Annotated in this window: 49 protein-coding genes and 1 pseudogene (1 of these 50 cut by a window edge); 25 read left to right on the top strand and 25 right to left on the bottom strand. The window is 59.5% G+C overall.

All coding sequences use genetic code 11. From position 1 onward, the window contains the following. Positions 1-9 carry the 5' portion of a DUF1853 family protein gene (locus HX790_RS00250; protein ID WP_017138105.1) on the bottom strand. The gene continues 939 nt to the left of window position 1, outside the view, so the window shows 9 of its 948 coding nt (coding positions 1-9); its start codon is at positions 7-9; its stop codon lies beyond the left edge, outside the window. A 144-nt stretch (positions 10-153) separates the two neighbouring features. Between HX790_RS00250 and HX790_RS00245 the strand changes: the two genes are divergently transcribed. The 6 genes from HX790_RS00245 to pepN are packed head-to-tail and all read left to right on the top strand — an operon-like array spanning position 154 to position 6,655. Beyond that, the gene (locus HX790_RS00245; RefSeq protein ID WP_010210870.1) at positions 154-1,044 is read left to right on the top strand and encodes an NAD(+) kinase; all 891 of its coding nucleotides are present in this window, start codon (positions 154-156) and stop codon (positions 1,042-1,044) included. After that, entirely contained in the window at positions 1,041-2,015 is a 975-nt protein-coding gene (locus HX790_RS00240; RefSeq protein ID WP_370589459.1) for a metallophosphoesterase, read from the top strand. Before HX790_RS00245 ends, HX790_RS00240 begins: the two co-directional genes overlap by 4 nt. Further along, positions 2,012-2,881 carry a rhomboid family intramembrane serine protease gene (locus HX790_RS00235; protein WP_176991085.1) on the top strand — a complete coding sequence of 290 codons (870 nt, stop codon included), beginning with the start codon at positions 2,012-2,014 and terminating at the stop codon, positions 2,879-2,881. The genes HX790_RS00240 and HX790_RS00235 overlap by 4 nt, the downstream gene beginning before the upstream one ends. 14 nt (positions 2,882-2,895) lie before the next feature. Continuing rightward, a complete protein-coding gene (locus HX790_RS00230) occupies positions 2,896-3,156 on the top strand; it encodes a YeaC family protein (protein WP_017138108.1) in 261 nt (86 codons plus the stop codon). After that, the gene (locus HX790_RS00225) at positions 3,153-3,983 is read left to right on the top strand and encodes a DUF2797 domain-containing protein (RefSeq protein WP_017138109.1); all 831 of its coding nucleotides are present in this window, start codon (positions 3,153-3,155) and stop codon (positions 3,981-3,983) included. The genes HX790_RS00230 and HX790_RS00225 overlap by 4 nt, the downstream gene beginning before the upstream one ends. A gap of 14 nt (positions 3,984-3,997) precedes the next feature. Next, positions 3,998-6,655, top strand: a complete 2,658-nt coding sequence (gene pepN, locus HX790_RS00220; protein WP_176991084.1) for an aminopeptidase N — start codon at positions 3,998-4,000, stop codon at positions 6,653-6,655. A 354-nt stretch (positions 6,656-7,009) separates the two neighbouring features. Here the strand turns inward: pepN and HX790_RS00215 are convergent. Further along, positions 7,010-7,222: pseudogene (locus tag HX790_RS00215) on the bottom strand (aldo/keto reductase); the annotation flags it as partial. Positions 7,223-7,314: 92 nt separating this feature from the next. Between HX790_RS00215 and HX790_RS00210 the strand changes: the two are divergent. The 4 genes from HX790_RS00210 (at position 7,315) to HX790_RS00195 (ending at position 10,189) form a co-directional block, all read left to right on the top strand. Next, positions 7,315-8,031 (top strand): YafY family protein, encoded by a 717-nt coding sequence (locus HX790_RS00210; RefSeq protein WP_170039668.1) that lies wholly within the window; start codon positions 7,315-7,317, stop codon positions 8,029-8,031. A gap of 51 nt (positions 8,032-8,082) precedes the next feature. Beyond that, positions 8,083-8,418: a nuclear transport factor 2 family protein gene (locus tag HX790_RS00205; protein WP_017138114.1), complete on the top strand. Its 336-nt coding sequence runs from the start codon at positions 8,083-8,085 to the stop codon at positions 8,416-8,418. A 15-nt stretch (positions 8,419-8,433) separates the two neighbouring features. Continuing rightward, complete coding sequence (zapE, locus tag HX790_RS00200) at positions 8,434-9,540, top strand: cell division protein ZapE (RefSeq protein WP_170039667.1); 1,107 nt, start codon at positions 8,434-8,436, stop codon at positions 9,538-9,540. A 157-nt stretch (positions 9,541-9,697) separates the two neighbouring features. Next, positions 9,698-10,189 (top strand): GNAT family N-acetyltransferase, encoded by a 492-nt coding sequence (locus tag HX790_RS00195; RefSeq protein ID WP_017138116.1) that lies wholly within the window; start codon positions 9,698-9,700, stop codon positions 10,187-10,189. Between the two features lie 112 nt (positions 10,190-10,301). On the opposite strand, the gene HX790_RS00190 is transcribed toward HX790_RS00195, so the two are convergent. The 4 genes from HX790_RS00190 to HX790_RS00175 all read right to left on the bottom strand — a co-directional run bounded on the left by HX790_RS00190 (position 10,302) and on the right by HX790_RS00175 (position 15,094). Next, positions 10,302-10,514 (bottom strand): hypothetical protein, encoded by a 213-nt coding sequence (locus tag HX790_RS00190; RefSeq protein ID WP_017138117.1) that lies wholly within the window; start codon positions 10,512-10,514, stop codon positions 10,302-10,304. Positions 10,515-10,656: 142 nt separating this feature from the next. Beyond that, positions 10,657-12,894, bottom strand: coding sequence for a TonB-dependent siderophore receptor (locus HX790_RS00185; protein ID WP_176991083.1), 2,238 nt, complete (start codon positions 12,892-12,894; stop codon positions 10,657-10,659). 128 nt (positions 12,895-13,022) lie between these two features. Beyond that, complete coding sequence (locus HX790_RS00180; RefSeq protein WP_017138119.1) at positions 13,023-14,765, bottom strand: phosphoethanolamine transferase CptA; 1,743 nt, start codon at positions 14,763-14,765, stop codon at positions 13,023-13,025. Between the two features lie 152 nt (positions 14,766-14,917). Further along, entirely contained in the window at positions 14,918-15,094 is a 177-nt protein-coding gene (locus HX790_RS00175) for a DUF6026 family protein (protein ID WP_256349299.1), read from the bottom strand. 269 nt (positions 15,095-15,363) lie between these two features. On the opposite strand from HX790_RS00175, the gene gnd reads away from it, so the two are divergent. Genes gnd through HX790_RS00160 form a run of 3 tightly spaced genes read left to right on the top strand, consistent with a single transcriptional unit; the run spans position 15,364 to position 18,688 of the window. After that, positions 15,364-16,347 (top strand): phosphogluconate dehydrogenase (NAD(+)-dependent, decarboxylating), encoded by a 984-nt coding sequence (gnd, locus tag HX790_RS00170; RefSeq protein ID WP_170039664.1) that lies wholly within the window; start codon positions 15,364-15,366, stop codon positions 16,345-16,347. Then, complete coding sequence (gene zwf, locus HX790_RS00165) at positions 16,344-17,867, top strand: glucose-6-phosphate dehydrogenase (protein WP_017138122.1); 1,524 nt, start codon at positions 16,344-16,346, stop codon at positions 17,865-17,867. The genes gnd and zwf overlap by 4 nt, the downstream gene beginning before the upstream one ends. Continuing rightward, positions 17,864-18,688 carry a Cof-type HAD-IIB family hydrolase gene (locus HX790_RS00160; protein WP_017138123.1) on the top strand — a complete coding sequence of 275 codons (825 nt, stop codon included), beginning with the start codon at positions 17,864-17,866 and terminating at the stop codon, positions 18,686-18,688. The genes zwf and HX790_RS00160 overlap by 4 nt, the downstream gene beginning before the upstream one ends. A 67-nt stretch (positions 18,689-18,755) precedes the next feature. On the opposite strand, the gene HX790_RS00155 is transcribed toward HX790_RS00160, so the two are convergent. After that, the gene (locus HX790_RS00155) at positions 18,756-19,016 is read right to left on the bottom strand and encodes a hypothetical protein (protein WP_017138124.1); all 261 of its coding nucleotides are present in this window, start codon (positions 19,014-19,016) and stop codon (positions 18,756-18,758) included. A gap of 344 nt (positions 19,017-19,360) precedes the next feature. On the opposite strand from HX790_RS00155, the gene HX790_RS00150 reads away from it, so the two are divergent. Then, positions 19,361-20,686, top strand: a complete 1,326-nt coding sequence (locus HX790_RS00150; protein WP_017138125.1) for a sigma-54 dependent transcriptional regulator — start codon at positions 19,361-19,363, stop codon at positions 20,684-20,686. A gap of 86 nt (positions 20,687-20,772) precedes the next feature. Here the strand turns inward: HX790_RS00150 and HX790_RS00145 are convergent, their stop codons facing one another. The 7 genes from HX790_RS00145 to HX790_RS00115 all read right to left on the bottom strand — a co-directional run bounded on the left by HX790_RS00145 (position 20,773) and on the right by HX790_RS00115 (position 26,731). After that, positions 20,773-22,071, bottom strand: coding sequence for a transporter (locus tag HX790_RS00145; RefSeq protein WP_099549304.1), 1,299 nt, complete (start codon positions 22,069-22,071; stop codon positions 20,773-20,775). Between the two features lie 49 nt (positions 22,072-22,120). After that, the gene (locus HX790_RS00140; RefSeq protein WP_099549305.1) at positions 22,121-22,870 is read right to left on the bottom strand and encodes a hypothetical protein; all 750 of its coding nucleotides are present in this window, start codon (positions 22,868-22,870) and stop codon (positions 22,121-22,123) included. A gap of 37 nt (positions 22,871-22,907) precedes the next feature. After that, positions 22,908-23,585 (bottom strand): C39 family peptidase, encoded by a 678-nt coding sequence (locus HX790_RS00135; protein WP_017138128.1) that lies wholly within the window; start codon positions 23,583-23,585, stop codon positions 22,908-22,910. A gap of 62 nt (positions 23,586-23,647) precedes the next feature. Next, positions 23,648-24,331: a hypothetical protein gene (locus tag HX790_RS00130; protein ID WP_017138129.1), complete on the bottom strand. Its 684-nt coding sequence runs from the start codon at positions 24,329-24,331 to the stop codon at positions 23,648-23,650. Positions 24,332-24,398: 67 nt separating this feature from the next. Then, positions 24,399-24,962 (bottom strand): adhesin, encoded by a 564-nt coding sequence (locus tag HX790_RS00125; protein ID WP_176991082.1) that lies wholly within the window; start codon positions 24,960-24,962, stop codon positions 24,399-24,401. Further along, positions 24,959-25,417 (bottom strand): hypothetical protein, encoded by a 459-nt coding sequence (locus HX790_RS00120; RefSeq protein WP_017138131.1) that lies wholly within the window; start codon positions 25,415-25,417, stop codon positions 24,959-24,961. The genes HX790_RS00125 and HX790_RS00120 overlap by 4 nt, the downstream gene beginning before the upstream one ends. Positions 25,418-25,735: 318 nt before the next feature. After that, positions 25,736-26,731: a FecR family protein gene (locus HX790_RS00115; RefSeq protein WP_017138133.1), complete on the bottom strand. Its 996-nt coding sequence runs from the start codon at positions 26,729-26,731 to the stop codon at positions 25,736-25,738. Between the two features lie 152 nt (positions 26,732-26,883). Between HX790_RS00115 and HX790_RS00110 the strand changes: the two genes are divergently transcribed. After that, positions 26,884-27,153 (top strand): PepSY domain-containing protein, encoded by a 270-nt coding sequence (locus HX790_RS00110; RefSeq protein ID WP_017138134.1) that lies wholly within the window; start codon positions 26,884-26,886, stop codon positions 27,151-27,153. Positions 27,154-27,172: 19 nt separating this feature from the next. Here the strand turns inward: HX790_RS00110 and HX790_RS00105 are convergent, their stop codons facing one another. Further along, positions 27,173-32,317 (bottom strand): dermonecrotic toxin domain-containing protein, encoded by a 5,145-nt coding sequence (locus HX790_RS00105; protein WP_176991081.1) that lies wholly within the window; start codon positions 32,315-32,317, stop codon positions 27,173-27,175. A gap of 183 nt (positions 32,318-32,500) precedes the next feature. On the opposite strand from HX790_RS00105, the gene HX790_RS00100 reads away from it, so the two are divergent. Continuing rightward, on the top strand, positions 32,501-33,538 hold the full coding sequence (locus HX790_RS00100) for an Ldh family oxidoreductase (protein ID WP_017138136.1): 1,038 nt from the start codon (positions 32,501-32,503) through the stop codon (positions 33,536-33,538). A gap of 33 nt (positions 33,539-33,571) precedes the next feature. Here the strand turns inward: HX790_RS00100 and HX790_RS00095 are convergent, their stop codons facing one another. Then, the gene (locus tag HX790_RS00095) at positions 33,572-33,892 is read right to left on the bottom strand and encodes a YqjD family protein (protein ID WP_017138137.1); all 321 of its coding nucleotides are present in this window, start codon (positions 33,890-33,892) and stop codon (positions 33,572-33,574) included. Between the two features lie 163 nt (positions 33,893-34,055). Between HX790_RS00095 and HX790_RS00090 the strand changes: the two genes are divergently transcribed. Next, positions 34,056-34,310, top strand: coding sequence for a hypothetical protein (locus tag HX790_RS00090; RefSeq protein WP_003190904.1), 255 nt, complete (start codon positions 34,056-34,058; stop codon positions 34,308-34,310). Here HX790_RS00090 and HX790_RS00085 read toward each other — a convergent pair. After that, positions 34,303-35,211 carry a LysR family transcriptional regulator gene (locus HX790_RS00085; RefSeq protein WP_138453732.1) on the bottom strand — a complete coding sequence of 303 codons (909 nt, stop codon included), beginning with the start codon at positions 35,209-35,211 and terminating at the stop codon, positions 34,303-34,305. The two genes, HX790_RS00090 and HX790_RS00085, sit on opposite strands and share 8 nt — an antisense overlap. Before the next feature lie 81 nt (positions 35,212-35,292). On the opposite strand from HX790_RS00085, the gene HX790_RS00080 reads away from it, so the two are divergent. After that, positions 35,293-36,219: a carbon-nitrogen hydrolase family protein gene (locus tag HX790_RS00080; RefSeq protein ID WP_176991080.1), complete on the top strand. Its 927-nt coding sequence runs from the start codon at positions 35,293-35,295 to the stop codon at positions 36,217-36,219. A 107-nt stretch (positions 36,220-36,326) separates the two neighbouring features. Here HX790_RS00080 and HX790_RS00075 read toward each other — a convergent pair whose 3' ends face one another. The 3 genes from HX790_RS00075 to HX790_RS00065 are packed head-to-tail and all read right to left on the bottom strand — an operon-like array spanning position 36,327 to position 38,786. Further along, positions 36,327-36,878, bottom strand: coding sequence for a GNAT family N-acetyltransferase (locus HX790_RS00075; RefSeq protein WP_017138140.1), 552 nt, complete (start codon positions 36,876-36,878; stop codon positions 36,327-36,329). Between the two features lie 5 nt (positions 36,879-36,883). After that, positions 36,884-37,345, bottom strand: a complete 462-nt coding sequence (locus HX790_RS00070) for an LEA type 2 family protein (protein WP_017138141.1) — start codon at positions 37,343-37,345, stop codon at positions 36,884-36,886. Positions 37,346-37,358: 13 nt separating this feature from the next. Beyond that, positions 37,359-38,786, bottom strand: a complete 1,428-nt coding sequence (locus HX790_RS00065; protein ID WP_017138142.1) for a nucleobase:cation symporter-2 family protein — start codon at positions 38,784-38,786, stop codon at positions 37,359-37,361. Positions 38,787-39,020: 234 nt separating this feature from the next. Between HX790_RS00065 and HX790_RS00060 the strand changes: the two genes are divergently transcribed. Next, on the top strand, positions 39,021-40,646 hold the full coding sequence (locus HX790_RS00060) for a methyl-accepting chemotaxis protein (RefSeq protein WP_176991079.1): 1,626 nt from the start codon (positions 39,021-39,023) through the stop codon (positions 40,644-40,646). Between the two features lie 35 nt (positions 40,647-40,681). On the opposite strand, the gene HX790_RS00055 is transcribed toward HX790_RS00060, so the two are convergent. Beyond that, positions 40,682-41,797 (bottom strand): Gfo/Idh/MocA family protein, encoded by a 1,116-nt coding sequence (locus HX790_RS00055; protein ID WP_176991078.1) that lies wholly within the window; start codon positions 41,795-41,797, stop codon positions 40,682-40,684. Between the two features lie 285 nt (positions 41,798-42,082). Here HX790_RS00055 and HX790_RS00050 point away from each other — a divergent pair, with 285 nt between their 5' ends. Both HX790_RS00050 and HX790_RS00045 read left to right on the top strand, forming a co-directional pair. Then, entirely contained in the window at positions 42,083-43,135 is a 1,053-nt protein-coding gene (locus HX790_RS00050; RefSeq protein ID WP_256349300.1) for a YCF48-related protein, read from the top strand. Positions 43,136-43,150: 15 nt separating this feature from the next. Further along, positions 43,151-45,526 (top strand): RND family transporter, encoded by a 2,376-nt coding sequence (locus HX790_RS00045; protein ID WP_138449794.1) that lies wholly within the window; start codon positions 43,151-43,153, stop codon positions 45,524-45,526. A gap of 102 nt (positions 45,527-45,628) precedes the next feature. Here HX790_RS00045 and HX790_RS00040 read toward each other — a convergent pair whose 3' ends face one another. Continuing rightward, positions 45,629-48,595, bottom strand: a complete 2,967-nt coding sequence (locus HX790_RS00040; RefSeq protein WP_176991077.1) for a dermonecrotic toxin domain-containing protein — start codon at positions 48,593-48,595, stop codon at positions 45,629-45,631. 186 nt (positions 48,596-48,781) lie between these two features. On the opposite strand from HX790_RS00040, the gene HX790_RS00035 reads away from it, so the two are divergent. The 3 genes from HX790_RS00035 to HX790_RS00025 all read left to right on the top strand — a co-directional run bounded on the left by HX790_RS00035 (position 48,782) and on the right by HX790_RS00025 (position 50,576). Further along, positions 48,782-49,078 carry a DUF5629 family protein gene (locus tag HX790_RS00035; protein ID WP_176991138.1) on the top strand — a complete coding sequence of 99 codons (297 nt, stop codon included), beginning with the start codon at positions 48,782-48,784 and terminating at the stop codon, positions 49,076-49,078. Next, positions 49,065-50,240 carry a lactonase family protein gene (locus tag HX790_RS00030; protein ID WP_138449799.1) on the top strand — a complete coding sequence of 392 codons (1,176 nt, stop codon included), beginning with the start codon at positions 49,065-49,067 and terminating at the stop codon, positions 50,238-50,240. The genes HX790_RS00035 and HX790_RS00030 overlap by 14 nt, the downstream gene beginning before the upstream one ends. A 156-nt stretch (positions 50,241-50,396) precedes the next feature. After that, on the top strand, positions 50,397-50,576 hold the full coding sequence (locus HX790_RS00025; protein ID WP_017138150.1) for a hypothetical protein: 180 nt from the start codon (positions 50,397-50,399) through the stop codon (positions 50,574-50,576). A gap of 126 nt (positions 50,577-50,702) precedes the next feature. Here the strand turns inward: HX790_RS00025 and HX790_RS00020 are convergent, their stop codons facing one another. Genes HX790_RS00020 through HX790_RS00010 form a run of 3 tightly spaced genes read right to left on the bottom strand, consistent with a single transcriptional unit; the run spans position 50,703 to position 56,169 of the window. After that, entirely contained in the window at positions 50,703-51,296 is a 594-nt protein-coding gene (locus HX790_RS00020; RefSeq protein WP_176991076.1) for a glutathione S-transferase, read from the bottom strand. After that, the gene (locus HX790_RS00015; protein ID WP_176991075.1) at positions 51,293-54,931 is read right to left on the bottom strand and encodes an AAA family ATPase; all 3,639 of its coding nucleotides are present in this window, start codon (positions 54,929-54,931) and stop codon (positions 51,293-51,295) included. The genes HX790_RS00020 and HX790_RS00015 overlap by 4 nt, the downstream gene beginning before the upstream one ends. Then, positions 54,928-56,169 carry an exonuclease SbcCD subunit D C-terminal domain-containing protein gene (locus tag HX790_RS00010; RefSeq protein WP_138449805.1) on the bottom strand — a complete coding sequence of 414 codons (1,242 nt, stop codon included), beginning with the start codon at positions 56,167-56,169 and terminating at the stop codon, positions 54,928-54,930. The genes HX790_RS00015 and HX790_RS00010 overlap by 4 nt, the downstream gene beginning before the upstream one ends. A 271-nt stretch (positions 56,170-56,440) precedes the next feature. Between HX790_RS00010 and HX790_RS00005 the strand changes: the two genes are divergently transcribed. Further along, complete coding sequence (locus HX790_RS00005; RefSeq protein WP_176991074.1) at positions 56,441-57,361, top strand: hypothetical protein; 921 nt, start codon at positions 56,441-56,443, stop codon at positions 57,359-57,361. Positions 57,362-57,401: the final 40 nt, after the last annotated feature.

The raw sequence follows: 57,401 nt of genomic DNA, 5'->3' as shown, positions 1-57,401 counted from the left end.
CACAGTCATGGTCCGAGCATAGCCTTTTAGAGCCGTTAAGGGTGGCTGAGAACCATTGTCATCAAGGCCCTGCGGCGACAAAGGGTTTTGCCTGACGCGGCCTTTCGCCCATAATCGTTCTTTTTGCCAGACCCCAAATCCCGCAGGAGCCCCATGGAGCAATTTCGCAATATCGGCATTATCGGTCGCCTGGGCAGTACCCAGGTGCTGGACACCGTCCGCCGGCTGAAAAAATTCCTGCTGGAACGCCACCTGCATGTGATCCTCGAAGACACCATCGCCGAAATCCTGCCCGGCCACGGCCTGCAAACCTCGTCGCGCAAGATGCTCGGCGAAGTCTGTGACATGGTTATTGTGGTCGGCGGCGACGGCAGCCTGCTGGGTGCCGCCCGTGCACTGGCGCGGCACAACGTGCCGGTGCTGGGGATCAACCGTGGCAGTTTGGGGTTCCTCACGGATATCCGCCCGGATGACCTCGAAGTCGAAGTGGCCAAGGTGCTCGACGGCCATTACCTGGTGGAAAACCGCTTCCTGCTGCAAGCCGAAGTACGCCGCCACGGTGAGGCCATCGGCCAGGGGGATGCGCTCAACGATGTGGTGCTGCACCCTGGCAAATCCACGCGCATGATCGAATTCGAGCTGTATATCGACGGCCAGTTCGTGTGCAGCCAAAAGGCTGACGGCCTGATCGTCGCCACGCCGACCGGTTCTACCGCGTACGCACTGTCGGCCGGCGGTCCGATCATGCACCCCAAACTCGATGCCATTGTGATCGTGCCGATGTACCCCCATATGTTGTCCAGTCGGCCAATTGTGGTTGATGGCAACAGTGAGCTGAAAATCGTGGTGTCCAAAGACATGCAGATCTACCCGCAAGTCTCCTGCGACGGGCAGAACCATTTCACCTGCGCCCCCGGTGACACCATCACCGTGAGCAAAAAGGCACAGAAGTTGCGGTTGATCCACCCGCTGGACCACAACTACTACGAAGTGTGCCGCACCAAGCTGGGCTGGGGCAGCCGCTTGGGGGGTGGAGGCGACTGATGCTCGATCCCGCGCGTAGCTACGACCTGATTGGTGACGTGCACGGTTGCGCTCATACCCTTGAGCACTTGCTCGACCGGCTGGGCTACCATAAACAGGCTGGAACCTGGCGCCATCCGACGCGTATGGCGGTGTTCCTCGGCGATATCATCGACCGTGGGCCACGCATCCGTGAGGCGCTGCATATCGTCCACGATATGACCGAGGCCGGCCAGGCGCTGTGCATCATGGGCAACCACGAGTTCAATGCGCTGGGCTGGAGCACGCCGGCCCCGCCGGGCAGTGGCAAGCAGTTCGTGCGCGAGCACAACCCACGCCATGCGCGGTTGATCCACGAAACCCTGACCCAGTTCGAGCACCACCCGGCCGACTGGCACGACTTCCTCGGCTGGTTCTACGACATGCCGCTGTTTGTCGACGCCGGGCGGTTTCGCGTGGTGCATGCGTGCTGGGACGAAGGCTTTATCCAGCCGCTGCGCGCCACCTTCCCGGATGGCTGCATCGACCAGCACTTTTTGCAGGCCGCCGCCGTGCCGGGCAGCTTTGCCTGCAACGCCTTCGACCGCCTGCTGCGCGGCACCGACATGCGCCTGCCGGACGGCCTGACGCTGACCGGTGGCGATGGCCTGACGCGCTCATTTTTCCGCACCAAATTCTGGGAAGACGACCCCAAAACCTACGGCGACATCGTGTTCCAGCCCGATGCACTGCCGGAGCCGGTGGCACGTACGCCGCTTTCGTCTACGGAAAAAAATTCCCTGCTGCGTTATGGCGTCGACGAACCGTTGTTGTTCGTCGGCCATTACTGGCGCAGCGGCAAGCCGGCGCCGATCCGCGACAACCTGGCCTGCCTGGACTACAGCGCGGTGCTTTACGGCAAGCTGGTGGCGTACCGACTGGACCAGGAAACCCGCCTGGATCCGCGTAAATTTGTATGGGTCGACGTTGAGCGGCCTGAGGTCATTGTATGAGTACGGTAGCTGTATTGCGCTTGCCGCTGAGTGTCGACTTGAGTGGTTTCGTCAAACTGCTGCAACGCATGCAAGTGCCCCATCGCGTCAGTGAAGAAGCAGGCGAGCAAGTGTTGTGGGTGCCCGAGAACATCAGCGCCGACGTGCAAGTGTTGTATCAACGCTTTCCCGCCGGTGACCCGGACCAGCAACTGGATATTCCCCAGCAGGCGCCCGTCACGCGGCCAAGCTTTGTTCAGCAAGTGCGTTTCAGTCCGGTGACGGCGCTGGTGCTGCTGGCGAGCATGATCGTTGGCGCGGTGACCTTGTTGGGTGAAAACCTGCAGACCATGAGCTGGCTGACCTTCCTGCCGTTTCACGTGATGGGCGACTACATCCAGTTCACCTCGTTTGCCGAGACCATGGCCTCGGGGCAGTGGTGGCGGCTGGTCACGCCGATGCTGATCCACTTCGGCATCCTGCACCTGGCCATGAATGGCATGTGGTACTGGGAGCTGGGCCGTCGTATCGAGTTGCGCCAGGGCAGTATCAACCTGCTGGGACTGACCCTGTTGTTCAGCCTGGTGTCCAATTACGCGCAATACGCCTATGGCGGCCCGAGCCTGTTTGGCGGTTTGTCTGGCGTGTTGTATGGCCTGCTCGGGCATTGCTGGATCTTCCAATTGTTGTCGCCTAACCCGGCTTATCGTCTGCCGCGTGGCGTGCTGGCGATGATGCTGATTTGGCTGGTGCTCTGCATGTCGGGGCTGATCTCGATGATCGGTTTCGGCGAAATCGCCAACGCGGCTCACCTGAGCGGCTTGGTCATCGGTTGCCTGACGGGTTTGCTGGGCGGGTTGTACAACCGCCGCAAAGCCTCTATTTGATAAGGAAGAGCCTTATGTCCTCTTTTGCTGAAATGATCGAAAACATCACCCCGGACATCTACGAGAGCCTCAAGCTGGCCGTGGAAATCGGCAAGTGGTCCGATGGCCGCAAGCTCACTGCGGAGCAGCGCGAGCTGTCGCTGCAAGCGGTGATCGCCTGGGAAATCCAGAACCTGCCCGAAGAGCAGCGTACCGGCTACATGGGCCCGCAGGAATGCGCGTCCAAGTCGGCGCCGGTGCCGAACATTCTGTTCAAGTCGGATGCGATCCATTGATTGAAATTGGTCGCGGTGCAGTCAGCAAAATGTCGGCGCAACTCGGTGAGCCGACCGTTCAATACGCGTTTCGCCTGGGCGACACCGAGGTGCCGGTCAACCCGTTGATCGGTAGCCACGTGCGCCTGGAGTATCTCGGTGCCATCCATTGCAGCCATTGCGGCCGCAAGACCAAGACCAGTTTCAGCCAGGGTTACTGCTACCCGTGCATGACCAAACTGGCCCAGTGTGACCTGTGCATCATGAGCCCCGAGCGTTGCCATTACGACGCCGGCACCTGCCGTGATCCGGGCTGGGGCGAACAATTCTGCATGACCGACCACGTGGTGTACCTGGCCAACTCGTCGGGCATCAAGGTCGGCATCACCCGTGCCACCCAGTTGCCGACCCGCTGGCTCGACCAGGGCGCCAGCCAGGCGCTGCCGATCATGCGCGTGGCGACCCGTCAGCAATCCGGTTTCGTTGAAGACCTGTTTCGCAGCCAAGTGGCCGATAAAACCAACTGGCGTGCTTTACTCAAGGGCGATGCGCAATCGGTGGATCTCAAGCAGGTACGCGATGAGCTGTTCGCCACCTGCGCCGACGGCCTGCTGGGGTTGCAGGAACGCTTTGGCTTGCAGGCCATCCAACCGGTAACCGACATCGAGCCGATCGAAATTCGTTACCCGGTCGAGCAATACCCGGCCAAGATCGTCAGCTTCAACCTGGACAAGAACCCGATTGCCGAAGGCACGTTGCTGGGGATCAAGGGCCAGTACCTGATCTTCGACACCGGCGTTATCAACATTCGTAAGTACACGGCCTACCAGCTCGCCGTGCATCAGTAAAAAGGATGCTATCCATGCGCACCGAACAACCGAAGATGATTTACCTGAAGGACTATCAGGCGCCGGATTACCTGATCGAAGAAACGCACCTGACCTTCGAGTTGTTCGAGGACCATAGCCTGGTCCATGCGCAGCTGGTGATGCGCCGCAACCCCGAGCGCGGCACCGGCTTGCCGCCGCTGGTGCTCGATGGCCAGCAGTTGGAGCTGTTGACCGTCAACCTGGGTGACAAGGAACTGACCGAGGCCGACTACCAGTTGACCGACAGCCACCTGACCCTGCACCCGACCTGCGAAACCTTCACGGTCGACACCAGCGTGCGTATCCACCCGGAAACCAACACTGCCCTGGAAGGCCTGTACAAATCCAGCGGCATGTTCTGCACCCAGTGCGAGGCTGAAGGTTTCCGCAAGATCACTTACTACCTCGACCGCCCGGACGTGATGAGCACCTTCACCACCACGGTGATCGCCGAACAACACAGCTACCCGGTGCTGCTCTCCAACGGCAATCCGATTGCCAGTGGCCCCGGCGAAGACGGCCGTCATTGGGCGACCTGGGAAGACCCGTTCAAGAAACCTGCCTACCTGTTTGCATTGGTGGCCGGTGACTTGTGGTGCGTTGAAGACACTTTCACCACCATGACCAATCGTGAAGTGGCGCTGCGCATCTATGTCGAGCCGGAAAACATCGACAAGTGCCAGCACGCCATGACCAGCCTGAAAAAATCCATGCGCTGGGACGAAGAAACCTACGGTCGCGAGTACGACCTCGACATCTTCATGATCGTGGCCGTGAATGACTTCAACATGGGCGCCATGGAGAACAAGGGCCTCAATATTTTCAACTCCAGCGCCGTGCTGGCCCGCGCCGAAACCGCCACCGACGCCGCTCACCAGCGCGTCGAAGCGATTGTTGCCCACGAATACTTTCACAACTGGTCCGGCAACCGTGTGACCTGCCGTGACTGGTTCCAGCTGTCGCTCAAGGAAGGCTTCACCGTGTTCCGTGACTCGGGCTTCTCCGCCGACATGAACTCGGCCACGGTCAAGCGCATCCAGGATGTGGCGTACCTGCGCACCCATCAGTTCGCTGAAGACGCCGGCCCGATGGCCCACGCGGTACGCCCGGACAGCTTTATCGAGATCTCCAACTTCTACACCCTGACCGTGTACGAAAAGGGCTCGGAAGTGGTCGGCATGATCCACACCTTGCTCGGCGCTGAAGGCTTCCGTAAAGGCAGCGACCTGTACTTCGAACGCCATGACGGCCAGGCCGTGACCTGCGACGACTTCATCAAGGCCATGGAAGACGCCAACGGCGCCGACCTCAGCCAGTTCAAGCGCTGGTACAGCCAGGCCGGTACGCCGCGTCTGGCGGTAAGCGAGTGGTTTGATGCCGCAGCCAAAACCTACAGCCTGACGTTCCGTCAAAGCTGCCCGCAAACGCCGGACAAGGTTGAGAAACTGCCGTTCGTGATTCCGGTGGAATTGGGCCTGCTGGACGGGCAGGGCGCCGCTATCGCCTTGCGCCTGGCGGGTGAAGCGGCGGCTGGCGGCACGTCGCGGGTGATTTCGGTGACGCAAGCGGAGCAGACCTTCACCTTCGTCGACATCGCAGAAAAGCCGTTGCCTTCGCTGCTGCGCGGCTTCTCGGCGCCGGTGAAACTGAGCTTCCCGTACAACCGCGACCAACTGATGTTCCTGATGCAGCACGACAGCGATGGCTTCAACCGCTGGGATGCCGGCCAGCAATTGTCGGTGCAGGTGTTGCAGGAGCTGATCGCCCAGCATCAGCAAGGCCAGGCCTTGAAGTTGGACCAGCGTTTGATCGACGCACTGCGCACGGTGCTCAGCGATGAAAGCCTGGACCAGGCCATGGTCGCCGAAATGCTCTCGCTGCCAAGCGAGGCCTACCTCACGGAAATCAGCGAAGTGGCGGATGTGGAGGCCATCCACGCCGCCCGTGAGTACGCCCGCAAGCAACTGGCTGACAACCTGTTCGAAGCGCTGTGGCTGCGTTACCAGGCCAATCGCGAGCTGTCCAAGCAGACGCCTTATGTGGCGGCGGCCGAGCACTTCGCGCGGCGCGCCTTGCAGAACATCGCGCTGTCGTACCTGATGCTCAGCGGCAAGCCTGAAGTGTTGGCCGCAACGCTGGACCAGTTCGACACCAGCGATAACATGACCGAGCGTCTCACGGCATTGGCGGTGCTGGTGAACTCGCCGTTTGAGGCGGAAAAAGCCCAGGCGTTGGCCGTGTTTGCCGAGAACTTCAAGGACAACCCGTTGGTGATGGACCAGTGGTTCAGCGTGCAGGCGGGCAGCACGTTGCCGGGTGGTTTGGCGCGGGTCAAGGCGTTGATGGAGCACTCGGCGTTCAACATCAAGAACCCGAACAAGGTGCGCGCACTGGTGGGTGCATTTGCCGGGCAGAACCTGATCAACTTCCATGCTGCAGACGGCTCGGGTTATCGCTTCCTGGCGGACCTGGTGATCCAGCTCAATGGCTTCAACCCACAGATTGCTTCGCGCCAGTTGGCGCCGTTGACCCGCTGGCGTAAATACGACAGCGCCCGTCAAGCGCTGATGAAGGCGGAGCTTGAGCGCATTCGTGCCTCCGGCGAGCTGTCGAGCGATGTATTCGAGGTGGTCAGCAAGAGCCTTGCGTAAACCGCGCGCATAAAAAAACGGCCTGAACGGGCTAATGCCAGTCAATTAAGACATAGCCGGTAATTGTGGCGAGGGAGCTTGCTCCCGTTGGACGGCGTAGCAGTCCCATGCTTTTAAAGCAAAGAGCAGGGGCCGCTTCGCGCTGGAGCGCCAGCCCGGCCCAGCGGGAGCAAGCTCCCTCGCCACAGGTTACTGGTTGTCAGTTCTAGCGCTCAACTGGCTGGCATTAGCCTGAACAGGCCGTTTTTTTTCGTCTCAAATAACCGGTGGGCGCGGTGTGTCTGCGCCGTGGTCGAGCGCGAAGCGCTCCGAGATAATCCCGTGGGGAACGCCCAATGGAATTGCGCCGGCAGTGTCTAGGCGGGCCACTTGCTCGTTCGACAGGCCGGCATAGTGGATCTTGCCGGCGCGCACCAAGACATCGAAGCTGCGCAGTATCTCTTCCATCGGCGTGACGTTGTCGCTCATGTGCGCCCAGAGCGGGTCGATGTGATCGGTGTTCAAGCGTTTGAGGCTTTCTTCGACCGCCCGCACCATGTTCTTGCGGTTGTTGCCGAGTTTTGTAATTTATTCGGTCAAGGGTCTTTTTTACTGCTGACATTTTCTGACAGGACGCTCTGCTAAGCTGCGGCACTTTTTCCTTTTTCGGCGGGGTCCAAGTGTCGCGTACCACTCGTTTACTCACCTTGTTGCAGGCCCTGCGGGGCAAGAAGCGCCCGGTGACCGCGGCCGTACTGGCTGCGCAGTTGGAAGTCTCCGAGCGCACGCTGTACCGCGATATCGCTGAGCTGACGGCACTCGGCGCGCCGATTTTTGGTGAGGCGGGGGTGGGTTATGTGTTGCGCAGCGGGCTGTTTTTGCCGCCATTGATGCTCAACGCCGAGGAAACTGAAGCCATCGTGCTGGGGTTACGCTATGTGGACCAGCGCGGCGACGACGTGCTCAGTCGTGCGGCGGCTAATGCCTTGGCAAAAATTGCCGATGTGCTCGACCCGGTTGCGCAGGAAGCCTTGCGTAATCCCACGCTGCTGCCGGGGCCGCCGGGGTTTGGCTACCCGGAAAATCGCGTACCGCTGAATGTGTTTCGTGAGGCGATTCGCAACCAGGCCAAGCTGCATATCGATTACGCAGACGCCAGCCAAACCCAGAGCCAGCGGTTGATCTGGCCGTTGGCATTGGGGTTTCTCAATGAGGTCCGTGTGATCGTGGCCTGGTGCGAGTTGCGTGGCGCTTACCGTACGTTTCGCACCGACCGGGTGGCCGCAGCTGACGCCCACGGTGAGCGTTACCCTGGCCGGCGCAGCGACCTGCTGCGCGGCTGGCGCAAGTTGATGGAACACAATGACTCAGGACCGTTCACTCCTGACAAAAACTGACACAGGGCTGGCTTAGCATGGCGCCATAAATCACTAAAAAGGAGCTGTGCCATGTCTTTTCCAGCGTTAGCCCCCGCCATTGCAGCCTACATAACCGCGACCAATACCGGCGACACCTCAGCCATTGCCCAGTGCTTTGCCGATGATGCCAACGTATTCGATGAAGGCGATCATCAAGTTGGTCCGACAGCCATTGCCCGCTGGGTTGAAGACACCGGGCGTCGCTATCAGCCTCGTGTTGAAGTGATCAACGTGCAGCATCGCACCGGCAAGGTATTGGTCAGCAACAGGGTCTCCGGCAATTTCCCCGGTAGCCCTTTGGAGCTGCGTTATACCTTCCGCCTGAACGAACAGGGCAAGATTTCACGGCTGGATATCTCGCTGTAAGTCATACTGGCACGCATGACTTTCGACTCGCCGCTTGCCGCCTACCAATACGCCATCGCCCAGCAAGGCTTCGTGCCCGACGACGCCCAGTGCCGGGCGGTGCAAGCCCTGCAAACCTGCTTTGAGGCCTTGCACCACGGCCGCTTGCCGATTCCCGGGGTTTACCTGTGGGGGCCAGTGGGCCGGGGCAAGACCTGGCTGATGGACCAGTTCTATCACAGCTTGCGTGTACCTGCGCGGCGCCAGCATTTTCATCACTTCATGGGCTGGGTGCATCAGCGATCTTTCCAGCTCAGTGGCATCCATGACCCCTTGCAGGCTTTGGCGCGCGAACTCAGCCAGGACGTGCGCGTGTTGTGTTTCGACGAACTGTTCGTCAGCGACATCGGTGATGCGATCATTCTCGGCCGGCTGTTCCAGGTGATGTTCGAGGAGGGCGTGGTCATGGTCTGCACCTCCAACCAACCACCGGACGAGCTGTACGCAGGCGGCTTCAACCGCGAGCGATTCTTGCCGGGTATTGAGGCGCTCAAGCAACATATGCACGTGGTGGCAGTGGACGGTGGTGAAGATCACCGTTTGCATCCAGGTGTGGGGCTGCAGCGCTATTGGGTCAATCAGCCACAAGCGCTCGCCACACTGTTCAAACAGTTAAGCGAAGGCCGGGTGACCGGCAGCGGCGTGGTCAGCGTCGGGTACCGTTCGATAGTGGCGGTGCAGTCCAGCGACACGGTGCTCTGGTGCCGGTACGCCGATTTGTGCGAGCAACCCTTGGCAGCGATGGACTTTATGCTGCTGTGCGATCGCTACAAGGCGATCCTGCTGGGTGAAGTGCCCAACCTGAGCGCACAAAAACGTCCGGGACGGATTGCCCGCGGCACCGAAGATGGTGTTCAGCGAGTAATGGCCGGTGACCGTGAGTTGCCTGAATTGTCGGTACACGATGACAGTGTGCGGCGCTTCATCGCGCTGGTGGATGAGTGCTACGACCGCAAGGTGCCACTGTTTATCGAGGCCCAGGTGCCGTTGGCAAGTCTTTACACCGAGGGTTATCTGGAGTTTGCGTTCCGGCGCACCTTGAGTCGTTTGCAAGAGATGCAACTGCAGCGGTTCGGCGCCTAGGACAAATCCCAGGCCAGTGGTGCTTGTTGGTGGGCGCAACCTTCGTCATTTCCGTCAGGTATTTGTAGCTAATCTCCTTCATCTGCGACGGGCTCCCCGCTTACAATTGTCTCCTCAAAGGGAACCGATTCCCTTGTTGTCGTGATTGAGGAAGGAAATGGACACCCCAGACATCCTGGTGCTGCAAGCCAGCTACACCAACCCCGTGCATGCCGAAGCCATTGGCCTGGTGCTTAACCATTACGCTGAAGACCCGATGGGTGGCGGTCACACCTTGCCGGCCGATCTGTTGCAGCAACTGCCAGCCGAACTGGCCAAGCGCCCCCACGCGTTCAGCGTACTGGCGTTTGTCGGCGGGGAGCCGGCGGGTCTGATCAATTGCTTTGAAGGTTTTTCGACGTTTGCCTGCCGCCCGCTGATCAACGTGCACGATGTGGTGGTGATGAATCAGTTTCGTGGCCTGGGGCTTAGCCAGAAAATGCTGCTCAAGGTCGAGGAAATTGCCCGCCAGCGCGGTTGCTGCAAGATCACCCTGGAAGTGCTCGAAGGCAATGACGTGGCGCAAGCGGCCTATCGAAAGTTTGGTTTTGATGATTCGATATTTGACCCCGCCCACGGCCGTATGCTGTTCTGGAGCAAACCGCTTTAAACACTGCGCTTAATATAGGCAACATAAAAAAGGCGCCATTAAATGGCGCCAAATTAACCTTTGCCAAAGGAGCGGATTGGCATAGGGGCATGCAGATTAACTAAAGATTAAATCAGCTGTTAGGCTGTTGTTCAGCGCTGTTTTGTTCGGGCTTTACAGACTTGCCGTCGGCCAGTGCTGTTTTGTCCGTGGTGCCGTGAATTTGCTGCTGGGTGAAGGCGAAGTTGTTGTAAAACTCCTTCGAGCGCTCTGAACCGCCCTCTGCGAAGGCGGCTACGGAGGTCAGGCTCATCAGGCCGGCAAGCATTAAGGTCGAAAGTTTCATGGCAGTATTCCCATTAAGAGTGAGTGGTGTTCGATCGCTCCGTGATCCGATTCATGGAGCGACTATGGGGCTGTCTTATTAAGTGGGAATTAACATGGAACGGCCCCGAAGTTAACGTTTTTGTTAACTTCGGGGATGCAGTTTATAGCCGCCAATCCAGTGCCAGTGTGATGGAGCGTGGGTCTCCCCAATACACGCCATTATAAAAACCGACGCGTTCGTAATATTTTTTATCAAATAGATTGTTGACGTTAACTGACGCCGAAACGTGTTCGTCGAATTGATAGCGCGACATCAGGTTGACCACGGTGTAGGCCTGCTGGGTGATCTTGGTGCTTTCGGTGATCAGCCGGCCGTCACTGTCCCGGCCACCGGTAGGGCGTGGGGCAAATTTGTAGAAATCGCTCTGCCAGTTAACCGCGCCACCTACGGTCAACCCGCGCCATTGGCCCGGCAGGCGATAGGCCGTCGATAGTTTCAACAGGTTGAGTGGCTGGTCGGTGTTGTTGCGCTGTTTATCACCATTGACCGAGTGGGTGTAGGTGTAGCCGGCTGTCAGGTTCCAGTCCGGCATGACCTCGCCCGATGCTTCCACCTCAAAGCCCTGGACCTTGTTGCCTTTGCCGCCCGACTTGTAGAACTGCTCGCGCGTGACGGGATCCGGCGGTGCGCTGTTATCGAGTTCGGCAACGTTATCCTGGGTGCTCCAAAAGTACGCGGTGGCCAGGTTCAGGCGCTCATTGAGCAGGCTGCCCTTGAGCCCGACTTCGTAGTTGCTGCCCACCACCGGCTCCAGGTACTTCTTGCTGGAATCGCGCTCATCCTGAGGGTTGAAGATATCGGTGTAGCTGGCATACACGGTGTACTCGGGGGTGATGTCGTAGAGCAGCCCCGCATACGGCGTCCACATATCGTTGTGGGTCTGGCGAGTTTTGCTCGATTGAGTCAGTTGGTTATTGTCGTTGTACTGCGGCGAGACGCTTTCGATTTCCCAACTGCCATAGCGGCCGCCGAGTACAGCGTGCAGTTGGTCGGTGAGGCTCAGGCGCGTTGCCAGGTAACCGGCTTTCTGTTTTTTGCTGCTGTGTTCGCCTTTGAGGCCGGTGGTGCGGTCGGGGAACTTGGGGATACCGCCCATGTGCCGCCAGTCCTGAATGTCTTCATAACCTTCGGGTGTGCTGTAGCGCTGAAACGGCGATGAGTCTCGCTGCTCGGATTCGCCATACCCTGCCATCAGCTCATGTTCACGGCCAAACAATGAATAGGCCCCGGCAAGGTTGAAGTCCACCACGTCCATTTTCGATGTACCGACCATCTGGTTGGTCCAGGCGTTCATGCCGCTGCCATCCGGGTTGGGGTAGCCGGCGCCGCCGTAGTACACCTTGCCATCAGTATCACTCTGGCGATGGGTGTAGGCCGCCTTGAGGCGCCAGTCAGCGGACAGTTTATGATCGATAGAGGCGAAGGTGGTCTTGTCTTTGAGTGGCCAGGAACTCCAGTCGGCAGCCATGTTGGCCGAGCGTGACAGTCGCGCCTTGCTGCCATCGCTGTTCCAGTAGGGCAGGGTGCCCCAAGAGGTGCCTTGCACATGTTTGTTCTGATAGTCCAAGCCTACGGCGACCACCGTGTCGTCGGTCAGGTCGCCTTCGAGGATGCCGTAGCCGACCTCCCGTTGCATGGCGTAATTGTCGCGATAGGACTGGCTGTCGCGATAGGCCAGTACCGTGCGTCCACGCAGTCGCCCATCAAACGCCAGGGGGCCGCCCACATCAACGTAGTTGTAGTAGTTGTCATGGCTGGCGCCGCTGACGCCGGCCCTGGCTTGCCAGTCTGCGGTCGGGCGCTTGCGGATCATGTTGACCGTGGCCGAGGGGTCACCCGCGCCGGTAGTCAGTCCGGTGGCACCGCGCACCACCTCGATGCGGTCGTAGATGATGGTGTCGGCATCCGGCTTCATGCGCCCGTAGGTGCTGAGCATGCCGTCGACCTGGTAGTTGCTGATCGAGTAGCCGCGGGAAGAGTAGCCGACCCGATCCGAGTCCAGGTGTTGCACCGTTATGCCTGTGGTCTGGCGCAGCACGTCAGTCAGGGTATTGAGGTTGAAGTCATCCATCTGCTGACGGGTGATCACCGAAACCGATTGCGGGGTTCCCTTGATCGACAGGTTCAGCTTGGTGGCGGTGTTCATCGAACCGGTGGTGTAGGCCTCGGTGTGTTCGGTGGTCGCGCCCAGGCCTTCGGCGGTGATGCTGGTGGCACCCAGCTCAAGGGCGCGTGGCGGGGCAGGCTCGGGGTCGGTTTCAGCCAGCAGGTCCGGGCTCAGCGCGACGCTGAACAGGCCAAGGGTGAGGGTCATGGAACGGGTAAAGGGCGCGAACATCGCGGCAGACTCCTTGTCGTCTTTGCGGCCTTCTCAGTAAGAGAAGGCCTTGGCTCAAAGACGAAAGGGCGCGCGGAACTTTAGGCTTAAACGAGAATGATTGTTATCTTTCTGTTACAAGGCTCACGCTATTTAGCAACCACTTCGGAGGCGTCTGACTTCTTCGGTTTGATCAGACTGAAATCAATCAAACCCTTTTTCTGGCCGATGTAAGGGTCACCAATCAGCAACGGGCGTGGCTTGAAGCTGTCGTTCACCAGGCTCTTGCTGCGGTCCCATTCATCGAAGCTCAGCCCGGCCAGGTCGGCCCAGGTGTGGATCAACTGCGAGCTGCTGTAAGGCCGCTGCAAATCGCTGGCAAAGCTCCAGTCATGGGTTTCGCGCCATTTCGGCGAGGCGTAGGCCATGAACGGGATGGTGTACATCGGCGCCGTCGGTTTGCCTTCGTTACGGCCCAGGGTACTGTGGCCGGCCGAGTCGAACACATCTTCGCCGTGGTCCGAGAGGTACAGCAGGAAGCCGTTCGGGTCGGTCTTGGCGTAATCCTTGATCAGGCTCGACACCACGAAATCGTTGTACAGCACCGCATTGTCGTAGCTGTTGTAGGTCGGCAACTGATCATCGCTGATGCCGGCCGGTACGCCCTGGCGATCGGTGAACTTGTCGAAGGTTGGCGGGTAACGGTACTGGTAGCTCATGTGAGTGCCCAGCAGGTGCACCACGATGAACTTGCGCTCGGCGGGGTCGGCCAGGGCCTTGGCGAACGGTGCCAGCACGTCGCCGTCGTATTGGCGGGCGTTCTGGTTGCGGTTGTTGTTGAGGTACACCTGCTCGTCAGCCTGCTCGGAAAAGGTCGTGAGCATGGTGTTGCGCTTGGTCATGGTCTGCTGGTTGGTGATCCAGTAGGTCTTGTAGCCGGCCTGTTTCATCACGCTGACGATCGAGGGCGTCTTCAGGTACAGGTCCGGGTTCTCTTCGTCGGCAAACGTCAGCACCTGCTGCAGTGCTTCGATGGTGTAGGGCCGCGGAGTAATGACGTTGTCGAACACCGCCAATTGGTCGCGCAGCTTGTCCAGTTCCGGCGTGGTGTTGCGCGGGTAGCCATAGAGGCTCATGCGCTGACGGTTGGTGGATTCGCCGATTACCAGCACCAGGGTCGACGGCTGGTCGGCCATGGTGTCCTTGAGGTTCTTCAAGGGCGGGATCTTGCTGGCGCTGGTGAGCATGCCCTGCATGCTGTTGAGCTGTTCGGTGTAGCGACGGTAGGCAACGATCATCTGCCATGGCACGGCCGGTTCGACACGGCTTTCGAAACCGTCGATGGCCAGTTCCATGGTCGGGTTGGTTGCAATCTGCTTGACCAGCGGGTAACCGATCACGGCCAGCACAATGGCGGTGGCTGCCAGCAGCGCCTGGCCACGCGGCAGGTAAACCGGGCGCAGGCGGGTCCACAGGAATACGGCTACTGCGGTATGGGCGATGAATGCCAGCACGATCCACCAGGCGAAGTACTGGGTCGCGTATTCGCCGGCTTCAGAGATGTTCGACTCGAACATGATGAAGATGACGCTTTGCGAGAATTCCTGCTGGTAAATGAAGAAATAACCCAGGCTGGCCATCGAGCACGCCCACAGCACCACGCCGATCAAGCCCGCGAGCAAGCGCGTGCGCTTTGGGAACAGCAGCATCGGCGCGAGCCAGAACGCGCTCAGGAAGAAGGCTTGGCGAAAACCACTGAAACCGGAGGTGCCGGTCAGCTGGATCAGGAGTTGGGTAATACCCGAGAAATACCAGAAAAACAGGAACAACCAGCCAAGACCGGCCCAATCAAAGCCTTTCGCAGACTTGGTGCTGCGTTTGAACATCGCCATCCAGTACTCCAACCCGATAATTGCTCAGTCGCTGCGCAGGAATGCGCGCGACAGTGGGCCGCCGCGTGTGCGTGGCCCTATTCGGCGGGAGTATCGGGAGGAGGATGTGAAAACTTCGTGAGTTATTTCTGAAGGCTTTGTTCAGCTCAGGTTCAGCAAAGCGCAGGCTGGGTGCCGGATGCCTGATTGACCTGTGCTTGAAGGTGTGCGCGCAGACGCAGAACCTCCTGCTGCAGTTGATCGCGTTCTTCTTTTAATTGGCGCAATTCATCGCGACGCACGCTCACGTAGAGGGTCTGTGGCGGTCGGGTCATCTGTGCTGTGCTCATTGCTTACCTCGCAAATAGCCGGTAGATCGCGGTGCCGGAACGCGTCAATCGAGGTTCTGGCAACAGTCGGAAGCAATTCTGAATTCTTTTTCGGGGCAATGGAACTTTTTTATTTTTGGTGGTCGCTGTGACTTTTTCAGCGGTGATGCTGAAACGATGGCGTTTTTTTGTCATGAAACTACACCGATCCGCTCTGGACTAACCCTCATTAGCCTCATTGCGCTATAAACTATGTCACACATTTATTTAGTAGTTAGGAGCATCAGCACATGCAACTGGGGATTATCGGACTAGGCCGCATGGGCGGTAACATTGCGCGGCGCCTGATGCTCAATGGGCATACCACCGTTGTATACGACCGTAACGAAGCATTCGTCAAAGGCCTGAGCGAGGAGGGCGCCACCGGCGTCGCCGACCTGAAGGCCCTGGTAGCCGGGCTGCAAAAGCCGCGCGCTGTGTGGGTGATGTTGCCGGCAGGCGCGCCCACCGAAGACACCATTAATACGCTCAGTGAGTTGCTCGAAGACGGTGACGTGATCATCGATGGCGGCAACACCATGTACAAAGATGACATTCGCCGAGCCAAGGCCTTGTCGGAAAAAGGCCTGCATTACGTTGACGTCGGCACCTCCGGCGGCGTCTGGGGCCTGGAGCGCGGTTACTGCATGATGATCGGCGGCGACGTCGAGACCGTGCAGCGCCTCGACCCGATTTTCGCCAGCCTGGCACCGGGCCTGGGCAGCATCCCGCGCACCAAGGACCGTTCGGCCTCTGCCGACAGCCGCGCCGAACACGGTTACATCCACGCAGGCCCAGCCGGTTCAGGGCACTTCGTGAAGATGATCCACAACGGCATCGAATACGGGATGATGCAGGCCTTTGCTGAAGGCTTCGATATCCTCAAGACCAAAAACTCGGAGAGCCTGCCGGAGCAGGAGCGCTTCGACCTCAATGTTGCCGATATCGCCGAAGTCTGGCGCCGTGGCAGCGTGGTCTCGTCCTGGTTGCTGGACCTGACCGCCGACGCATTGGCCACCGACCCGAAACTCGATGGCTACTCCGGTTCCGTGGCCGACAGTGGCGAAGGCCGCTGGACCATCGAAGCCGCCATGGAGCAAGCCGTGCCGGTACCGGTGCTGTCCACCTCGTTGTTCGCCCGTTTCCGTTCCCGTCAGCAGAGCACCTACGGTGACAAAATGCTGTCTGCCATGCGCTTCGGCTTTGGTGGCCATGTGGAGACTTCCAAAAAATGACCGCTAACGGCAAGAAACCCAAGGCCGAACCCGCTCCACCCACTACCTTGTTTCTGTTTGGCGCCCATGGCGACCTGGTCAAGCGCCTGCTCATGCCGGCGCTGTACAACCTGAGTCGCGACGGGTTGCTGGGCGACGGCCTGCGCATTGTCGGCGTTGATCACAACGCCATCAGTGACGCCGACTTCGCCAAGAAACTCGAGGACTTCATTCGCACCGAGGCCGCGAGCAAAGTCCGGGGCAATGCCGAAAACGCCCTGGACCCCGCGTTGTGGGCGCAGTTGGCCAAAGGCATCAGCTACGTCGAGGGCGATTTCCTCGACGACAGCACCTACGCCGACATCGGCAAGAAGATCGCCGACAGCGGCACCGGTAACGCGGTGTTCTACCTGGCGACTGCACCGCGCTTCTTCGGTGAAGTGGCGCAGCGCCTGGGCAGTGCCGGCTTGCTCAACGAAACCGATGATGGTTTCCGTCGTGTGGTGATCGAGAAACCCTTCGGGTCGGACCTTGCCACCGCCGAAGCGCTGAACGCGTGCCTGCTCAAGGTGATGAGCGAGAAGCAGATCTATCGCATCGACCATTACCTGGGCAAGGAGACGGTGCAGAACATCCTGATCAGCCGTTTCTCCAACGTGCTGTTCGAAGCGTTCTGGAACAACCATTACATCGACCACGTGCAAATCACTGCGGCGGAAACCGTGGGCGTCGAAACGCGGGGTAACTTCTTCGAGAAAACCGGCACCCTGCGCGACATGGTCCCCAACCACCTGTTCCAGCTCCTGGCGATGGTCGCCATGGAGCCGCCGGCGGCGTTTGGCGCTGATGCGGTGCGCGGTGAAAAGGCCAAGGTAGTGGGTGCGATCCGCCCGTGGTCGTTGGAAGATGCGCGCGCCAACTCGGTACGCGGCCAATACAGCGCTGGCGAAATCGGCGGCAAGTCGTTGCCCGGTTATCGTGAAGAAGCCAACGTTGCGCCTGATAGCAGCACTGAGACGTTTGTCGCCCTCAAGGTGATGATCGACAACTGGCGTTGGGTCGGCGTGCCGTTCTACCTGCGTACTGGCAAGCGCATGAGCATCCGTGACACCGAAATCGTGATCTGCTTCAAGCACGCGCCGTATGCGCAGTTCCGCGACACGGATGTGGATGAGCTTAAGCCCACCTACCTTAAAATCCAGATCCAGCCAAACGAAGGTATGTGGTTCGACCTGTTGGCCAAAAAACCCGGGCCGGCCCTGGAAATGGCCAATATCGAGTTGGGTTTCGACTACAAGGACTTCTTCGAAATGCAGCCGTCGACCGGGTATGAAACCCTGATCTACGACTGCATGACCGGCGACCAGACCTTGTTCCAGCGCGCCGACAACATCGAAAATGGCTGGCGTGCGGTGCAGCCGTTCCTGGATGCCTGGAAGCAGGATGACGCGATTCAGGCTTACAAGGCCGGAGAAGACGGCCCCGCGGCCGCCGACGAGTTGCTGGCCCGCGATGGTCGCACCTGGCATAGCCTGGGATGAGTGATGCAGCGATTCATCCCATCCAGTTGGTGCTCAGTGATGTAGACGGGACCTTGTTGCATCCTGACCATAGCCTTAGCCAGCGCACTGCCGATACTGTCCGCGCGTTGCGTGACGCCGGGGTATTTTTCAGCCTGGCCAGCGGGCGGCCGCCCAAGGCCATGCTGCACCTTATCGAAACGTTTGGTATTGATGTGCCGGTCGCGGGTTTTAATGGCGGCACGTTGATCAACCCGGATGGCAGCATCCTGGTTGCCCATCATCTGCCGGCAGAGGCGGCGTTGGTGACACTGGCGCTGTTTTCGGCCGAACCGGATGTGGAAGTCTGGGTGTTCGCTGACGGCGATTGGCTGCGCCGTGATCCGCCTGGGCCGATGATGCAGCGTGAAGCCGATGGCTTGGGCTACGGGCCGGTGGTGGTGGAGAGTTTTGAGCCGTACCTGGACCGGGTCGACAAGATCGTTGCTGCCAGCAACAACACGCAGTTATTGGTGGAGCTGGAAGCGCAGTTGCAGCCCAAGGTGCAGGGCCTGGCGCAGGTATCACGCTCGCAGCCGGTGTACCTGGATGTCACGGCCATGCTCGCCAACAAGGGCGAGGCCTTGAAAACCTTGGCCGTGCACCTTGGTGTGCGCATGGAGCAAACGGCAGCTATCGGCGACGGCGGCAATGACCCGGCGATGTTTGCAGTGGCGGGTTTGTCGATTGCTATGGGGCAGGCGGAAGAGACCGTCAAGCGCCAAGCCAGTGTTGTTACCGGCAGCAATGTCGAGGACGGCGCAGCTGAAGCGATCGAGCGCTTTATTCTCGTACCGCGATAAGCCGCTTACGTTGTGATGCTCAACTTCCGATCATTGTTATGCAATGATCGGAAGTTACTGCCGCGTCTTACTTCTGCATAACCCATGACTGTAACTGGTAGCCGTTTTTGTCGAGCTCGGCACGTGCCTGCAACAACAATTCTTCCAACTGAGCCGGGTCGGTATAAGTACTCGAAGACAGCTGTTTGCTGCCGATGCGGGTATTGGTACGGTCGATGACGCTCAGGCTGAGGGCGCCGTTGCCATCGTGCCAGGCCACGCACTGAAAGGGCTGGAAGGCACGGTCTGCGATCAAAAGAGCTTCGTTGATGCGGAGCGGGGCGTTCATGTGGGTCTTCTCTCTAAATGCCCAGTCATTTAAGTACCGTCGGTTGGGCGAGCCAGACGGTGAGTTACTTGTACTGATGCACGATGGCAGGGTACGGGTCACATCTTAGATCAAGAAATTTCAACTTTTCGTGATTGGCGTCATGTAAGCGGCTGTTTTGAAAGCGCATTGAGTGTGGCGGTCGCGCCTGATTTTTTGGCCCCAGCGACGCAGAGATGGCTTTGTGCCCAGACTTATAGCGAAATAATACAAAGGCTGTGTCAATAACTTGCTAGTGTTAGCGCCAGGCCGCACAAACCGTTGTTTATAAATAACTTTAACAATTTTGGCGCCAAGGAATAGTCATGGTTGTTACACCTGTCCAACGACGCTTGCTTGTAGTCGACCCGTGCGACGACTGCCACCAGCTATTGCCTGGTTTGCACAGTGCGGGGTGGGAAGTGGACAGCTGCACGCTCGGCGCCGTAGGCGACAGGTCGTGCGATGTGGGGCTGTTGCGCCTGCAGCCCTATCACCTGGAGCGCCCGGAGGCCGTCAAGGAATTGATCAGCCGCAGCGGCACCGAATGGATCGCGGTGCTCAGCCAGGATGTACTACGCCTGCAAAATGTCGGTGATTTTGTCTGTGAATGGTTTTTTGACTTCCACACTTTGCCGTTTGATGTGGCACGCGTGCAGGTCACGCTGGGGCGTGCATTCGGCATGGCCCGCTTGCGCGGCAAGGGCCACACACTGATCGACGCGCAGGAACACGAGCTGCTGGGCGACAGCCGGCCCATTCGTGAGCTGCGCAAATTACTCGCCAAGCTGGCACCTACAGAGTCGCCGGTGCTGATTCGCGGCGACAGCGGCACCGGCAAAGAGCTGGTGGCCAAGACCCTGCATCGCCAATCCCAGCGTCATGCCAAGCCCTTTGTCGCGATCAACTGCGGTGCCATTCCCGAGCACCTGATCCAGTCCGAACTGTTCGGCCATGAAAAAGGTGCGTTCACCGGCGCGCATCAGCGCAAGGTCGGGCGTATCGAAGCGGCCCACGGTGGCACGTTGTTTCTCGATGAGATCGGCGACTTGCCAATGGAACTGCAAGCCAACTTGCTGCGTTTCCTGCAGGAAAAGCAGATCGAGCGCGTCGGTGGCAGCCAGCCCATCCCGGTGGATGTGCGGGTGCTGGCGGCGACACACGTGGACCTGGAAGCGGCGGTTGAGAAGGGCACGTTTCGCGAGGACTTGTATTACCGGCTTAATGTCCTGCAGGTGATAACCGCGCCGCTGCGTGAGCGGCATGGCGATGTGGCCATGCTGGCCAACCATTTCTCACGTTTCTACAGCCAGGAAACCGGGCGCAGGCCGCGCAGTTTCAGTGAGGATGCTCTGGTTGCCCTGGGCCAACACCCGTGGCCGGGCAACGTGCGCGAATTGGCGAACCGCGTGCGCCGTGGCCTGGTATTGGCAGAAGGGCGTCAGATCGAAGCCGGTGACCTGGGGTTGCAGTGCGAGCAGGCAATTGCGCCACCGATGGCTACACTGGAAGATTACAAGCACCGCGCTGAACGCCAGGCGTTGTGCGATGTGCTCAACCGGCACAGCGATAACATGAGTATCGCGGCCCGCGTGCTGGGCGTGTCCCGGCCGACGTTCTACCGGTTGCTGCACAAACACCAGATCCGCTAGGGCGGGTAAACCGAAAAGCCTCGCAACGACCCTTATCGTTGCGGGGCTTTTCCTTGCTGCCTGGGACGCTCCGCGTCCCACTACTGCTAAAAGTAATACGGGAATTTCAGGCTGAACGTAAAGTCCGGCGCATCATCGGTCATCCCAATCGACAGGTTCGGTACGATCGTCAGGTTATCCGACGCCGCAATCGTCATGCCCACGTTGAAATACCCGGCGTTGGCATCGCTGGACACCACCGATTGCCAGTCCTGGCCGCTCTGCTTGACCTTGCTTTTACGTTGCACCAGGTCAGACACCGAGAACGACATGCTCATCTTCTCATTGAGCGCGAAGGCCACCCCGACACCGAGTTGGAAGCTGTCACCCAGGCTGACTTTGCCAGGGATCTTCTGATTGAGATTGGGGCTGATATCGCTGAACGAGTCTTCGAAGTTATGGGTGTAGGAAAGCGAGCCGAACAGCACGGCGGGGTCGAACGTCTTGACCAGCGAAATACCTGGCGTGACCGACCACACCCCGTTGCCGGTCGGCAGGCTTTCCGGCACGGCGAGGTTGTTATTGCTGGCTTGCTCGATCAGCTTGATGCCATAGGGTTCCTTGCCGGTCGGTGCCTTGACCCGCAGCGACACCACCGCATCCGGCAGGCTGGCGCTCTCATCGAGGAATTTATAGGCGATGCCGAAGTTGACATCACCAATGGTTGGGTCGCGGCTGACTGAGGCTTCCGACGTATTCTTGGCATCGCCGCCGGCGCCACCGGACTGGTAGGTCGCTTCGCGATACACCACCGGCACGTTCAGGTCGAACTGCCAACGGTTGTCCAGGTTGTAGCGGCCGGTGAGGTCCAGGGTCCAGCTGTCCGACTTGATCCGGTCCAGGTTGATATTGCCCAGGAAGATCGAGTCCAACGCCAGAAAGCCGTTGAGTGACAATTGGCGCGCGTCGTAGCGGGCATAGGTGAGTCCGGTTTCAAAGCTGAACTTGCCATTGCCGAAAAAGCCGCTGGCCTCGTTGTACAAGTTGCTCACACTTTGTGCCGGGGCGGAATCGTCCTTCAGGCTTTGCCCGTACGAGCTGTTACCGGCTGCACCGCCGGACGCTGCGCCCGCGCCGACGCCGGCCACTGTCGTACCGCCTTTCTGGAAGTCGGCAGGCGACTTGGCCAGGCGTTTGGGCGTAGGTGTTGCGGGCTGATCTTCCACTTGCCTTACGCGTTGCTCCAATACGGCCAGTGCTTTTTGCTGCACTTCATAACGTTGCTTGAGCTCCAGCAGTTCCTGCTTCAGTGTTTCGATATCGGTATCCGGCGCGGCGTACAGCACCGAAGCGGGTAGGAGCGTACTCAAACAAATCACGGCACGTAACGATAAAGATCGATGCATGAAATAAGCCGTCCCTTTCTAATGCGTAAGTGTCGAGGCTCAGCGTAGTTCAATAACCGGAGGGGCGTAGGCCTTTGAGTTGATCCAGGTTCAGGTTCTGCGTGATGTTGTTCAAACCGTTGTTGCCCATGACCACATTAAGTTGGGTCATATTGTTCACGAAGTTGCTGTTGCCCTGAATAACCGTGCCTTGCAGCACATTACCGGCACCGATTTGCTGCACCACATTGCCCTGATTGTTATTGGCCTGGAGCGCCATTTGCAGGCCACCGTTTTTAGCCGTGACCGTCACTTGGCCGGCGGCTGTGCCTCCGGTGATCGGCTGGCCGGCAATCAATGCCTGACCCGACTGCACGTAGTTGGCGGGCGCCAGGCCGTTTTTCGTCACGTTGATATCCACGCCGTTGTTGGCCGTGTTGCCATCGCCCGCTGCGCGCACGCTTTGCGTGACACCCTGGCCGGTGCCGAGGCCGGCACCGCCGACGACGGTGCCCTTGCCGTCAGGCTGTTTGATCACGCCGGTGCCGTCGTTACCGGTGATTTGCACGTAGAATTGCGGGGTGACGGTGGAAGCGTTGACTTGCATGTCGGCGGTGCCGGTCACGGTCGCGCCGGCGGCATTGGTCCAGGTGCTGCTCATCACAATGCCAAAGCTGATAATCCGCCCGGGCATCACATAGCGCCCGCGCAACTCGGCCATTTCCGCGTCCTTGAGCTCGATCGGCTTAAATGCCGAAGAAGCATAGGCAGGTGCTGCGGCTGCCAGGCACATGACCGTCAGCCAGCGTCGAGTGTTCATCGTTTGCTCCTGGAGCGTCCTGCTCCTTATTGCGCTTCTAGAAGAAGTCGCTCTGGATAAAACCGAAGTCCATCAATTCACTGTCGCGTACCGGGCTGAACTCGTTGAACTGGTTCTTGGCCGTCAGCGGCGCACGGGGTGTGAGCAAGGCGTTGGCCTTGTCGTAACCCTCACCGATCACCGCGAACACGATGCCGTTCCAGCCCTTGACGAAATCGTTCTTGGCATAGCGCTTGTTGCCCAGCACGGGGTCGCCGATATACACCCAGTCTTTGTCGGCCCGTTGCAGCACGACAAAGTGCTTGTAGCCACGAATGTCCAGCAACACCACCACCGGCACTTTCACGGTGACGAGTACCTCAGGCGTAATCCGGTAGCCCTTGGCGCGCATGTGGATGCTTTCCAGGTAGCGCTTCATGTCGAGCATCGAGAAGCCTTGGGTGCGCACCAGGTTCTGGTCGGCATTGACCAGCATGCCCTTGATCACGTGGTCTTCATCCACGTCCATCCAATAGGCTTGGCGCAGGATGGTTGCCAGCGCGGCGGCGCCGCAGCTGAAATCGGTTTTTTGTTCCACCAGGTTGGCGAATTTGCGCTCGCGGATGCTTTCGACCTTCTTGTACACCACCGCGCCGTTTGGCATGACAACGGCCATTTGCGCCGCCCAGGTCGGGCCGGTGAGTGCGAACAAGAGGAGGGCAGCTGTGAGGCGCATGATCGTATGACCTGCTGGACACTGGAAATAAAAAGGGCCTTGTTGCCAAGGCCCGATCTGGATCAGAAGCGAGTGATTGCTACGTTGTTCTGACCTTGGTTGTTGCTGCCCGACAGAACGTTGGAGTTCGATACCCCAGAGCTGTAGTTCATCGAGTTGTTCACGCTGGCGTTGTTGACCACCGGTTTGGTGCTGCCCCAGCCGTGGCCGCTGGCCAGGTTGAGGGTCAGGTTGCCCGACACATCCTGCACGCCAGTGACGGCTGCAGCACCGCTGTCGCCATTACCCGAGGCAATTGCAACGCTGTTGCTGCCTTGGTTGGAGGTGCCCGATGCGGCGTTCAGCTGAATCACGCCTGAAGCGTGGTTGCCACTGTCGTTAAGGGAAGCGTTGTTTCTAGTGCCGCTGTTGGCCACAAAGTTACCGGTGTTCGATTGAGCGGTACCGGTGGCGGCGAATACGAAATCCGCATCCCCGGAAACGATGGCAACGTCGTTTTTGCCTTGGTTGTTGTCGCCGCTCAGCACGTTGCCGTTGGCCACGCCACTGATGTTGTTGTAGGAATCATTGGCCGAGGCGTTGTTTTTGGTTTTGTCATTAAGTACCACGTTGCCATGGTTGCTCTGACCGTCCTGTGTGGTCGCAGCAGCCGTGGTAGGCGCGTGATAACCGCCCGCTTGAGCAGCAACAGCCATGAGCGCAGCGAGAGCAAAAGCCAGTGGTTTAAGAGCCATTGAAGTTTTCATGGTGTATCTCCTTGCTTCTAATTAGTTGGTTAAGTGTTGGTACGGTCTAGCTATGGACTCAGCTCCATCAGTTGAGTCGTAAGTTCAGGGTGTTAGCCACTCGGTTCCCCACCCCGGCGCTCTGGTTGACCTGAACCACTCCACGGCTGCCGGTGAAGGCCTGGTCGTTGGTAACGACCTGGCGGCTGCCAGTGGTAGGGGTCAACCCTGAGTCGGTTGCAAGCGCAACGTTTTGTTGCGACATGACGCTGTCGTCGATGCTTTGCGGGCCAGCACTCACGCTGATGCGCACGGCATTGATCATCTGGTTCTGGGCCCCGGCGGACTGGTTGACACTCAGTGCACCGTTGCCATTACTGAAGGAGTTGCCCTGGATCGCAGCATTGGCGTTCAGGGAGCGGTCGGTGGGCGCGCCGCTGATTTTTTGCGTGACGGCGATGTTCGCCCGGGCATTGTGGCCCACCGCAATAGCGACGTTGTTGCTCAGTTGTTGCTGGTCACCCGCGGCCTGGTTGATCGTCACCACACCGTTGTACTGCTGGCCCGAGTTATCAATGGTTGCGTTGTTATTGCTGTCGGCCATCGCCGCTGTGCAACCGAGCGCTGCTAGAAGCATCCAGGAGTGGTTCATTTCATTGCTCCTCCCACCATGCCGCTGATGTTGTTCAGAGGGGCGAGCCCACTGGATATCGCACCGTTGACCGTGCCTGCAATACCGCTGCCGCTACTGCCGTGGCCGGCTGCTCCCGCTGCGCCGAGGTTGTTGGCGCCACCGAGAGAGTTCAAACCGGTAATGTCACCGTTTGGCATGATGCTGCGCGTAATGCTGGAACCGCTGCTGATACCGGCAATGTCGTTATCGCTGAGCTCATGGTTCATGGCGCGATTGACTTGGGCCGAGGGGTTGGCATTCACGGTATTGGGGTAGGGGTCTTGGCCGCGTGAGCGACCGATTGCATAAGGTTGAACCTGGCGTTCAACCACGATCACACCATCACCGGCCGCGAGCACTGGAACGCTCACGCTGGCACTCAGTGCACAGCTGATCAGCAGGAGGCTCAGTGAGCCCTTATTGTGTGTGTCCATGGCAGTGTTCCTTGTTCTTCACGCTGACCCTAAACAGCGTTATCAGGAACAGAGCAGAACGCGTGCCGCTTTTTATTTATTGTTTATATTCAGAGGGTTGGAGATAAAACGAGGCAAAGTGATGGCGGTGCTGTTTCAGGGTTGAAACAGTGTCGCCGTCAAGGGGCATGCCCGGCCCCGCCTCAAGGGTGTCTCAGCGATGTAACACTGCACGTGACAAAGCCATGAATGCGCACCGGGCGGGCGATTCAAGCGAGGGAGGTGTTTCAAAAATGGACACTTGGGCGCGAGCAAACTCGCCGTTGCCGGCTGGCAGACTCAGCCCTTGGGGGCTTTACGCGGTATGGAATTGAGGACCGTGTTGCCGTCCTGGTTCTGGGTCAGGTAGACCGGCAGTACCTTGGGCAGGGAAGGCACGAGGTTGTTGACCTCGTTGATGTTGTAGATGCCGCCGATGCGAATCGCCCCGGTACTGGCATCTGCCAGCATCACCGGTTTGTTCAGGTAGCGGTTGATCAGCGGCAACGCGTCCGTCAGGGCCAGGTTGTCGAGTACCAGTTTGCCCTGGCGCCAGGCCAGGGTTGAATCATTGGGGTTAATCGCAGCGATTTGCGGGGTGGCATCGCCCAGGTTGTAAGTGGCCTGCATGCCTGGGGTAAGGGGCACGCTGGCGTGCTGCTTGTCACTGGAAATCTGCACCGAGCCTTCAAGCAACATCACCCGCACCTGGTCTTCATATTTCCAGACGTTGAACTGAGTGCCGGTCACCCGAACCTGGCCTTCGCCCGCCTTGACGATAAACGGGTGAAGGCGGTCATGGGTGACTTTGAAAAACGCTTCGCCCTTGTTCAAGGTTACGCGGCGTTCATCCTTGTAATGGCTGTAGACCAGTTCGGTGCCCAGGTTCAATTCAACCAGGCTGCCGTCGCCGAGGGTGACTTTGCGCAAGCCCGTGTCGGCTTCGAAATGCTCATAGGAACTGGGCAACCAGCCCGCTTCCCAGCCGGTAAAGGCGGCCAGCGGCAGGGCGGCGAGGCATATCGCGGCGGCCACCGCGTAAGTGCGCAAGCGGCTGCGCGGTTTTAACGGCAGCACAACCGCAGCAGGTTCGCTGCGTGGCAGGTGGTCAGCCACGTCCCAGATTTCCAGCATGGCCGCATACTCAAAGGCATGCAGCGGATGGGCGTCGTGCCATTGTTCAAAAGCCCGACGCTCGCCCGCCGAGCAATCACTGGCATGCAGGCGCATGCACCAATGCGCGGCGGCATCGGTGATCGCGTCATAGTCGTCTTCTGAAAGGGGCTGTTGAGTCATTAAACCGTCCTGATTTCCCACATTCTAACCTCCCAAGGCGGATGGCGAGAACAGCCGTCATGGCGATTGCACATCAATTGGAACTTATTCTCGTTTGGAAACATCAGAAAACACAGGACACGAGTCCGTCATTCCCACAATGGAGAACGAATATGCTGAAGAAAACCTTAGTCGCCCTGTGTGCAACCACCGCACTGCTCAGCGCCGGCGCCGCCCTGGCCGATAAGCCGGGCGCGGGCTGGATCACCATCGAAAAAGCCATTGAAACCGCCAAGACCAAGGCCGGCTATGTCGAGGTCTACAAAGCCGAAGCCGATGACAACGGTTACTGGGAAGTCAAAGGGCGCAAGTCCGATGGCATCGTGTATGAAGCGCGTATCGATGGCGCCTCCGGCAACGTTCTGCGCGATCAGAAAGACTGACGCGACTGGCGGGGGCTGCTCAAGCCCCCGGATCCAAAACACGACCCAAGTGCGTAATCAAGTAAGTCACTGAGTCGGCATTGGCCAAAATCGTGTCAATGCGTTTGTCGGCGTTACTCATGAAGACGTCGCGGGCATCCTTGAGGTCCTTGGTGCCGGTGGTGTTCAGGACTTTTTGTCTAACGTGAGCCGTTGCAGTGTCAGGCCCATAGTCTTCCCATTGCGCCGAGTAATCATCCCAGGTCTTGAACAGCATCGTCGCGGGCGTCATGGTGGAGAGCGCGGTTCTTTGCAGGTCCTCCAGGGTTGTTTTGAGTATCTGGGCGCCCGGTTTGGCCGCGTTGATCAAGTCGGTGAACGGCCGCATCGAGTCAAGATAGGCGATGTCTTCAGTCTCGAGCTTCAAGTGCGTCAGTTCGTGAATCAGGGTACTCGCCCTGGCGTGGGCGCAGAGGTCAAAAGGTGAATTCAAACGGTTCTGGTAACTGTCCATACCTGGATCAAAGAACCGATTGAGCAGGTACAGCTTGCGCTCCCTGTCTTCAGGAATGACAAACGCGTATTGGTGCGCTGCACTGACACGGCTGGTCCCACTGACAAAACGCTTGGAGTCGGCGCTGGTCAGGGTCGGATCGCTCAGTTCATCCAATATCAGGTCGACTATTTTCTCGACTCTGCTCAACTGGTCAGGTGTCAGGCTGACGACACCGAATAATTCACCTAAAAAGCGGCCTGCCCGGCTATCGGGCGCACGCTGTTTTGCAAACTGAACGATGTTGCGTTTGCAATTGACGGTGTAATAGATCGCAACGTTTAACCCTTCTGTGATGACTTGGGCTTTCCAACTCGAGAGTGCGGCAATTTCGCGCATGCCCGTCGCCTCGATATTGATCGCTGCCCGTTCGCCGGCCCGCGTGTGCATGCGCGACATGACTTTGCCATATCGCGGGTTATGCAGGCTGAGGTCCAGCACCCATTTACCTTGTGAATTACGGCCCACATACGCGCCCACATGCTTATCCTTGGACAGGCGCCAGCGCTCGGCGGTTTTCTTCACCGCGTACACCTTGCCTGCCAGTGGCACATAGTCTTTCAAGCTCGCCTTGTCCATGTACACATGGCTGGAAGCACTCTGTTCCAGGTCCTTCAATGCGACATCGTGAGCTTCGAAAGGCTGCAACCCGGTACGCGCGGGTGCGGTGATATCCAGGGTCGTCAGGTGGGGGGCCGCGGGCAGGGTTTCGTCTGACAGGTTGGCTTGTGATACTTCCGTTTCGGTAGGCGGCGGGGCTTCGGTGCCCTCAAGCTCATTGTGCAGGGCGGCCAAATGAGCCACGCCGATGATGAAATCCTTCAGGCCGGCCTTCCACTGATGCAACTGCAATGCATCGGCTGAACGTTTGAACATTTTGTAGCTTCGCCACACCGCCAGCGGATACGCGAGTTTTCCTGCCATGAACTGAGCGGCTGCGGGGATGCCCTCGCGCAGCAGGTAGATGACCCTGTCCCAGAGCGATTTCGCGCCTTTCTCGAATTGGCAGGCGAGCATTTTGAGCAATATCTGCGTGTTGTCGTCGAACAGGTAGTGAAGGGCATTGCCGGTGACGACGGTCGAGGCCAGGCGGATATCGAGGGGGCGATGACGGTTGTTTTGCAGCAAATTGCGGTAGGTTGCCTGATGCGTCGCCTCCAGGTGCAGCACCACCCAGTCCTGAAGCTCTCCAGGCTTGGTCAATTCATCCAGCAGCGCTTGCTCGTTCGCATACTCCTTGAGTGTATGGTTTTCGCTGTAGGGCGCGTACAGCACCAGCGGCCCAGCGCTGCGGGTTGTGGGACCAATCAAGTACATCCCCAGCACCTTGGCCAGGGAAGCACCTTCGGTGGCAATCAACTCCAAGGGTCTGAACATTGCCGTTGCCCCGTCGAGCTCAGCCCGCGCCAGTGCGTCCGGCATGTCGAATACCTGCTGAACATGGCTCAGTGCCTGCGCCGTCAGCCGCTCCTGCAGCCTTTGCTCATGGGCGTATTGCAGGGTTTGCCAGGGTAACTGTCGGCAATACAGGCCTCGGCGTTTACGGCCTTCATCCGTGTTAGCGTCCAGGTGGCTTTGCAACAACTTCTGGTAAGCGCTGTTCAGGTCCAGTTGGCGCACCATTTGCACCACGGCACTGGCATCCAATGTGGCCGGCAAGGCAGTCGCGTTGCGTGAGCGTGGGCGGATGTTTTCGGCGTCCAGGTCGGGCCAATGCCGCAAAGCAAAGTCGGTCAGGCTGCAGACATTCACGTCGAGCGCCTGATGCAACGGGATCATTACATCATCGGGGTTCAGTGGCTGTTCGGGATAGCGTGCCTTGAGCAACGCCAGAAGTGCCGTGTGCGCATGCTTGCCGATAGCGGTGATGCCATTGAGGTAGTCTTTTTCGTCAGGCGCACTGTTGTGATACTGCTCAAGCAGCTCGGCTTGATGAAGCTGATCCTGAGGGGGTGCCAAACCCAGCCAGACGGGCAGAGCCTGTTGATGGGTCATGGCACTCGCCACCGCCCTGGCCCGTGCAAGGTTGGTCGGCGCGGCGTGTTCCAAGGCCGTTTCAATGTGGTTTTGCAAGGCGCGAGCGGCCCATTTGCTCGCAAGCAATTGGTCGATACCGTCCATGACGAAATCGCTGTAGGTTTTCAGACGATTATCCAGCAAGTTGTCGTCAATGCGTTGCAGTGGCCCCAGACCATATGCCTGATGCGGCGCACGCAAGGAAATAGCCAGGTTTTCCAACAGGGGCAAGCGCTTGATCGGGTGCTCCAGGCGCTGACTCATCTCCTCGCGCAAGGCTTGCACCGAGGCGAATACCTCATACCCGCGCCGAGGCGTCCAGAGCACCGCCTGGCCCGAACGCTGCGGGTCGATGCCTCCGCGTTCAGTCAGCACAAACAGGTTGGCAAGCGCATGGGCGGTGTCGGATGTGCCAATGTTCAGTGTCAAGGTGTAGGCGTCCGGAAGAAAGCCGTTCAGGCCGTGGCGGGTCAAGCGTGCAAGGCTGTCGGTGCGTAGGACGGTGTCAATCACTGCCTGGCTGTTGGGCGGCAGTGTTTTGCCCAACAGCCTCAGTTCGGCTTCACTGCGCAACCCAAGCAGCATCGAGTGCGCCTGTTTTTTGCTCATGTTGCTGAGGAACAGCAATGGAAGCTGGCGCATCTCGTGGTTGGCAAACACCTTCAAGACTTGATCATTGATCATGTTGAAAGTACTCAGGGTCATGCTGGGTAACTTCTGCGCCAGATGCGGCTCGAGCTTGCTGTAAAACCCGGTTGTGACACTGTTGGGAACGCGCGAGGCTTCATCGCTCAGGCGTTCAATGAAGTGTTCAACCATGCTCACAGACGTCAACGAAGGACGCTCCTCGCGCTCTTGGGCGCGGGTGGGATAAGTGTTGATATAGACCTCGTCGGCCTTGAGCGCCAGGCGTTGTGATTGCAGTTCTGCATTCAGGGCGAGGGTGACCATTGAGCGTAATGTCGGCTGATGTTTGCGCTCCGTGGCCAGTGCATCTTCAGTGGCACTGAGGCGCCGTAGCTGCACCTTGGCGTGTTCTGCCCGCACGGTGGATGGCCGGTCGTTGCCGCTGGTGACCGGGTGCGCCGTCCAGCGCCCTGCGGTTTCCAGCGTTGCGAGGCGGCTGTCCAGCATCGTGCGTATGTCCAGTGCGCAATCGAGCAGCGCATCCAGATTTATCTGGCCATCACTGCGTCGGTAAAGGTCCAGTGCGTGGTTCATATTACTGATCTGCTTGCCCGCAATGTCTTCGACCATGCCGGCAAAAACGTCACCCGCAATGGGGTGGGCGGCGATGTTAATCTGATCCAGGCCAATAAAGGTGTCGCGCTCATCCAGCGACAGGAAATTGAGCAGTTCATCTTCGTGGCCAGCGGCCTTGAGCATGCTCAATAGCGTGTCTTTGAGATCTTCCATGTCTTTGAGTACTTGTACCCCACGCGACTGCGTGTACAGGTAGGCGTGGCTCTCGCTGATCAATAGCGTGCTGGCCAGTTCCACATAGTGCTGGTAGGGCGCATGCAGGCGTACTTTTTCCACGCTTAGTTCGTTGGCGTGAGCGTTGCGGGCGCCTTGGTCTGGTAGAAACAATGCCTGAAGGGTGTGGCTTTCGTCGGCGTTGAGAATTTGCGCCTGACGCTTGAGCAAGACATCCAGGCGAAATTTATCCGCCATGACCTGGGTGAAGAGTTTCAGGCGTGAGGTTTCGTTGCCGATGTCCTCGTTCCAATAAGTCTTCAGCAGGCTGTCCAGCAGTTTTGCCAAGCTGCCGGATGTTTCTTTGATCAGGGTTTCCCAGTACTGCTGATCTTGTTCGCGTTCTACCGGGGTGAAGGCGCTGGTGACGTGTTTCGGGTTGAAATATTCACGGATCTGGTCCTGGGGCCAGGCATGTCTCACATAAAACTGCAGGAACGCTTCGCTCAATGGCAGGGAATTGACCCAGCGTCGCTGACCGCCTGCCGGGTCCTGGATAAAAAAATCGACCCGTGTATCGCGTTGATCCAGGTTGGGAAAGTACGAGCGCGCCATGATGCTGAGCAGCGTGGCAAGCATGCCGTACAGCGTGGGCGTCGTCTGCAGTTGCTCCAGTACGACGCGCACGTTGTCTTGCTGACAGGCCTCCAGGGCTTGCTCCTGGTCTTGCATGACGGCGCCTTCGACAAGGGTGGCGGTCAGCGTTATCGGCGTACTGGCGGGCAAGGCGTTGCGCTGTGCAATCGACAGAAAGCTCAACAATTGGACACGCTGCACCGCATCCGCCAGTTGCTCGGCGACGTCGACCAGCAGGCTGGCGTGGTCGTCAAACACCTGAATACCACCATAAGGCGTGTAAAGCAGTGCTTTGCCGTCGTCCGGGGCAGGGCTCATCAGAAAGGCGCCGGCAAGTGGAAAAGGCGGCTGGCCCGATACATTGATCAGCAGTCTTTCGACGCGCATGGGGTAGGTTTGCCGTTCGGGGTCGTTACGTGCGGCATCGCTGGCTTGGTACACCGTGTGCAGCCAATCGAGGTCTTTGACGGTCAGCCCCAGCGCGCGCTCACGGTCGGTCGGCGCGTTTCTTTTAATCGGCAGCAGGAATTCGTCAAAAAAATATGCGGGGGTTACGCCGGTCATGGGCTTGCTCCGTTAAGTAGGGGAGTGACAGGCTAGGGAGGCGTGACCGGAGGGCGGGGGTAACTATTGAGGCCCGTCGCAAGTTGACAGCAGGCACAGTGCGTGGTGTTTAATCGAACACTTGAATGTCCATTCGTTGCCTCTCCTAATCATAAAAACGCCATCATAAAAACGGAGCTTCAAATGTCTGCGCAGTCTCCGACAGTTGCCAAGGCTTCAACCGCAATCGGCTTCACCGAGTTAGTGGCCCTGCTACAACAGGTTTTTGTGCGGCACGGTACGTCACCGCAAGTGGCGGCGATCCTTGCGCACAATTGCGCCAGCGCTGAACGTGACGGCGCGCATAGCCACGGCGTGTTTCGCATTCCAGGGTATGTGTCGACGCTCAACAGCGGCTGGGTCAATGGCAAGGCGGTGCCCGTGGTTGAGGATGTGGCCTCAGGCTTTGTGCGTGTGGATGCCGATAACGGCTTTGCCCAACCAGCACTGGAGGCCGCGCGCTCGCTGTTAGTGCGCAAGGCGCGCAGCGCCGGGATCGCGCTGCTGGCGATTCGAAACTCCCATCACTTTGCGGCTTTATGGCCCGATGTCGAACCTTTTGCCGAAGAAGGTCTGGTAGCGCTCAGCGTGGTCAACAGCATGACCTGCGTGGTGCCCCATGGCGCGGATCGACCGCTGTTCGGCACCAACCCTATTGCTTTTGCCGCGCCGCGCGCCGATGGGCCACCCATCGTGTTTGACCTGGCCACCAGTGCCATTGCCCATGGTGACGTGCAGATCGCAGCACGCAAGGGCGAGCGTTTGCCGCCGGGCATGGGCGTGGACAGCTTGGGCCAACCGACCCAAGATCCCAAAGCCATTCTTGAAGGCGGCGCGCTGTTACCGTTTGGCGGGCACAAGGGTTCAGCGCTGTCGATGATGGTCGAGTTGCTGGCGGCGGCGCTGACGGGCGGCAATTTTTCGTTCGAATTCGATTGGGCCGATCATCCCGGCGCGCGCACACCATGGACCGGCCAATTGCTGATCGTGATTGACCCTGGCAAAACCGCCGGGCAAGGCTTTGCCGAGCGCAGCCAGGAACTGGTGCGACAGATGCATGCGGCGGGGTTGCGGCGGTTGCCGGGGGATCGACGTCATCGCGCACGGGCGAAGTCGCAGGAAACAGGCATCGAGATTGATGCGCAGGAGCTCAAGCAGTTGCAGGCACTGGCAGAAGGATAAAAGGGGCTGCGCTATCAGCGCAGCCCCTGTGGTTTAGCCGCGACGACCCAACAAAAGGCCGACCACCAGGCCAAAGCCTGCGGAAATGGCCACGGTCTGCCATGGATGGCCACCGATATAGTTTTCGGTGGCGTCCACCACCGGCTTGCTGCGTTCACGCACGTTGGACACCGAGTCCAGTGCTTGCTTGAGCTTGATAGCGACCTGCTCACGCAGCGTTTCACCTTCTTCGCCTACCAGCGAAGCGCTGCTTTTGAGCAGCTTGTCCGACTCTTCGATCAAGGCCGTCAGTTCACTGAAAGCTTGATCCTTGATTTGATCTTCGACAGCTTGGGCGGCAGTTTTGCGGGCCATTGTGTGACTCCTTGCGAGTGAATGTGGCAGTGAACAATGGAGTGTCGGGCTTGGCTAAAAGTTGCAGTTTTTTTGCCGTGAGCGGCTTACGGGCAAAATCCGGATCAGGATATTTCGACCTACAGTGTAAGATGTCACCTATTTGTGCAGCAGGTAATTCAACATGAGCTTCAATCTGGCCAACAAAACCCTTGCCGAACGCGCCGAACTGGAAGATGAAAAGTCACGCCTTTACGATCTGTGGCAAACCAACCTGGGTAAGGCCAAGGGCGAAGCTGCGCGTTTGTTCGGCGAGCGTGCCAAGCGTAAGGGCAAGTGGGCCGAATGGGTCCGTGCCGAGCTTGACGGCATGTCGCCGCCGGAGTTTTCCAACATGGTGCGCAGCGAAGTCAACAAACTGATGGCCGCCGCTAAGTAAAGCTGGCCACAATCGCTTCACGCACTTTGAGTAACAGCGGATCCAACTGTGCCTGGGTACGCCAGCCCAGCTCCACCGGGTAGCGTGGCAACGCCAGTGGGCAGGTCAGTACGCGCAGGCCGGTCATCTGCGCAATCGCTTCGGCAGCATGCCCGGGAATCGTCGCCACCGCCGCGCTGCCCTTGAGCAAAAACGGCAGCCCGGCAAAGTGACTGGTGGACGCACACACCTGGCGGCTCAACCCTTTAGCCGCCAACCCTTCATCGGTAATCCCGATAAACCCGCCCGACGACACCAGTACATGTTCGCGTGCCACGAATTCCTCCAGGCTGATGCCGTCTTGGCCCGGCGCCAGGCTGTGTGGGTCGACCAGGCAGCGGTAATCGCCTTCGCCCAGCACGTGCCGGCTCAACCTGCGCTCGGCAAAGCCGCCGGCGGTGATCGCCAGGTCCAGGCTGCGCTCGAGCAGGGCGCCTGCGACGATTTGGCTGTGGGTCTGGCGGAAAATCACCCGCAGATTCGGCGCGCGCCGGGCAATTTCTGCCATCAGCCGCCGGCCATGGGCAATCTCGAAGTCATCGGACAAGCCCAGCACCACCGAGCGGCCCTGATAGTTCGGGTTGGCCGGGTTGATCATTGCCAGGCTCTGCCGACAACGGTCCAGGGCCTCGCTGATCACCGGTTTCAACTGATTGGCACGCAAGGTCGGCGCCAGCCCACGCCCGGTGCGCACGAACAGTGGGTCGCCGTACACGTCACGTAACCGCCGCAGGCCGGCGCTGATCGCCGATTGCGTGACGCCCAGGCGCAAAGCTGCGCGGCTGGCGCTGGACTCGTCGTGCAAGGCTTCGAAGGTTTTCAGCAGGTTCAAGTCAACTTGGGCGATATTTATTTGGCTCATATCATTTAGCACTGATGGGGGCTTTATTCATGATTGCCCCTCGCCGGAGAATGGGCAACCCCTTTAACTGGAGTGAACCTGATGCCCATTTCTACCGTGGCGGCGTTGCAGATCGGATCCTTGCCGGATGGCAAGGCTGACACCCTGGCGCAGATCCTCACCTATGAGGACGCGATTGTGCGCAGTGGCGCGCAATTGGTGGTGATGCCCGAAGCGTTGCTCGGCGGTTATCCGAAGGGCGAAACCTTCGGCACGCAGTTGGGCTACCGCTTGCCGGAGGGGCGCGAAGCCTTTGCACGCTATTTTGCCAATGCCATCGATGTGCCGGGCGCCGAGACCGAGGCGCTGGCTGGCTTGTCCGCACGCACCGGCGCCAGCCTGGTACTCGGCGTGATCGAACGCAGTGGCAGCACGCTGTATTGCACCGTGCTGTATTTCGAACCCACCGGCGGCCTGGTGGCCAAGCACCGCAAGTTGATGCCCACCGGCACTGAGCGGCTGATATGGGGCACGGGCGATGGCTCGACCTTGCCGGTGATCGACGCGCAAGTTGGGCGTTTGGGCGGCGCGGTGTGCTGGGAAAACATGATGCCGCTGCTGCGCACGGCGATGTACGCCAAAGGCGTGCAAGTGTGGTGCGCGCCGACGGTCGATGAGCGTGAAATGTGGCAAGTGAGCATGCGCCACATCGCCCATGAAGGCCGCTGCTTTGTGGTGAGTGCCTGCCAGGTGCAGGCTTCGCCCGAGGCGCTGGGCACGCAGGTTGCCAACTGGCCGTCAGAGCGTCCGTTGATCGCCGGTGGTAGTGTGATTGTCGGGCCGATGGGTGACATCCTGGCCGGGCCGTTGGTGGGTGAAGAGGGGTTGCTGACCGCGCAGATCAACACCGATGATTTGGTGCGGGCGCGCTATGACTACGATGTGGTGGGGCATTACGCGCGGCCGGACATATTCGAGTTGGTGGTGGATGAACGCGCCAAGCCGGGCGTGCGCACACTGACTGATTAAACACGGTAAAAATGTGGGAGCTGGCTTGCCTGCGATGGCCTCAACTCGGTGTGCCTGATGTACCGAGGTGTCTGCATCGCAGGCAAGCCAGCTCCCACATCAGATCTTCAGCGTTTGGAAGATCTGAATGCCAACCACTCTTCGCGGGTAATCTCCCAAATGTCGCGTGGCAACGTACCTTCTACAAACTCACCCATCTGCGTGCGGATCAGGCGCATCCCGGTGCGCTCGGAAATCCGCCGCGACGCCAGGTTAGGCGCAGCCTTGGGCACGCGCATCCGCGGGCGTTTAAGCACATCGAACCAGTACTCCGTCACCGCCGCACAGGCTTCAGTCATAAAGCCCTGGCCTTGCCATTGCGGGCCCAGCCAGAACCCTCGGTTGTCATCTTGCTCGTCCGTCAAGTTGATATTGCCGATCAACTGTTGCGGCGCGTGTTTGAGGCGGATCGACCAGTGCCATTGGTCGCCACGGGCCATGCCCGGCAAGGCCACCTGTTCCAGGTAGCGGCGAGCGCCGTCCGCCGGGTACGGCCAGGGCACCTCGGCAGACAGGTAACGCACCACGTCCCAGTGCGCGAATTGCGCCTGGGTGTCCTCGGCATCCTCCAGGGTCAATGGGTGCAGGATCAGTCTTTGAGTAAACAACGTCGGTTGCATGGCCGTTACCAGGTCGCAGTGTTGGGCAGGTCCAGGGTGCCGCGTTCCACAAAGCGCATGGTACCGAACAGGCCACCTGCGAGTTTGCCGCGCAGTGTGTAAGGCAGGTTGTTCAGGCTTTGGGTCTGGCTGAGACCCAAGGTCTGACGCAGCACAGAAAACGCCGAAACGCTCACCGGCACCATCAGCACTGTCTCGGAAAAGCGTGGGATGCTTCCGGCCTGATCGCTCACGCCGGACGCCAATGGGCGCCCATTCACGTCCAGGTCCAGGGCCACACCACTGTAGTCGATCGCCGTTTCATTGGGGTTCTGCACCCGCAGCTTCACGGCGAAACGCACTTCCAGGTCCTGGCTTTGCAGCGGCTCGATACCCACCACACTGATATTGACCGGGTCGCGATTGGGGAACAGCGCACAGGCGCTCAAGGTCAGCAGCAGTAACGATAGAACCATGAGCTTGCGCATAACAAAGGTGCTCCTATTTCGTGACGTCCGGATCCTGCATGACCTTGAGGGTAGAGGACTCCGGATCAAATTCATCCTCTTCCAGCTCTAAGAACTCCTCCGGCAAGAAAATGTTCAGCAGGATTGCACAGAACGCGCCCACCGTGATCGGCGATTCAAAGATGTTGTGCAGCGCCTTGGGCAGGTCGCGCAGCACTTGCGGTACAGCAGCCACACCCAGGCCCATCCCCAGGGAGATCGCCACGATCAGCACATTGCGCCGGTGCAGCCCGGCTTCGGCGAGGATCTTGATCCCGGCCACGGCCACGGTGCCGAACATGATCAGCGTGGCACCGCCCAATACCGGTTTGGGCATCAGTTGCAGCACCGCGCCGATCATCGGGAACAACCCCAGCAGCACCAGCAGGCCGGCGATAAAGTACGCGACATAGCGGCTGGCCACGCCGGTAAGCTGGATCACGCCGTTGTTCTGGGCGAAGGTCACCATTGGCAGGCTGTTGAACGTGGCTGCCATCGCCGAGTTGAGGCCGTCGGCCAACAGGCCGGACTTGATGCGCTTGATGTACAGCGGGCCTTTGACCGGCTGCTGGGAAATCATCGAGTTGGCGGTCAGGTCTCCGGCAGCCTCCAGCGGCGAAATCAAAAAGATCACCGCCACCGGGATAAACGCCACCCAATCGAACGAGAACCCGTACTTGAACGGCACCGGCACGCTGATCAACGGCACCTGGGGCAGGGCGGCCAAATCCACACGGCCCATCATCCAGGCAACGACAAAACCCAGGGTCAAGCCGATCACGATCGAGCCCAGGCGCAGGAACGGGTTGCTGAAGCGGTTGAGGACCACGATGGTCAACAGCACCAGAGCTGCCAGCCCCATGTTGCCCGCTGCACCCAGGTCGCTTGCCCCAAAGCCGCCAGCCATGTCGGTGACGGCTACCTTGATCAGCGACAAACCCATCAAGGTAATGATGGTGCCGGTGACCACTGGAGTAATCAGCTTGCGCAGCTTGCCGATGAACTGGCTGAGCACCACCTCGATAAACGCGGCGAAAAAACAGATGCCAAAAATCGTCGAGAGAATCTCGTCGGTGCCACCGCCGCGCGCCTTGACCATGAACCCGGCGCTGAGGATCACGCTGATAAACGAAAAACTGGTGCCTTGCAGGCACAACAGGCCGGAACCCACCGGGCCGAATGTGCGCGCCTGCACAAAGGTGCCAAGCCCGGACACGAACAGCGCCATGCTCACCAGGTAGGGCACCTCGCTTTCCAGGCCGAGTACGCCGCCGACGATCAGCGTGGGCGTAATGATGCCGACGAAGCTGGCCAGCACATGTTGCAGCGCGGCAAAAATCGCCGCGGTGAAGTGCGGGCGGTCTTCCAGGCCGTAGATCAGGTCGGATTTATAGCGGGGGCGGGGAGCTTGAGCGTCAGACAAAGTGCAGGCTCGGGTCAGAAAATGGAGGCGCAGGATGCCAGAAAGTGTCGGCTGTCAGAAGTGTGAAAAAATATTTCGAAATGTGCCGATTAATTTCTCAAGCCTGCCGATAGCCTGAATAGGCCCACACACCAATTAAAACAGTGGCGCCTGACGGTCCGAGACGCGCGTTGCCGCTAACGGATTGTGTCGCGGCAGGGATGCGCGCCAACACTACTTCTTGAGAGCACCGCTATGTCCCTTCGTAATCTGAATATTGCACCTCGCGCTTTTCTCGGTTTTGCGTTCATTGCATTGCTCGTTGTGATTCTTGGCGTGTTTGCGGTCAACCGCATGGGTACGATCCGCCAGGCCTCAGTGGATATGGGGACCAACCAGTTACCCAGCGTGAAGTTCCTCGGCAACATGACCGAGAACGTACTGCGCTTGCGCATTCTCTCGTTCCGCATCTTGATCAACCGCGAGCCGGCCGCGCTCGAAGAAGCCAAAACCCGCGTGGCCGTGCTGGTCGACAAGGTCAAGCAGGCCCAGAGCGCCTATGCCGTTTTGCCGGCGGGTGCTGATGAGGCTGCTTTATACAAGTCTTTCACCGCCACGCTCGACAGCTATCTGGCCGCCCAGGCTGAAATGATGTCGTTGTCCCAGCAGAATAAAGTCGAGGAAATGCGCACCCTCATCAATACGCGCATCAAGGACGGCACCGACCTGATGGGCGAGCAACTGAACAAACTGATCGCCATCAACAGTGCCGATGCCGACACGGCCGGCCGGGAAGCTGAAGGCAGCTACCAGCAGGCGGTTACGGGCATCGTCATTGTGGCCGTCGCGGCGGCGCTCATGACGGTACTGCTCGCCTGGCTGCTGACCCGCAGCATCGTCACGCCGCTGCGCAAAGCGTTGGAAGTGGCCGAAACCATTGCCGGTGGCAACCTCACCAAAGTTATCGAAGATGCCGGCAAGGACGAGCCTGCGCGCCTGCTGGGCGCCTTGTCGGCGATGCAAACCAACCTGCGCCAGACCATCCAGCACATCGCCGGCTCGGCCACGCAACTGGCGTCTGCCGCCGAAGAGCTCAGTGCGGTCACCGAAGAAGCCTCCAAAGGCCTGCAACAGCAAAACAACGAAATCGACCAGGCCGCCACGGCCGTCAACGAGATGACCGCCGCCGTCGAAGAAGTGGCGCGCAATGCGGTGTCCACCTCCGAAGCTTCCAGCCAGTCCAACCAGGCGGCGCGGGAAGGGCGTGACCGCGTGGTGGAAACCGTCGGTGCAATCCAGACCATGACCCAGGACGTGCAAAACACTGCGTTGATGATTGAAGGCCTGGCAACCCAGGGCCGTGATATCGGCAAGGTGCTCGACGTGATCCGCGCGATTGCCGAACAGACCAACCTGCTGGCGCTGAACGCAGCGATTGAAGCCGCGCGCGCCGGTGAAGCCGGGCGTGGGTTTGCGGTGGTGGCCGACGAAGTCCGCGCCTTGGCGCACCGCACGGCGCAATCGACTCAGGAAATTGAAAAGATGGTCGCCGGCATCCAGAGCGGTACCGGTGAAGCCGTGCAATCAATGCAACAGAGCAACCAACGCACCCAGACCACCCTGGAGCTGGCCCGCGCGGCCGGTGTGGCCCTGGAGCAAATCACCCAGTCGATCAGCTTGATCAACGAGCGCAACCTGGTCATCGCCAGCGCCTCGGAAGAGCAGGCCCAAGTGTCCCGTGAAGTGGATCGCAACCTCGTCAACATCCGCGACTTGGCGACTCAGTCGGCGGCGGGTGCCAACCAGACCAGCGCGGCCAGCCATGAACTGTCGCGCCTGGCGGTGGATCTGAATGGGATGGTCGCGCGGTTCGTTATCTGAATTGAGCACACGGGGGAGCACGCCGCTCCCCTTGATCAGACCTCACCTACGTCGACCCAGCGCTCCTCACGGGCGGCCAGGCGAATCGCCGTTGCCAGCCGCTCGACCGCCCAGGCGGCTTCAAAGTCAGTGCCCGCTGCACCTTGCCCCGCCAACGCCATGACCAGCTCCTGCACTTCCAGGGTCTTCAATTCGTTGTAACCCAGTTGATGCCCGGCAGCCGGGCTGAATGCGGCATAGCCGGGCAGGGCGGGCCCGGCGAGCACACGCTGGAAACCGTCCTGGCCGGCGCGGCATACGCGCAGTTCATTCAAGCGTTCCTGATCGAACCCCAACGTGCCGCGAGTGCCGCTGATTTCAAAACTCAGGTGGTTCTTGTAGCCCTGCTTGAGCCAACTGCTGCTCACGGTGCCACGGGCGCCATTGGCGAAACGCAGCAGTGCATGCACTTGGTCATCCACTGCAATGGGTTTGAGCGCGTTGCTGCCTTTGACGGCAGGGCGTTGGGCATGCACGGTGTGTGTGTCGGCACACACGCTCACCACGTCGCCCACCAGATAGCGCGCCATCGACAGCAGATGGCTGCCCAGATCTGCCAGCGCGCCACCGGCATGTTCCACTTCACAGCGCCATGACCACGGCGAGGCCGGGTCGGCCATGAAGTCTTCGCTGAACTCGCCCTGGAAGCTGATGATCTCGCCCAGTTCGCCGTCGACAATCATCTGCCTGGCCAGGCCAATCATCGGGTTGTGCTGGTAGTTGTAACCGACCCGGGTGACCACGCCGGCAGCACTTGCGGCACGGCGCATGGCGTCGGCCTGTTCCAGGCTGACCGCCAGGGGTTTTTCGCAATACACCGCCTTGCCCGCCGCAATGGCCGCCATGGCCATGGGGTAGTGCAAGTGATTGGGCGTGGTGATGGCCACCACATCAACATTAGGGTCGTTGACCAGCGCCTGCCAGTCACCGTGGGCCTGGGCAAAGCCCCAGGCCGTGGCGCAACGTTGGGCGCGTTCGGTGTCGGCATCGGCCAGCGCCGCCAGCTTGAGGTGTACCGGCAGTTCGAACACCGCGCGGGCATTGTTGAACGCCAGCGCATGGGCGCGCCCCATAAAGCCTGTGCCGATCAAGCCGATTCCGAGTTCACGCATCGCCGTGGTCCTTTGGATTATTGTTGTCAGGAAGGCTATTAATGGAATAAAAATTCCCATAATTCAATAGATGGAATAAAAATTCATTAATCAGCCTGGGTAATGCAGGCATATTCAGGCCAACGCCAAAACCCGTCAGTTAACAAAAGATAACGTAGCGCCGATTGTCAGACGATTCCAAAGCCCGATAGGATGGCCCCTGCTTCCTCCAGGCGCTCTAGATTGCAGGTTTCAGAGCCCGGGAAGGCGAGACCACCTAACAATAATAAATGGGGAGAAAGGTCTATGAGTGAGCCTGTCATGGGTTGGGCTGTTTGCCGCCCGCGCGCCGCACGCAGGGTTGCGATGCTGGCCACAGCGCTCTCGCTGCTTGGGGCGTTGTCGACACCCGCGCTGGCAGCCGGCGACACCAGCAGCGCACAGCCGGTATTTGCAATTGAGTCTCCCAAGGCCGCCAAAGGCCTGATGATCGATGTCGTGCATGCCGGCAAGCGCCTGGTGGCGGTCGGCGATCGCGGGCACATCCTTTATTCCGATGACCAGGGCAACACCTGGACCCAAGCCAAAGTGCCGACCCGGCAACTGCTCACGGCGGTGTATTTCGTCGACGACAAATACGGTTGGGCGGTGGGCCATGACGCGCAGATCCTGGCCAGCACCGACGGTGGCGCCACCTGGGCTCAGCAATACCAGGACCTCAAGCGCGAAGCGCCATTGCTCGACGTGTGGTTCAAGGATGCCGAGCATGGCCTGGCCGTGGGCGCCTACGGTGCGCTGATCGAAACCACCGACGGCGGCAAAACCTGGGACGACGTGAGTGATCGCCTCGACAACGAAGACCAGTTCCACCTCAATGCCATCGCCGCTATCAAGGGTGCCGGGCTGTTTATCGTCGGCGAGCAGGGCAGCATGTTCCGCTCCAGCGACGACGGCCAGACCTGGGAAAAACTCGAAGGCCCCTATGAGGGCTCGCTGTTCGGAGTGATCGGCACCGCCCAGCCGCAGACCCTGTTGGCGTATGGCCTGCGCGGCAATCTCTACCGCTCCACCGATTTTGGCAGCACGTGGGAGCCAGTGGCGTTGAATGCGGCGCGTGGTGCCCTGGAGTTTGGCTTGTCGGGGGCGACGTTGCTCGATGACGGCGCCATCGTGGTGGTCGGCAACGGCGGCAGCGTGGTGATCAGCCACGACGACGGCCAGACCTTCAGCGTATTCAACCGCCCGGACCGCATTTCGCTCTCCTCGGTCACGGCGGCGGGCAATGGCAACTTGATTCTGGCGGGGCAGGGCGGCGTTCGTGTTGCCAAGCCAACCGGCGCTGAACTCGAAAAACAATAAGAAGGCGGGGAAAGAATGAGCAGTCATCACAACGATAAAGCGACCTTTCTTGAGCGCCTGATCTTCAACAACCGCCCGGCAGTGATCGTTATCTGCCTGCTGGTGAGTATTTTCCTGTTCTGGCAGGCGACCTTGATCCGCCCGTCCACCAGCTTTGAAAAGATGATCCCCCTCAAGCACCCCTTCATCGAAAAGATGATGGAGCACCGTAACGACCTGGCGAACCTGGGCAACACCGTGCGCATCTCGGTGGAGGCCAAGGATGGCGACATCTTCTCGAAGGAGTACATGGAGACGCTGAGGCAGATCAACGACGAGGTGTTCTACATCTCCGGCGTTGACCGCTCGGGCCTCAAGTCGCTGTGGAGCCCCAGCGTGCGCTGGACCGAAGTCACCGAAGAGGGTTTTGCCGGCGGTGAAGTAATCCCGCAAAGCTACAACGGCTCGCCGCAAAGCCTCGACCAACTGCGCAACAACGTGCTCAAGTCCGGCCAGGTCGGGCGTCTGGTGGCCAACGATTTCAAGTCGAGTATCGTCGATATTCCTTTGCTGGAGTCCTACCCGGACCCGCAGGACCAAGGCAAGTTGCTGGCCCTGGACTACCGCAAGTTTTCCCATGAACTCGAAGACAAGATCCGCGACAAATTCGAAGCGCAAAACCCCAACGTCAAGATCCATATCGTCGGTTTCGCCAAGAAGGTCGGTGACCTGATCGACGGCCTGGTAATGGTGGTGATGTTCTTCGGCATCGCGTTTGTGATCACCTTGATCCTGTTGCTGTGGTTCACCAACTGCCTGCGCAGTACTGTCGCGGTGTTGAGTACCACGCTGGTGGCGGTTATCTGGCAATTGGGGCTGATGCACTTTTTCGGCTTCGGCCTGGATCCCTATTCGATGCTGGTGCCGTTCCTGATCTTTGCCATCGGTATTTCCCATGGCGTGCAGAAGATCAACGGCATCGCCCTGCAATCCAGCGAGGCAGATAACGCCCTGACCGCGGCACGGCGCACGTTCCGGCAACTGTTCCTGCCCGGCATGATTGCGATCCTCGCCGACGCCGTGGGCTTTATCACGCTGCTGATCATCGACATCGGCGTGATCCGTGAACTGGCCATCGGCGCGTCCATCGGCGTGGCGGTGATCGTATTCACCAACCTGATCCTGCTGCCGGTGGCGATCTCCTATGTCGGCATCAGCAAGCGCGCCATCGCCAAGAGCAAGAAGGACGCGCACCGCGAACACCCGTTCTGGCGCCTGCTGTCCAAGTTCGCCAGCGCGAAAGTTGCGCCAGTCTCGATCCTGCTCGCGCTGGTCGCCTTCGGCGGCGGCCTCTGGTACAGCCAGAACCTCAAGATCGGCGACCTCGACCAGGGCGCGCCGGAACTGCGCCCGGACTCGCGCTACAACAAAGACAACAACTTCATCATCAGTAACTACTCCACCAGCTCCGATGTGCTGGTGGTGATGGTCAAGACCAAGGCCGAAGGCTGCTCGCGTTATGAAGCCATGGCGCCCATCGACCAGTTGATGTGGAAGATGCAGAACACCGAGGGCGTCCAGTCGGCGATCTCGCTGGTGACCGTGTCCAAGCAGATGATCAAGGGCATGAACGAGGGCAACCTCAAATGGGAAACCCTGTCGCGTAACCCCGACGTACTGAACAACTCCATTGCCCGCGCCGACGGCCTGTACAACAACAATTGCTCACTGGCGCCGGTGCTGGTGTTCCTCAACGACCACAAGGCCGAAACCCTCGACCGCGCCGTGCATGCGGTGCAGGACTTCGCCAGGGAAAACAACAAGGACGGCCTGGAATTTATCCTCGCCGCCGGTAACGCCGGGATCGAAGCTGCCACTAACGAGGTGATCAAGGAGTCGGAGCTGACCATCCTGATTCTGGTGTACCTGTGCGTGGCCACCATGTGCATGATCACCTTCCGCTCCTGGGCGGCGACCCTGTGCATCGTGTTGCCGCTGGTGCTGACCTCAGTGCTGGGCAATGCCCTGATGGCGTTCATGGGCATCGGGGTCAAGGTCGCAACCTTGCCGGTGGTGGCGCTGGGCGTGGGGATTGGCGTGGACTACGGCATTTACATCTACAGCCGCCTGGAAAGCTTCCTGCGCGCCGGCCTGCCGTTGCAAGAGGCCTACTACCAGACGCTCAAGTCCACCGGTAAAGCCGTGCTGTTCACCGGCCTGTGCCTGGCCATCGGTGTGTGCACCTGGATCTTCTCGGCTATCAAGTTCCAGGCCGACATGGGCCTGATGCTGACCTTCATGCTGCTCTGGAACATGTTCGGTGCGCTGTGGCTGTTGCCGGCACTGGCGCGGTTCCTGATCAAACCCGAGAGGCTGGCGGGGCAGAAGGGCAATTCATTGTTTGCGCACTGAGCATGCTTGACCACAGGCAATTTGGAAACAAACGCCCGACCTGACCCGTCGGGCGTTTTACTGTGTGCCTACCGATGGCGAAGCCGTGCCTTGTTTTGCACGCTACAGGCCTGCCACGGCTGGCGGGATTTGGGCTCTGCGGGTGCGTTCGGTGGCCAGGCGCTTGAGCACGCTACCGCCTTTTACGCGTAGGCTCATATCGAACGACCAATTGCCTTGCTCGTCGACTTTTACGCGAGGTCCGCGGGTGCCTGAACTGGCACGAACGATCGCCACACGCTCGTCGTCGAGCATGATGACCTTGAAAAGAATCCCATAGACGTTCAAGTGCCAGGCGTTGTCGATCCGGTAGAGCCCTCGGTACGGGCCGTCAGACGAAGCTTCAGGCAGCGCTTCAAAACAGGCAAAGCCGAAAAAGCTGGTGACGTTCGCCCAATGCCCGTACGGCATTCTGTTTTGGAAAAAGGTGTATCCAAATTCCAGTGCTGAATCGAGCTTTTTGTTGGCTCCGTAGTAGTAGCCAATGACGTTTTCCGTCAGTACCACGTTGCTGGAGAGCTGCCGTCCCTCTTGGGATTGACGCGGCGCGGGCGGGCGTAACGCCTGGTCTTTGAGCGTGGCGTCCACAGGCTCGGTGGTCGAGGCAACCGGCATGCTTTCAGCGAGCAGGATAGCCAGGTTGAGTGTCATGTCGGCTATGGCCACTTCGCGTGTGATGGGGTCATTGCTATTGAGTGCAGGCAGATCAGGCGTTAATTGATTCACCAGTGTGCCTAGCCAGGCGGTCAGCAAAACCGGTGCTCGCTGTTGCGGCTGCAGTAACGCATCAAACGGGCCGCCGCCCATTTCCAGCAATGCTGCCCAGCGTTTTGTTTTATTCAGCGGCGCGCCATCACCTCCCACATTGGTCAGCGCCTCTACGATGTAGAAGTAGAGGAAGGACTGGGCGCTGGAGAAGTTCATGCTTGTCAGCGATTTGTCGACCTCGCGTTGATCGGCCAGTTCTGCCGTGGGTAGGGGTGAATCGGGTACAGACTCGGCATTCAGGCCAACATCCAGGGGATGGGGTGCCAGGAGGCCACCGTTGTCATAGACAGCCCGGGCTTCATCGGACATCCAGGCCAGCACACTGTCGTGCAGTTCTCCTGGCTGCGAGATAGCATTCAGCAGCGCGTCGCGTGTGGCGAACTCACATAAGGCGTGTGCATAAAAGGGGCGGTAAAGCAGATGGGGGCCTTTGCTCTTGTCCTGCGCTTCGATGATGAACATAGCGCTGACGACGTCAGGTTCCGCTTGCGCTGCGCGCAACAGTGCCAACGGTTGAATGATCACCGATGGGGTGTCGACGAAGCCTTTGCTGCCAATGGAGGCTTCGTTGGCGTTGTGCTGCAGCAGCGTGGCAACGTATCCGGCGGCCAGTGCGCTGACACTGCTCGGTTGTTTCAGATGCAACTCCAGCGCCTGCAACGGTAGTTGATAACATAGCTGGGCGACGAGCTGGCGCTTGCGCGCGAAAGACTCTGGCGTGTGATTCAATAACTGTGTTTCGAGGTAGTCGGAATAAGCCTTGCCGATGTCGAGTCTCTCAATTAGCCCGCCGTTGCGGGTGATGAAGTCCGCCGTCAACCATCCAGGCAGGGGCAGGCCGTCACGGTGCGCCAGGGTAAAGGTGCCAGCAGGGCGGCCTTTCAGGCAGGTGATCACCAGGTCTGTCAGGCTCATCGACTCAGTGGAAATGCCCTGTGCGGTGTCTTCAGCGTCAGCAGCAGGGGTCACCGTGACAAGCACTTTGTCGGGCGCATAGGTCTCGGGTAGCGCAGCCTCTTCGTCGCTCGCGGGCAGGCTTTGCTGCTCGGCGTCGAGCGCCTTTGACAAGGCTGCGGTGGTGAAGGCGTTGATGTCCGTAATGCCGCTGAGAAAGGTATGGCCCCTGCTGAGCCGCTTACTGTTCGCCAACCCCAAACTGTAGCGGGAGTAGTTTTTTTTGGGGATGTGCGAGGCGTTTTGGAGCCAGTCTGGCAGTTGCGGGCTCAGCACGTTCTGAAACTGTGCCTGGACTTGGGTCGTGTTGGCAAAGCAGGGCGTCGGGTCACTGAGCTCATGGTAAAGCGCTTGCAGCTTAGCCTTCCCGAAGGAGCAGGGCAGTTTCACGGCTTCAATGTTGAGTAATTGTTGATTCAGGATCAGTTCGGCTTGATGCCCGAACGCATCGCCATAAACCTCGTAACGTTTGCAGCTCAGCGAATCGACGCTGTATTGAGCGGTGAGGGCGCTGCCCCAATGCTGGTTAAAGGCATCCATTGAGCTAAATGTTTCGATTTTTCCACCCGGATGGCATAACAGAACGACCGTATGCGTATTGACGGTACGCTCCAGCAACAGCTCGGGGGCGAATAAAACCGAGTTGCCGCTGGCGCTGTTCAGGTAGGTTTCCAGTTCGTAGACAAGGGTGTTGCTGTCGTTATTTTGCTGACGCGGATAACTGTCAGGGAAGTCAATGACCTGTTGTACCGTCTCGCGCTCAATATCGCTCAAGCCTGGCTGGGTCAGCACTGAAATCTGCAGCGCTTGCACCAAGCTCTCACTGAGTAAACTCCAACGGCTGGGTAGCTCGCCGGCCGGGTTCCAATAGGCCGTCAAGGCATCTTGCAGGCCGATCGGCAGCGACCAGGCCAGTTCGCCAATCAGTGCCTCGACCTGCATCATGTCCAGCGCGTCACCGGCGGGGGTGGTGATGGGCGTGGGTGCCTGCTCAGTGAGGAAAAAGGCGTGCGAGCCTACCGCGCTAAAGTCCAAGGCGGCCCCATCGGCCAGATAGTCCAGCGCTTTTGTCGTGAGTCGCTCGAAGGTATAGCGCCCATCGGCCTGGGGCGTCGCCAGTTGGGTGCGGGAAAGGTCCAGCGCCATCCCCGGGTATTTTTGCGTAAGGGTTGTCGCCAACATTTGCTCAACGACGGCTTCAAGCCTGGGGCGGTCTGCGAACTGCGCGCTGACGGTAGCGCCCATGCTTGGGCATTGCGCGAGCATCACATCGCTGGCAGGCGGCTCGTTGATGGACGGTGGTAGCATTTTTTGAGGTCTCCACGATTGGTTAATCGAACATCACAGGTGTCATGGCGAGTTAACGTCGATCTCGTGGTAAAGGAGCGGTATCTGGGTACTGCATGATGCGCGTTGGTGTGTTTGAGGCAGGGTTTTAGGCTGATGCAGTAATTTGCCCTATCATGAGCGCTTTCCCCTTGATGATTGATGTCTATGACTGCCGACACCGCTACCTTGCTGCATGCTTTTGAAGACTGCCAGATGGTTGAAATCGATGGGCTGCACACCTTTGATTTCAGCCTGGATGACCAGAAACTGTTGATCATTTGCATGGACGGTCGCGCCGAAAAGCGCTGGAGCTTCAGCCTGGAGCAAGTCAAAGCAGCAGTGTTTGATCCCACCTTGCAAAGCTGGACCCTTACCGGTGACTCGGGCGAGCATCGCCTGGTCTGCATGAACGGCGTCACCGGCAACAATAACGACGAGGACGAAGCGGATGATGATGCGTAAATTCTGGCCCCTGTTGATGGCGGGCAGTGTCGGTGCGATGTCAGTGCAAGCCGCGCCGGCCGACACCTATGAACTGTTGGTCGGCAGCTACACCGCCGGCACCAGCGAAGGTATTTACCGCCTGCAATTTGACAGCCGCACCGGCCAATTCAGCGGCAAACCCGTGCTGGCGGCCAAAGCGGCCAACCCCTCGTGGCTGACGATTTCCAAAGACCGCAAGCACCTGTTTGTGGTCAACGAGAACGGCCCAGGGCAAAAAGATCCGGTCGGCCGCATCAGCAGCTACAGCATCGACCCGCAGAATCATCAGCTCAGCCTGATCAACCAGGTGCAGAGCCTGGGCAACGAACCGACCCATTCCAGCCTGGCCGCTGATGGCCGTTACCTGTTCGTCGCCAACTATTCGGTGCTGGAAGACCCGGGCGGCAGCCTGGCCGTGCTGCCGGTTGACGCCAACGGCAAGCTGTCGGCGCCGGTGCAGTTGAGCGGGCACCCGGCCAGCCGCGTGAACCCGGAGCGTCAGGCCTCCAACCACGTCCACTCGGTAGTGTCGTCGCCGGATGGCAAGTATGTGTTTGTACAGGACCTTGGCGCCGACAAGGTGTTTGCCTACCACTACGATCCCAAGGCCAACCACGAACTGCCCTTGACCCCGGCCGACCCCGCCTTTGTGCAATTGCCACCGGGCAGCGGCCCGCGTCACCTGTTGTTCAGCGCCGATGGCAAGCATGCCTGGCTGACCACTGAAATGAGCGCTCAGGTGGCTGTGTTCGATTACAACGACGGCAAGCTCAGCCAGACCCAGTTGGTCGATTTTGCCGCCGGGCAGCCGGTTTCCGACAAGGCCGGTGCGGCCGTACACGCCTCAAGCGACGGCAAATTCCTGTACGTGAGCAACCGTGGCACGGCCAACCAGGTGCTGGTGTTCAGCATCGACCCGGCCACCGCGCACCTCAAGGAACTGCAGCGCCGTTCGGTAGAAGGTGACCACCCGCGCGAGTTCAGCCTGGACCCGAGCGGCAAGTTTTTGCTGATCGCCAACCAGAAAAGCAATGAAATCGTGGTGGTCGAACGCGACCCCAAGACCGGCCTGCTGGGTAAAACCGTGCAGAAACAGTCGATCGATGCGCCCAGCGACCTCAAGTTCCTGGTGCGTCAATAAGCCACAGGCCCCGCAGTGCGGGGCCTGACCCTTTGTATTAATTCTATTAATAGCGGCTACTGTTTCAAAGCATTTCTAAGGTTTAACCCTCGGGCGTAAGTTTGGTTCCAAGGCCTTCCCTGGCCACCTAACCAAACGAACACAAGGGTTACCGCCATGAACTTGAACCTCTTCTCCATCATCGCTGCTTCCGCTGTTTCCGCCACCGTGGCATTGCCTGCTGCCGCCAGCGTGGAAGTCACCGGCAAAAAATCCACCACCACCGCCTACACCCAGAAATACCTGCAACAAAGCGCCAACTTCTATGCCGCACTGGATCACAAAGCCCAGCACTGAGCTTGAGCCAAGCGACGGTCAAATGTGGGAGCTGGCTTGCCTGCGATGAAATCGATGCGGTGGATCAGTTACACCGAGTCGTCGGCATCGCAGGCAAGCCAGCTCCCACATTTGATTGTGTGGACCTCAGGGTTTTGCCATGACCGCCACAAACAGCGGCGATTCCAGAAAGCGCTGTAGCCAGGTCTGTAACCGGTGATACGGGGTACAAGCAAACCACTCGCGGTCGACATGCGCAAACTGGCGCACAAACGGCGCCAGTGCCATATCGGCCAGGCTCAAATGCTCGGCCAGCAAGTAATCATTCCTCGCCAGCAACGCATCCAGCTTCTGCAAAAACACCTCGCCCTCGGCCCGATAATGTTCCATCGGCTGCTCGGGGTAGCGCTCGGCGTACTTGTATCGATTCAAATGATGTTTGAACACCTGGTCGTTCTCAGCGATCAGTTCCTGAACCCTCGGGTCGCCCTGTAGCAACCAATCATCAGGATCGTGCTGCGCCAGCGCCCAATGCATGATTTCCAGGCTTTCCTCGATCACCTGGCCGCCCACGCAAAGCACCGGCACCGTGCCCTTGGGCGACAGTGCCAGCATCTCGGCCGGCTTGGCCTTGAGGCTCACTTCGATGATCTGCACGGGCAGGCCCGAATAGCGCACGGCCAGGCGCGCCCGCATCGCGTACGGGCAGCGCCGAAACGAATACAGCAGCGCCTCGCTCACTTGACCTCCAGCGTGCTCAAACCATTGCCCTGGCGCTTGACCTGGATCTGCACCGGGATGCGCTCATGCATTTCCTGTACGTGGGAGATCACTGCCACCTTGCGGCCCTGGGCTTGCAAGCCGTCCAGCGCGTCCATCGCCAATTGCAGCGATTCGGGGTCCAGGCTGCCAAAACCTTCGTCGATAAACAGCGACTCGATCTTCAAGGTGCTGGACGCCATTGACGCCAGCCCCAACGCCAACGCCAGCGACACCAGGAACGTCTCGCCACCCGACAGCGAATGCACCGAGCGCAATTCGTCGCCCATCTCTGTGTCCATCACCAACAGCCCCAACATGCTGCCGCCGCGCTTGAGGCGATAGCGGCGCACCAGTTGGCGCAACTGCGCGTTGGCGTGGTGTACCAGCAAGTCGAGGTTGTAGGCCTGGGCGATCTTGCGGAACGTGTCGCCGGTGGCCGAGCCGATCAGCGCATTCAGGCGTGCCCAGCGCTGCCACTCGTCATAAGCCTTGGCGATATGCTCGCCCAGGACATGGTTGGCGTCCTGGCGACGTTGGTCTTCGGACTGACGCGCACGCAATTCGGCGCAGCGGCTGTCGCCCTCGGCCAATTGCTGATTAAGCGCGGCGAGACTGCTGTCCAGCTGTTCGGCGTCCAGGTTGCCATTGTGCAAGGCCTGGTGTTCGGCCAGGCGCTGTTCGCGCTCCTGCAACAACACCTTGGCTTGCTCGACGGCTTTTTCGCTGTGCTGCAACTGCTGGCGCAAGGCGCTGACTTGGCTGTCATCAAAGGCCAGCAAACGCGTAAGACCGTCGTTATCCAGTTGCGGGTGCAGCGCGCGCCATTCGCCCAGGCGCGCATCGAGGGTCTGCTGCTCGGCGGTCAGCGCCTGTACGCGTTCCTGCTGGGCCTTGAGGTCGGCAGCCAATTGGATCAGGGCATCGCGCAGCTCTTGCAGCTGTTGGTTGGCGTCTGTCTCGCTTCGGCGAGCTTGCGCCACGGCCTCATCCAGCCGGTGTTGCCACTGTTGGGCACTGGTGTGCTCGCCGAGCAAGGCGGTGAGTATTGCCTGGGCGGCCTGTTGCTGGGTGGTCAGCTCGGTGACTTGCTGTTGCAAGGCTTCCACCTGCTGCTGGCGATGCTGCTGATGGGTCTGCTCTTTTTCGATGGCCTGCTGGCGTTCTTGCTGTTCAGCCAACTCATCACGCTGATGGCCCAGCTGTTCCAGGCGCTGGCTGACGTGCTGGTCCAGCTGCATAAAGGTCGCTGCCGGTTCACGGCGCAAACCGTCGAGGGTGTCGGCCGGTAGCAGGCCGGCGAAGGCCTGCAGTTCTTCGTCCAGGCGCTCACGGTCATTGGACAGTTCGCGTTGCTGGTCCACCAGCAGCTGGCGGGCTTGCTGGCTGGCATCCTGGGCCGCTTGCAGTTGTTGCTGCAAGCGCCCGGCATTTTGTTGCAGGTTGAGCAGGGCGCCTTGGCGTTGCTCATCCTGGGCGATGCTTTGCGTGAGTTGCGCCAACTGCTGGGCCAGCCAGGCGCTGCGCTGGGTGGCGTCCTGATTAAACAGCGAGGCCGACAATGGATGTGCTTGCAAGCTGGGGGCCAGGCCCTGTTGTTGTGTCGCCAACAGCTCTTGCTGTTGCAGGAACTCCTTTTGCTGGGCGATCAAGCCGCCCACTTCGCCACGCAGCTCGGTGAGTTTTTCCTTCAGCGTATCGACGGCCTTCTGCGCCGTGGCTTCTTCGGTTTCATCATGGCGGCCAAGGCTTTGCAGCAAGGCTTCGGGCTGATGGTACGGATGCTCATGGCTGCCGCACACAGGGCACGGCTGGTCGTCCTGCAACTGCTCGCGCAACTCTTCGACACTGGCACTGCGCGCCAACCGCTGGCGTTCCAGCAGTTGCTTGGTCACCGACAGGGTTTGCTCGGCCACCGTGAGTTCGGCCTTGGTTTGCAGGCCGGTCTGGTTCAACTGTTCGCGCTGTTGCTGGGCGTCTGCGAGTTTTTGCGTCAGCGCGGCGCTCTGTATATCCAGCTGCTGCTGGCTGTCCCACAAGCGCGTAAGGTCTTCGAAGGCGCGTTGCTGCTTGCGATTGTCCTGCAGCAGGCTTGCGAGCAATTGGACCTGCTCGGCGACGGCGTGCGGTTCGGCGCCGGCTTCCTGGTACAGCAGGTCCAACGCCTCGCGCTGCTGGGTGAATTTTTCGGCAGCGGTGGCGGCTTTGTGTTCAAGCTGCGGCAGTTCGGCCTGGCCCTTGTTCAGGCGGTTGCCGATCAGCATCAGCTGTTGCAGGCGGTCGCGATAGGCGGTCCAAGCGTCGCTCAGCGGTGCAAAGGCAGCGCTGCGCTCAAGCTCAGCGGCCAGGCGTTGCAGGCGCCCGGCAACTAGGGCCTGTTTCTCCAGCAAGCCATTGAGCAACGACTGCCCTTCGGCGCAGGCGGTTTCCTGTTGTTGCTTGTCGTCACTGCGTTTGGCCAGGTCTTTGCTCAGATGGGCGAGGGTGCTCTGCTGTTCGAACGCCTGGCGCAGCAAGGGCACGGCGTCGGCCTGGTGTTTCAAGGCGTCAGCCAAGGCGACCTGGGCGGCGGCCTGCTGTTGTTGCGCCTGCTCCTGGCGTGCTTGCAGCGCGGTTTGCTGCTCGATGTGCTGTTGAATCTGCGCCGCCAGCGGGGTGAGCAGGGTGTCGAGTTCAGCCAGCCGCGCGAACTGATGGCGTTGTGGCGCTAACTGCTCCAGGCGGCTCAGGTCCTGACGCTGTTGGCCTTGGCTGTCCCAGAGCTGTTGGGCTTGCTGCAATTGTTCGGTGGCACTGAGCTGGCGCTCCTGCCACTCACGTAGCTCCTTGAGCCAGGTGTGTTGCAGCTCCAACTGCTTGAGTTGCGCCTGCTGGGTCTTGAGGTGCTGCTGCGCCTCGGCCAACTGCTGGTCAAGTTCGGCGCGGGCCTCAGGCGCCAGTGGCACCAGGCCGGTGGCCTGGTCTTGCAGCTGTTTATGCGCGTCCCTGGCATCCTTGGCCTTGTCGAAAGCGCGGCGGCCGAGCTGGGTATACAGCGCGGTGTCGGTGAGCTTTTCCAGCAGTTCGCTGCGCTCATTGTCGTTGGCCTTGAGGAACGCGCTGAACTCACTTTGCGCCAGCAATACGGCACGGGTGAACTGCTCGAAATTCAAGCCCAGGGCCAGTTCCAGCTGGGTCTTGTATTCGGTTTTCTGGCTGGCCAGCAGTTGGTCGCTGTCCAGGTCGATCAGGCTTTGGCGACTGTTCTGCAACTTGCCACTGGCCTTGTCGCGGGCGCGGTTGGCTTCCCAGCGGGCGCGGTAACGGCGGCCGTTGACGCCGACAAAATCCACCTCGGCATACCCGCCGCCGGTGCCGCGGCGAATCAGAGTGCGTGGGTCGCCGATGGAGATATCGCTGTCGGCATCCGGCATCTTCGCCTGGCCGGTATCGCCCAAACGTGGCACGGCGCCAAACAGTGCCAGGCACAAGGCATCGAGCAGGGTACTTTTACCCGCGCCGGTTGGGCCGGTAATCGCGAACAACCCGGCGCTGGCCAGGGGCTCGGCAGTAAAGTCGATCTCGAACGGGCCAGCCAGGGAGGCGAGGTTTTTCAGGCGGATGGCGAGGATCTTCATGGCTGTTCGCCCTCCTGTTGCACTTCCTGAAGCAGCACGGCGAAATCCTTCATGGTCTGTTCATCCACCTCACTGCCGTAGTTGTCGTGCCAGGCGCGGCTGAACAGTTCCTGGGGCGTGAGCTGGTCAAGTTCGACCAGACCGGCTTCGTCCGTGTCGTCGCTGCCGCGTTTGCCTGCGTATTCGGCGGCGATGCGCACCAGGCGCACGGCCTTGCCTTGCAGGGCAGTCTCGATTTGCTGGCGCAGGTCCGGTTGTGGCTCGTCAAGGCGCACGCGTACTTCCAGCCACGGGTGGCGCTGGGTTTCGGCGAGCAGGTCGATGTCGGGCAGGTCGGCGAGCTGTGCGAGGATATCCGCCAGCGGCGCAGCGTCCAGGCGTTGCAGGTTGACCGAGCGTGGGATCAGGCGTGGCTCGACGCCCACCAGGCGTTGGCCCTGGAAGGTCACATCGAGAATCTGGTGCTTGTAGCCGATTTCGGAAAACGACAGGGGAATGGGCGAGCCGCTGTAGCGAATGCGCTCTTCGCCGTTGACCTGCTGCGGCTTGTGCAAATGGCCCAGCGCCACATAACTCACACTGGCATCGAACAGGCTGGCAGGCAGTGCTTCGGCATTACCAATGATCAGGCTGCGTTCGGAGTCTTCCGACACCGAACCACCGGCCATGTGCGCATGGCTGATGGCAATCAGCGCCTGGCCTTTCTTGCGTTTGGCATTGGCGGCGGCGATCAGCCATTCATGCACCTGGCCAATGCCCCGCAGATAGTCGTCGCCCAAGTGCGCACCCGTGACTTCCGCCGGGCGCAAAAACGGCAGCGCCAGGCACCAGGCGGCGATCTTGCCTTTGGCGTCGGGCAGCGGGATCAGCAGGCGCTCGGCGTCCAATTGGCCGTCGTCCAGCCACAGCACGCGGCCCAATGCATGGGTGCGCAAACGGCGCATCAACGGCGCGGGCAGCTCGATCCGCGAGCCGGAATCGTGGTTGCCGGCGATCATCACAATGGTCAGCTTGGGGTTTTGTTCGTGGGCGCTGATGATGAAGTCGTACAGGCGCTCCTGTGCCTTGAGCGGCGGGTTGACCGTGTCGAAGATATCGCCGGCGATCAGCAGCGCATCCGGCTGCTCGGCTTTTAATTGGCCCAGCAGCCAGTCGAGAAAACAGGCGTGTTCGAAGTCGCGTTCCTGGCCGTGCAGGTTTTGGCCAAGGTGCCAGTCGGAGGTGTGGAACAGACGCAAGGCGAACTCCGTTAAATACAAGAGGTGAATGGCCGCCGTGAACAGAGAAGGGCGGTGAAAAAGAAGGGAGTTTACCTGTAAAAACCGCTGGTATGCGGGCTTGTCGGGGGGAGACCGGGGAATCTACGCAACACCACAGTGGAAACATTTGCCGACGAATGCAGCCCCATTCGGTGATCCCTGTAAGGGAACCAGAGTTCTGACCTGCGTTAATTAAGAATGACCTCCCGAATTCTGCGAGGCATCTTTTTCCTTTTGGAGTCACTACACAATGTCTCTGGGTAATATTGATCAGCACGAACATGAACGACGGGGCTTTAGCGCAGGGGAACTCTTTCCAATCTATGTGCCAACGCCTGTGCGCGGCCCCATCGACCCGCTGCGCGGCGAGAAAAATCAGCATGTTGTCCCGAGGGAAAATCTCCAGCGCCCCCAGGGCGATACTCGATCCGCTGAGCAAATCATTAATGACAACCCCATACTCAAATGGCTGGACAGCCAACGAGGAATACGTCGTGACTGGGTCGGTAAAGTGAACGGCAAAATAGTGGTGAGACAACCCGTGCGTGAAAATAATATTTACTTTGAAATGGCCTATAGGCAATTGGGCGATTGGACCTCCAGTAACCCTTACCCCCAGTCTAGAGCGGATGCGGCCTACAACGCGGCCAGAGTACTTAACTGGATTGATGCGTCTCTGAGTGCGGCAGGCAAAACTCGCGGTGAGGATGCAAACAACGGTGTACTCGAAGGGTTCACCGGCAGCGGCTATGCGGTGGCCGAAACACCGGCAAGCATGTGGCAAGCCTTCACCCAGGAGGGGTATGGCGCTCTCAGCGATAAGCAATGGCTGGCTTCCCGCGAAGACGCGCCGCATAAGGTCGGCCCACAGCCGTTCTGGAGCAACGAATACTTATTGCGGCACATCGCCTATCACTTGCGCGAGTTTGCCGCCGGTAAAAACGACCGTTTTGTGAATATTCATGAGTTGAAAGAAGCCGCCGGCATGGTGCCCAGCACCCGGACTTTTTCGGCACAGGCACAAGAGAGCGCTTTGGAACTTCTGGCCCGCCCGGAGTTGCTGCTGGCGCTGGATATCGGGATTGGCGACGATGGGCCAGGTAAGCAGGACGGCCGGTTCGATATTGAAAACATCGCCTATATCTACAAGCGCAGTCGCGCAAAGACCTGACGTTCACGCGTAGACGCTGACCAGTGGGAGCAGGCAAGCC

The organism is Pseudomonas sp. IPO3747 (assembly GCF_013385245.1).
Lineage (GTDB): Bacteria > Pseudomonadota > Gammaproteobacteria > Pseudomonadales > Pseudomonadaceae > Aquipseudomonas > Aquipseudomonas edaphica.
Note: the sequence above shows the minus strand (reverse complement) of the source record. Positions and strands in the feature narration are given on the sequence as shown.

Coding starts and splice junctions, on each gene's coding strand:
- HX790_RS00245 (WP_010210870.1), top strand. CDS start 154: ATGGAGCAATTTCGCAATATCGGCATTATCGGTCGCCTGGGCAGTACC.
- HX790_RS00235 (WP_176991085.1), top strand. CDS start 2,012: ATGAGTACGGTAGCTGTATTGCGCTTGCCGCTGAGTGTCGACTTGAGT.
- HX790_RS00230 (WP_017138108.1), top strand. CDS start 2,896: ATGTCCTCTTTTGCTGAAATGATCGAAAACATCACCCCGGACATCTAC.
- pepN (WP_176991084.1), top strand. CDS start 3,998: ATGCGCACCGAACAACCGAAGATGATTTACCTGAAGGACTATCAGGCG.
- HX790_RS00205 (WP_017138114.1), top strand. CDS start 8,083: ATGTCTTTTCCAGCGTTAGCCCCCGCCATTGCAGCCTACATAACCGCG.
- zapE (WP_170039667.1), top strand. CDS start 8,434: ATGACTTTCGACTCGCCGCTTGCCGCCTACCAATACGCCATCGCCCAG.
- HX790_RS00195 (WP_017138116.1), top strand. CDS start 9,698: ATGGACACCCCAGACATCCTGGTGCTGCAAGCCAGCTACACCAACCCC.
- HX790_RS00190 (WP_017138117.1), bottom strand. CDS start 10,514: ATGAAACTTTCGACCTTAATGCTTGCCGGCCTGATGAGCCTGACCTCC.
- HX790_RS00185 (WP_176991083.1), bottom strand. CDS start 12,894: ATGTTCGCGCCCTTTACCCGTTCCATGACCCTCACCCTTGGCCTGTTC.
- HX790_RS00180 (WP_017138119.1), bottom strand. CDS start 14,765: ATGGCGATGTTCAAACGCAGCACCAAGTCTGCGAAAGGCTTTGATTGG.
- HX790_RS00175 (WP_256349299.1), bottom strand. CDS start 15,094: ATGAGCACAGCACAGATGACCCGACCGCCACAGACCCTCTACGTGAGC.
- gnd (WP_170039664.1), top strand. CDS start 15,364: ATGCAACTGGGGATTATCGGACTAGGCCGCATGGGCGGTAACATTGCG.
- zwf (WP_017138122.1), top strand. CDS start 16,344: ATGACCGCTAACGGCAAGAAACCCAAGGCCGAACCCGCTCCACCCACT.
- HX790_RS00160 (WP_017138123.1), top strand. CDS start 17,864: ATGAGTGATGCAGCGATTCATCCCATCCAGTTGGTGCTCAGTGATGTA.
- HX790_RS00155 (WP_017138124.1), bottom strand. CDS start 19,016: ATGAACGCCCCGCTCCGCATCAACGAAGCTCTTTTGATCGCAGACCGT.
- HX790_RS00150 (WP_017138125.1), top strand. CDS start 19,361: ATGGTTGTTACACCTGTCCAACGACGCTTGCTTGTAGTCGACCCGTGC.
- HX790_RS00145 (WP_099549304.1), bottom strand. CDS start 22,071: ATGCATCGATCTTTATCGTTACGTGCCGTGATTTGTTTGAGTACGCTC.
- HX790_RS00140 (WP_099549305.1), bottom strand. CDS start 22,870: ATGAACACTCGACGCTGGCTGACGGTCATGTGCCTGGCAGCCGCAGCA.
- HX790_RS00135 (WP_017138128.1), bottom strand. CDS start 23,585: ATGCGCCTCACAGCTGCCCTCCTCTTGTTCGCACTCACCGGCCCGACC.
- HX790_RS00130 (WP_017138129.1), bottom strand. CDS start 24,331: ATGAAAACTTCAATGGCTCTTAAACCACTGGCTTTTGCTCTCGCTGCG.
- HX790_RS00125 (WP_176991082.1), bottom strand. CDS start 24,962: ATGAACCACTCCTGGATGCTTCTAGCAGCGCTCGGTTGCACAGCGGCG.
- HX790_RS00120 (WP_017138131.1), bottom strand. CDS start 25,417: ATGGACACACACAATAAGGGCTCACTGAGCCTCCTGCTGATCAGCTGT.
- HX790_RS00115 (WP_017138133.1), bottom strand. CDS start 26,731: ATGACTCAACAGCCCCTTTCAGAAGACGACTATGACGCGATCACCGAT.
- HX790_RS00110 (WP_017138134.1), top strand. CDS start 26,884: ATGCTGAAGAAAACCTTAGTCGCCCTGTGTGCAACCACCGCACTGCTC.
- HX790_RS00105 (WP_176991081.1), bottom strand. CDS start 32,317: ATGACCGGCGTAACCCCCGCATATTTTTTTGACGAATTCCTGCTGCCG.
- HX790_RS00100 (WP_017138136.1), top strand. CDS start 32,501: ATGTCTGCGCAGTCTCCGACAGTTGCCAAGGCTTCAACCGCAATCGGC.
- HX790_RS00095 (WP_017138137.1), bottom strand. CDS start 33,892: ATGGCCCGCAAAACTGCCGCCCAAGCTGTCGAAGATCAAATCAAGGAT.
- HX790_RS00090 (WP_003190904.1), top strand. CDS start 34,056: ATGAGCTTCAATCTGGCCAACAAAACCCTTGCCGAACGCGCCGAACTG.
- HX790_RS00085 (WP_138453732.1), bottom strand. CDS start 35,211: ATGAGCCAAATAAATATCGCCCAAGTTGACTTGAACCTGCTGAAAACC.
- HX790_RS00080 (WP_176991080.1), top strand. CDS start 35,293: ATGCCCATTTCTACCGTGGCGGCGTTGCAGATCGGATCCTTGCCGGAT.
- HX790_RS00075 (WP_017138140.1), bottom strand. CDS start 36,878: ATGCAACCGACGTTGTTTACTCAAAGACTGATCCTGCACCCATTGACC.
- HX790_RS00070 (WP_017138141.1), bottom strand. CDS start 37,345: ATGCGCAAGCTCATGGTTCTATCGTTACTGCTGCTGACCTTGAGCGCC.
- HX790_RS00060 (WP_176991079.1), top strand. CDS start 39,021: ATGTCCCTTCGTAATCTGAATATTGCACCTCGCGCTTTTCTCGGTTTT.
- HX790_RS00055 (WP_176991078.1), bottom strand. CDS start 41,797: ATGCGTGAACTCGGAATCGGCTTGATCGGCACAGGCTTTATGGGGCGC.
- HX790_RS00050 (WP_256349300.1), top strand. CDS start 42,083: ATGAGTGAGCCTGTCATGGGTTGGGCTGTTTGCCGCCCGCGCGCCGCA.
- HX790_RS00045 (WP_138449794.1), top strand. CDS start 43,151: ATGAGCAGTCATCACAACGATAAAGCGACCTTTCTTGAGCGCCTGATC.
- HX790_RS00040 (WP_176991077.1), bottom strand. CDS start 48,595: ATGCTACCACCGTCCATCAACGAGCCGCCTGCCAGCGATGTGATGCTC.
- HX790_RS00035 (WP_176991138.1), top strand. CDS start 48,782: ATGACTGCCGACACCGCTACCTTGCTGCATGCTTTTGAAGACTGCCAG.
- HX790_RS00030 (WP_138449799.1), top strand. CDS start 49,065: ATGATGATGCGTAAATTCTGGCCCCTGTTGATGGCGGGCAGTGTCGGT.
- HX790_RS00025 (WP_017138150.1), top strand. CDS start 50,397: ATGAACTTGAACCTCTTCTCCATCATCGCTGCTTCCGCTGTTTCCGCC.
- HX790_RS00015 (WP_176991075.1), bottom strand. CDS start 54,931: ATGAAGATCCTCGCCATCCGCCTGAAAAACCTCGCCTCCCTGGCTGGC.
- HX790_RS00005 (WP_176991074.1), top strand. CDS start 56,441: ATGTCTCTGGGTAATATTGATCAGCACGAACATGAACGACGGGGCTTT.